The sequence below is a fragment of the Vibrio sp. 10N.222.54.E6 genome, from assembly GCF_041473955.1.
GTDB lineage: Bacteria > Pseudomonadota > Gammaproteobacteria > Enterobacterales > Vibrionaceae > Vibrio > Vibrio tasmaniensis_A.
The window spans coordinates 1-46775 of record NZ_JBFRTD010000002.1 but is presented as its reverse complement, the minus strand read 5'-3'; the positions used below and the strand labels follow the sequence as shown (position 1 = coordinate 46775).

General features: G+C 39.1%; 44 protein-coding genes. 24 read left to right on the top strand and 20 right to left on the bottom strand.

Annotated features, from left to right (window positions below; genetic code table 11):
* Window positions 1-1203, top strand: a 1203-nt coding sequence (locus AB4513_RS00235; RefSeq protein ID WP_372098479.1) for a hypothetical protein, incomplete at its 5' end; no start/stop codon positions are given.
* Window positions 1204-1210: 7 nt separating this feature from the next.
* Entirely contained in the window at window positions 1211-2317 is a 1107-nt protein-coding gene (locus tag AB4513_RS00230; RefSeq protein ID WP_170962713.1) for a toprim domain-containing protein, read from the top strand.
* Window positions 2318-2986: 669 nt separating this feature from the next.
* Here the strand turns inward: AB4513_RS00230 and AB4513_RS00225 are convergent.
* From AB4513_RS00225 to AB4513_RS00215, 3 genes are all read right to left on the bottom strand, one after another.
* Window positions 2987-4066, bottom strand: a complete 1080-nt coding sequence (locus tag AB4513_RS00225; protein WP_102257428.1) for an AAA family ATPase — start codon at window positions 4064-4066, stop codon at window positions 2987-2989.
* Between the two features lie 10 nt (window positions 4067-4076).
* Window positions 4077-5243 carry a hypothetical protein gene (locus tag AB4513_RS00220; RefSeq protein ID WP_102257427.1) on the bottom strand — a complete coding sequence of 389 codons (1167 nt, stop codon included), beginning with the start codon at window positions 5241-5243 and terminating at the stop codon, window positions 4077-4079.
* Between the two features lie 635 nt (window positions 5244-5878).
* On the bottom strand, window positions 5879-9256 hold the full coding sequence (locus AB4513_RS00215) for a hypothetical protein (RefSeq protein WP_102257426.1): 3378 nt from the start codon (window positions 9254-9256) through the stop codon (window positions 5879-5881).
* 238 nt (window positions 9257-9494) lie between these two features.
* On the opposite strand from AB4513_RS00215, the gene AB4513_RS00210 reads away from it, so the two are divergent.
* Genes AB4513_RS00210 through AB4513_RS00200 form a run of 3 tightly spaced genes read left to right on the top strand, consistent with a single transcriptional unit; the run spans window position 9495 to window position 11705 of the window.
* A complete protein-coding gene (locus AB4513_RS00210; protein ID WP_102257425.1) occupies window positions 9495-10697 on the top strand; it encodes a DGQHR domain-containing protein in 1203 nt (400 codons plus the stop codon).
* Window positions 10698-10714: 17 nt separating this feature from the next.
* A complete protein-coding gene (locus AB4513_RS00205; protein WP_102257424.1) occupies window positions 10715-11056 on the top strand; it encodes a hypothetical protein in 342 nt (113 codons plus the stop codon).
* Window position 11057: 1 nt separating this feature from the next.
* On the top strand, window positions 11058-11705 hold the full coding sequence (locus AB4513_RS00200; RefSeq protein WP_102579726.1) for a hypothetical protein: 648 nt from the start codon (window positions 11058-11060) through the stop codon (window positions 11703-11705).
* A gap of 128 nt (window positions 11706-11833) precedes the next feature.
* Here the strand turns inward: AB4513_RS00200 and AB4513_RS00195 are convergent, their stop codons facing one another.
* From AB4513_RS00195 to AB4513_RS00170, 6 genes are all read right to left on the bottom strand, one after another.
* Complete coding sequence (locus tag AB4513_RS00195; protein WP_102257422.1) at window positions 11834-13498, bottom strand: methyl-accepting chemotaxis protein; 1665 nt, start codon at window positions 13496-13498, stop codon at window positions 11834-11836.
* Window positions 13499-13785: 287 nt separating this feature from the next.
* On the bottom strand, window positions 13786-15138 hold the full coding sequence (locus AB4513_RS00190) for a hypothetical protein (RefSeq protein ID WP_102257421.1): 1353 nt from the start codon (window positions 15136-15138) through the stop codon (window positions 13786-13788).
* Between the two features lie 2 nt (window positions 15139-15140).
* Window positions 15141-16355: a ParA family protein gene (locus tag AB4513_RS00185; protein WP_157936391.1), complete on the bottom strand. Its 1215-nt coding sequence runs from the start codon at window positions 16353-16355 to the stop codon at window positions 15141-15143.
* A 202-nt stretch (window positions 16356-16557) separates the two neighbouring features.
* Window positions 16558-18438 (bottom strand): BRCT domain-containing protein, encoded by a 1881-nt coding sequence (locus AB4513_RS00180; protein WP_102257419.1) that lies wholly within the window; start codon window positions 18436-18438, stop codon window positions 16558-16560.
* Window positions 18439-18486: 48 nt separating this feature from the next.
* On the bottom strand, window positions 18487-19158 hold the full coding sequence (locus AB4513_RS00175; RefSeq protein ID WP_102257418.1) for a hypothetical protein: 672 nt from the start codon (window positions 19156-19158) through the stop codon (window positions 18487-18489).
* Between the two features lies 1 nt (window position 19159).
* The gene (locus AB4513_RS00170; protein ID WP_102257417.1) at window positions 19160-19501 is read right to left on the bottom strand and encodes a hypothetical protein; all 342 of its coding nucleotides are present in this window, start codon (window positions 19499-19501) and stop codon (window positions 19160-19162) included.
* A 241-nt stretch (window positions 19502-19742) separates the two neighbouring features.
* On the opposite strand from AB4513_RS00170, the gene AB4513_RS00165 reads away from it, so the two are divergent.
* Together AB4513_RS00165 and AB4513_RS00160 are read left to right on the top strand one after the other, a co-directional pair.
* A complete protein-coding gene (locus AB4513_RS00165) occupies window positions 19743-21803 on the top strand; it encodes a helicase-related protein (RefSeq protein WP_102257416.1) in 2061 nt (686 codons plus the stop codon).
* A 296-nt stretch (window positions 21804-22099) separates the two neighbouring features.
* Window positions 22100-23545, top strand: coding sequence for a hypothetical protein (locus tag AB4513_RS00160; RefSeq protein ID WP_102257415.1), 1446 nt, complete (start codon window positions 22100-22102; stop codon window positions 23543-23545).
* A gap of 237 nt (window positions 23546-23782) precedes the next feature.
* On the opposite strand, the gene AB4513_RS00155 is transcribed toward AB4513_RS00160, so the two are convergent.
* Both AB4513_RS00155 and AB4513_RS00150 read right to left on the bottom strand, forming a co-directional pair.
* Window positions 23783-24094: a hypothetical protein gene (locus AB4513_RS00155; protein ID WP_102257414.1), complete on the bottom strand. Its 312-nt coding sequence runs from the start codon at window positions 24092-24094 to the stop codon at window positions 23783-23785.
* Window positions 24095-24151: 57 nt separating this feature from the next.
* A complete protein-coding gene (locus AB4513_RS00150) occupies window positions 24152-24649 on the bottom strand; it encodes a hypothetical protein (RefSeq protein ID WP_102257413.1) in 498 nt (165 codons plus the stop codon).
* Window positions 24650-24905: 256 nt separating this feature from the next.
* Here AB4513_RS00150 and AB4513_RS00145 point away from each other — a divergent pair, with 256 nt between their 5' ends.
* From AB4513_RS00145 to AB4513_RS00080, 14 genes are all read left to right on the top strand, one after another.
* Window positions 24906-25670: an EAL domain-containing protein gene (locus AB4513_RS00145; protein WP_102257412.1), complete on the top strand. Its 765-nt coding sequence runs from the start codon at window positions 24906-24908 to the stop codon at window positions 25668-25670.
* A 255-nt stretch (window positions 25671-25925) separates the two neighbouring features.
* Entirely contained in the window at window positions 25926-26375 is a 450-nt protein-coding gene (locus AB4513_RS00140; protein ID WP_102257411.1) for a hypothetical protein, read from the top strand.
* 26 nt (window positions 26376-26401) lie between these two features.
* Window positions 26402-27010 (top strand): hypothetical protein, encoded by a 609-nt coding sequence (locus AB4513_RS00135; RefSeq protein WP_102257410.1) that lies wholly within the window; start codon window positions 26402-26404, stop codon window positions 27008-27010.
* A gap of 51 nt (window positions 27011-27061) precedes the next feature.
* Window positions 27062-27364, top strand: coding sequence for a hypothetical protein (locus AB4513_RS00130; protein WP_102257409.1), 303 nt, complete (start codon window positions 27062-27064; stop codon window positions 27362-27364).
* 57 nt (window positions 27365-27421) lie between these two features.
* Window positions 27422-28033: a hypothetical protein gene (locus AB4513_RS00125; protein WP_102257408.1), complete on the top strand. Its 612-nt coding sequence runs from the start codon at window positions 27422-27424 to the stop codon at window positions 28031-28033.
* 56 nt (window positions 28034-28089) lie between these two features.
* Window positions 28090-28362 carry a hypothetical protein gene (locus AB4513_RS00120; RefSeq protein WP_133151955.1) on the top strand — a complete coding sequence of 91 codons (273 nt, stop codon included), beginning with the start codon at window positions 28090-28092 and terminating at the stop codon, window positions 28360-28362.
* 167 nt (window positions 28363-28529) lie between these two features.
* On the top strand, window positions 28530-28997 hold the full coding sequence (locus AB4513_RS00115) for a hypothetical protein (protein ID WP_133151954.1): 468 nt from the start codon (window positions 28530-28532) through the stop codon (window positions 28995-28997).
* A gap of 11 nt (window positions 28998-29008) precedes the next feature.
* Window positions 29009-29521 (top strand): DUF262 domain-containing protein, encoded by a 513-nt coding sequence (locus tag AB4513_RS00110; RefSeq protein WP_240798309.1) that lies wholly within the window; start codon window positions 29009-29011, stop codon window positions 29519-29521.
* Window positions 29522-29553: 32 nt separating this feature from the next.
* Window positions 29554-29721, top strand: coding sequence for a hypothetical protein (locus tag AB4513_RS00105; RefSeq protein WP_157936390.1), 168 nt, complete (start codon window positions 29554-29556; stop codon window positions 29719-29721).
* 10 nt (window positions 29722-29731) lie between these two features.
* On the top strand, window positions 29732-29989 hold the full coding sequence (locus AB4513_RS00100; RefSeq protein WP_102257405.1) for a hypothetical protein: 258 nt from the start codon (window positions 29732-29734) through the stop codon (window positions 29987-29989).
* A 15-nt stretch (window positions 29990-30004) separates the two neighbouring features.
* The gene (locus AB4513_RS00095) at window positions 30005-30214 is read left to right on the top strand and encodes a hypothetical protein (RefSeq protein ID WP_102257404.1); all 210 of its coding nucleotides are present in this window, start codon (window positions 30005-30007) and stop codon (window positions 30212-30214) included.
* Between the two features lie 81 nt (window positions 30215-30295).
* On the top strand, window positions 30296-30610 hold the full coding sequence (locus AB4513_RS00090; protein WP_102257403.1) for a hypothetical protein: 315 nt from the start codon (window positions 30296-30298) through the stop codon (window positions 30608-30610).
* 340 nt (window positions 30611-30950) lie between these two features.
* The gene (locus tag AB4513_RS00085; protein WP_102257402.1) at window positions 30951-31574 is read left to right on the top strand and encodes a hypothetical protein; all 624 of its coding nucleotides are present in this window, start codon (window positions 30951-30953) and stop codon (window positions 31572-31574) included.
* 19 nt (window positions 31575-31593) lie between these two features.
* On the top strand, window positions 31594-33750 hold the full coding sequence (locus AB4513_RS00080; RefSeq protein ID WP_102257401.1) for a hypothetical protein: 2157 nt from the start codon (window positions 31594-31596) through the stop codon (window positions 33748-33750).
* Between the two features lie 117 nt (window positions 33751-33867).
* Here AB4513_RS00080 and AB4513_RS00075 read toward each other — a convergent pair whose 3' ends face one another.
* The 5 genes from AB4513_RS00075 to AB4513_RS00055 all read right to left on the bottom strand — a co-directional run bounded on the left by AB4513_RS00075 (window position 33868) and on the right by AB4513_RS00055 (window position 37228).
* Window positions 33868-34113 carry a hypothetical protein gene (locus tag AB4513_RS00075; RefSeq protein ID WP_102257400.1) on the bottom strand — a complete coding sequence of 82 codons (246 nt, stop codon included), beginning with the start codon at window positions 34111-34113 and terminating at the stop codon, window positions 33868-33870.
* 11 nt (window positions 34114-34124) lie between these two features.
* Complete coding sequence (locus AB4513_RS00070) at window positions 34125-34451, bottom strand: hypothetical protein (RefSeq protein WP_102257399.1); 327 nt, start codon at window positions 34449-34451, stop codon at window positions 34125-34127.
* 105 nt (window positions 34452-34556) lie between these two features.
* Complete coding sequence (locus AB4513_RS00065) at window positions 34557-34850, bottom strand: hypothetical protein (RefSeq protein WP_102257398.1); 294 nt, start codon at window positions 34848-34850, stop codon at window positions 34557-34559.
* Window positions 34851-35035: 185 nt separating this feature from the next.
* Window positions 35036-36442 carry an N-6 DNA methylase gene (locus AB4513_RS00060; protein WP_102257397.1) on the bottom strand — a complete coding sequence of 469 codons (1407 nt, stop codon included), beginning with the start codon at window positions 36440-36442 and terminating at the stop codon, window positions 35036-35038.
* A gap of 54 nt (window positions 36443-36496) precedes the next feature.
* Window positions 36497-37228, bottom strand: coding sequence for an HNH endonuclease family protein (locus AB4513_RS00055; RefSeq protein ID WP_157936389.1), 732 nt, complete (start codon window positions 37226-37228; stop codon window positions 36497-36499).
* Window positions 37229-37670: 442 nt separating this feature from the next.
* On the opposite strand from AB4513_RS00055, the gene tnpA reads away from it, so the two are divergent.
* Genes tnpA through AB4513_RS00040 form a run of 3 tightly spaced genes read left to right on the top strand, consistent with a single transcriptional unit; the run spans window position 37671 to window position 39939 of the window.
* Window positions 37671-37988, top strand: coding sequence for an IS66 family insertion sequence element accessory protein TnpA (gene tnpA / locus AB4513_RS00050; RefSeq protein WP_102257395.1), 318 nt, complete (start codon window positions 37671-37673; stop codon window positions 37986-37988).
* Window positions 37985-38338: an IS66 family insertion sequence element accessory protein TnpB gene (gene tnpB / locus AB4513_RS00045; protein WP_011154649.1), complete on the top strand. Its 354-nt coding sequence runs from the start codon at window positions 37985-37987 to the stop codon at window positions 38336-38338. Before tnpA ends, tnpB begins: the two co-directional genes overlap by 4 nt.
* Before the next feature lie 59 nt (window positions 38339-38397).
* Window positions 38398-39939 carry an IS66-like element ISVa5 family transposase gene (locus tag AB4513_RS00040; RefSeq protein ID WP_136975326.1) on the top strand — a complete coding sequence of 514 codons (1542 nt, stop codon included), beginning with the start codon at window positions 38398-38400 and terminating at the stop codon, window positions 39937-39939.
* Window positions 39940-40102: 163 nt separating this feature from the next.
* On the opposite strand, the gene AB4513_RS00035 is transcribed toward AB4513_RS00040, so the two are convergent.
* The 4 genes from AB4513_RS00035 to AB4513_RS00020 form a co-directional block, all read right to left on the bottom strand.
* Window positions 40103-41212 carry a hypothetical protein gene (locus AB4513_RS00035; protein WP_102258364.1) on the bottom strand — a complete coding sequence of 370 codons (1110 nt, stop codon included), beginning with the start codon at window positions 41210-41212 and terminating at the stop codon, window positions 40103-40105.
* Between the two features lie 1235 nt (window positions 41213-42447).
* Window positions 42448-44145, bottom strand: a complete 1698-nt coding sequence (locus AB4513_RS00030; RefSeq protein ID WP_102258365.1) for a CHC2 zinc finger domain-containing protein — start codon at window positions 44143-44145, stop codon at window positions 42448-42450.
* 11 nt (window positions 44146-44156) lie between these two features.
* Window positions 44157-45326: a hypothetical protein gene (locus AB4513_RS00025; protein WP_102258366.1), complete on the bottom strand. Its 1170-nt coding sequence runs from the start codon at window positions 45324-45326 to the stop codon at window positions 44157-44159.
* Window positions 45327-45365: 39 nt separating this feature from the next.
* On the bottom strand, window positions 45366-46775 hold a 1410-nt coding region (locus AB4513_RS00020; protein WP_372084964.1), incomplete at its 5' end, for an LPD7 domain-containing protein.

The following is a 46775-nucleotide window of genomic DNA, read 5'->3' as shown; positions in this document are numbered from 1 at the left end:
CAGCAAAGCGGTGACCAACAAGGGCAACAGCAAAGCGGTGACCAACAAGGGCAACAGCAAAGCGGTGACCAACAAGGGCAGCAGCAAGGCGATGACCAACAAGCAAAGGAGCATGTAAACAACCCTGAAATGGCAAGAAGCATTGTTGACCAATTGCGTGATGGCTTAGGTGAATCAACTGTTGATGATCATACTATTGATAATAATGATGTTGTTGAAGCAGCTAAAGAAGCTGGATTAAGTGAATCTACAATGGATCGCTTACGCCTCAAAGAAAGAAGTATTGAAGAAATTGAAGCGATTTCAGCTGAAAATGCTTTAAGAGCTCAGCAGGTTGGTCAGGAAATGGATACTATTCATTCTAGACTTGATGAAAATCAGCAAAAAGAAACTACAGCGGGAACGAGAGGCGGCTATTATAAGCAAAAAACTAAACTCGGTGACGAAGGAAAGATTTCTTGGAAGGTAGCGGTTTCTGAGAGTATGGAGCCTGGTAATTCTTGGGATACGCAATACACAGAAGAAGAGTTGATAGATGAGTACTTTTCTATTCCGAGTATGTATAACGGAGTATTTTACCATTCTGAGCAGAAGGATGGTTGTGCAATCTTCCTTATTGATACAAGTGGCTCAATGAATAGGAAGTTTATCGGTGATTTATTTACTGAAGCATTGGCATCGGTAGACCTAAATGACCCTTCCTCTGGATTCTCCGAGATATTACTTTTCCCTGCCGATGTGGATGTTAAAGACGTATATTGGAGTTTAACTCCTGAAAACAAAGCCGAAGTTATCGATGAAGTAATGGACTACGGTGGTGGTGGTACCGATTTTACTAACCCAATTAGGAATTCCCTTCTAAAAGCTGAAGAATTAGAACTTGAAGTACATACCGTTGTTTTCGGAACTGACTTAGGGGCTCCAGCACCTAACTTTGGTTATATTGAAGATCAAATAGAAGCCGATAATTTACCTCCTGTAATTTTTATTACTGATAGAAACGAAGCAGCCGCTAAAGGCTTTGAACTCGAATGTGAAGGTTATGCGACTGTATTTTCATATGCAAATGATTTGGAGATAGTTCTAGCAGATGTTGAAGATGAAATTGAACAAGCTTTAACTGAGTTGAACTCTATGGAGATAATGAGTGAAAGCGATCATGACTTCCAAATAGTTCACCCATTCATCCAAAATGGTATGTAAGGTAAAGATGACTGACTATGTAATTGTTAATAAAAACACTTCTAATGTAGCTTTAAAGTTGCCAATACTGACTGCTTTAAAGCTGACGTCTGAATATTATCAGTATCATTTTAAGAATAGAGCCCCTGATGGTATTAACTACATTAAAAGTAGAGGCTTTAATGAAGAAACCATAGATAAATTCCAATTAGGCTATTCACCATCGAGCTTTACGCAGCTCTTAGCCCAAAGTAAGAACGCTGTTTGGCGAGATAAGGTGAAGAAATCCATTGGTTACTCGCTAAATGATGATGAATTGACAGAAACAATTAAGGTCTTATTAGAACTTGGGGGGGTTGTTAAGAGCAATGAGAAGGGTTCATTTGACCGATTTAAAGGTCGTGTAATTTTCCCAATATTCGATTTAGATAATAACATTGTGAGTTTTGGTGGTCGCAAGATCAATGATGAAGCATATGGCCCTAAGTATCTGAATGGTTCCGACTCTCCAGTATTCCACAAAAATGAAGTAATCTTTGGCGAGCATTTGCTAAATCGTCTACAAAAAGTTGATCGAGTGTTGGTTACTGAAGGTTATATGGATGTGGCGACATTGCATCAATTTAGATATGAAACGGCTGTAGCAACAATGGGAACATCTATAAACGAAAATCAAATTGAACGTTTATTTCAATACACGGATTGTTTGCATTTTTGTTTTGACGGTGATGAGGCTGGCATTAAGGCTTCAAAAAGAGCTGTTAAGCAATCCCGTGCCGCCCTATCCGGCAATCGTAAAATCGTTATTACAATCCTTCCTGATGGAGAGGACCCTGATTCTATATTGAGGTCAGAAGATACAGTTGACGAAGCTAGAGATGCATTTAACATTCATCTAAATAACAGTATTAGCATTGAAAACTACTTGCTAAATTTAACCCTAGATGAATTAAACTTGAAGTGGGGTCAAGACAATCAATATGTGTTTGCTTCACTTTTAAATGATGTTGTAAAAATGCCAACAGATAGCATGATTGCAAATAAAATTAAGCAATTCATTAAAATTGAGTCTCACCGAAGTGCTCAAGAGTTCGAAAACATAAATTCTCTAGAGTTAGTTCAGTCGTTTAGATAGCTAAAGCAATCTTTAAACTGAGCATTTATAATAGCCCTCCCCTCTAAGATAACTTAGTTCATTTCTATGCGAATATTGCAAGGTTTCAGTGGCCGCACTCCTATTTGAGTCCACTGAAATTACGCATTTTGATTTGAATATTCCTCGTCCCTCGCAAACCCCAATCAAAACCGTGCGTTATAAGTATGCTACGGCCTCCTATTACTCAACGTAAGGCCCAATGGGGGTGTTTGAATAGTAGATTCAAGGTTTTGGTAAAGACGCTTTAAAACAGCCTTTAAGAAGCATTTAAAGGGCGATCATCATAAAGATCCAAAAAAGGATCTAAACTGGATCTTAATCATAATCGTAGATCTAAAACTGTAGTTTGCGGCACTGTTGTTTAGCTTGTAGCTAAACAACAGTGACGGAAACTCGCAGTCTACTTGTTGACTGCAGCTCTTGATCTCATGTTGTAATTTTCGAAATTTAGTGTGAGATGATTTTTGTTATATCTCTTTATAGAGATATATAGAGAGGGTGTTTTTTAGTCTAATTTTTTGAAAAATCCAACTAAAACCGACCTTTTATGTTAGACCATATAGAAATTTAGTTGGATTTATTAGAAATTTAGTAAATCTTTCTAGAAAATCCAACTTGGCTTAAGTTGGATTTATTAGAAATAATAATTCATTTCCTTTTGCTTCTGGGTATGAATTCCTCTTCTTTATCTAAACCAAGCATCTTGTCTTGCTTGGCTGCTTGGCTCGTGGTTGGTGTATTTAACAGGCTTTCTTCTGCAACTTGTCGAGCTGCGTCTTTATCGTCTAGTTTCTCTGAAAAAGGAATGCTCTTAGAGATACTTGCTTTGGTCTTAGTTGTACCCTTAACCTTACTTAGCGGATTGTTATCTTCATTTTTTGATGTGCGCTTTGTGGCTTTATTTTCATCAATTAAGAGGTTGCCATTTAAGGTCTGAAGAATGAGGGGGCTTTCTATTGAATATTGATCTTTTGGAGGTAATTTGTTTGCTTTTAAATGGCGAACGAGTATCTGGTCTTTTTTATTTTTTAATGAACTGGACCTCATAGCATGTGAAGAGCTATTTACCTTATATGCAAGAAGTATGAATTTGCTTTTCGACTGTGACGCAGAAAAGCCGCTACCACCACTACTTGTTAGTTCATCGACATTACTTTCTTTAGCTTTAGTGATGTGATGAGTAACTAGTACTGCAATATCAGCTTCTTTGGCCAGAAAATTGGAAGCAATGTTGAATTCTATGTCACCAGTTATGTCATCTTGACCAGAAAGGCAGTTTCTAGCGTTATCAATTACCAATAAGTCGAAATCTTTGGCCGTTTCGATCAATTCGTATAATTCCAGACTGTGCTGATAAACGGCTGTCGTTTTTGGTATTAATGGTATCTCTTCGCTGTAGTGATAAAAATTCTGCTCTAAAAGTTCTATCTCTGATAATGCAAAATTTTCTTGTTTATTTAGAATTCGTTCCTCGATATCTTCGTGGCCATCTTCATAAGCAAGGTATAGGACTTTCAACGGCGGATTTGAACTACAGTTCAAACCAGTAAAATTGGTGCCGAGCGCTACGTCTGTTGCTATCGAAATGGAAAGGTCGGTTTTCCCTACGCCGCCAAGTCCAATAAGATAGCCAACTCTTTTTTTTTGCAATCCATAAAGGACGAAATCGCTAGGTTTTTGTTTATTGATCGAAGCCCTTTTAAGGCTCAGCTGGATCAGTTTGCTCATGTCTTTCTCATTAATTTTTGCTATTAGGTCGAATGATTGCGTTACATGCTAAGCTTTTCGAATCGTACTGGACCTCAAATGTTACATTGAGGATTTTTTCAACGTGATGAATTACGTTTCTATCTGTAAGCGTTCTAAGGGTGCGTAGTACTTTTGTAGTTATGTATGTGCCACCTTTTAAGCTTTTATTGTTGTAGTAATCCATTAACCAAAAATACAAATCATGTTTACATAAATACTGCGTTGTATGTGTCGCTAAGCTCTTAACGAAATCATCTACATTTTGTTTAATGGGGATTTGAGCAAAGTGAGAAAACTTTTCTCTAGTTATTGCGGAGTTCTTAGCGAGAGATTTCACATAAAACCTTGATACCCCAATTATTTGATGAGTAAAGAACTCCGGGGTAATTCTATTTTTATTCTTTATAAACCCAGAATCTTCGGTATTGATAATCGGCAAATAAAGGTGGTCAACGAATTTGAATGTATCTTCATCGATGAAGTGGTTATCACCACCGATAGGTTGATATCTTATCTCTGCTGAACTTAAGTTGTTCAATTGCGCGACTAGACGTTCCCTGGTCTTAGCATTATAAGTCCCCTTCCCCATGAGCTTTGCAACAACCCTCATGTCTACGACGTAGAATTGCCATTCATCAGACGAGAAGATTTTCATGTCTAATCGAGAGCGAACTTTGCGAGGTAAATAGGAAGGGTCGGTATTAAATGGCTCATTGATTTTTTCAGAAGACAGTTTTATGTACTTCAAAAGATCACGCACCGACATGTCAGCGATGAGATATTTAGGTAAGTGTCTCCCGGTCAAAATCATGTATTCGAGGAGTGAGCGGTCTTCAGTAAATAATGATGTCTGATACACATCAACTTTGATGGCCTCAAAATTCACATCTGGACGTTTGAACCAGGGCCTTTCTACAATTCCCCCATACATATGCTTTTTCAAAATGTAAGCTTCAACCCCTTCGGCCCCTTCTTCGTAAATTTTGGACGCTAGAGTTTTAGTTGATTTTGTGTCAAGAAAAATATCGTTGAATATGGTTGTTGCGATTTTTTCGGGTATGTAGTTGTACTTCTTTAAGTGCTCAACCAACTCGCTCTTTTCATCATTGTCAATTAATTCAATTAATACAGTTTTATCGTCTGATCTATTACTCATGAGATAAGTTCCGTTATGGCTAGATTGTATGGAGTTTATCGATCTTGATCAGCAAATGGATCATTTCACTTGATCATAACTAAATATTGGTTTATTGTGATTTCCGGTTTAAATGCTAGTGTTTATTTTGACAGTTGAATCTTGGTTGAGAACTTTTCTAAACCTACCAACTTAACTGGTTAAGCATTTTTATTAAAACCAACATCCTCAAAGATGGATTTCCTCTAATTCCATCTTGATATTACCACATTTTCAATAAATCTAACTTTTTTAAGTTGGATTTTTCAAAAATATAACCATGCTCAACATAATTTCTAAGAAATCCAACTACATTCACCATTACTGACGCTTTGATTCCTTTGAGGTTTGAATTTTCTGTTTATCTATAACGTACATTCAAAGAATCTATGATCATGGAGGAGTTCTTTTGTTGATCTCACTCTACACTTTTAAGTTCTTAGTCAGTGCGTTAATGCCCTAATTTTTAACGAGTTTTTCACATAATAATGTTTGCTCGCAGCTAGTGTCGTCAGGCAAATTTAAAGGTTGAAACTTTTTAAAGAGGGACATTGTTAATACTCTGACTTATCACTCTAAGTTGTTGAAAACCCCCTATATTCACTGTGAAGCTAGGGTTAACTTACAGCCAATAGCTTATCTTCTAAGCTCATACTTTTTACTCCGTATTTACCGCTTTGCTCTAGTAACTTTGACACATTCATCTCGGCCACATTAGCCATTTCAGTGCTTAGTTTTAAATGATCGATAATCGAAATAACACGGTGAGCCAAATTTTGCTTATTTTGGCGATTTTCAGTATTGAAATTAAAATATTTTTCTGGATCGATATGGTACTTAATCATGAGAGCTGAATACTGACTCTTTAAAACTTCCAGGTCAGCTTTAGAGTGCCCGATGGCCGTGAGCTTTTCATTAAATTTAGAAAGGTCCTCAATTGCTGCTTCATAGTGTTTCTTGATTTCCACCGATTCTAATAGTTTTCTAGAAAACTTTAATGACTTAACCACTTTCATTAAGCGTGGGTATTCTTTGCTTTCTTTAATTTCTTTCGCTATTTTTCGACCAATCAAACATTCAATTAAGGTGTCGATATCGACGAACTTATCCTGATACATCAATAACCAGGTGCGATATGTTGACTCTCTCTGACTGAGAGTGGCAGGGTTATCGAAAAACACACAATTTGCTCTTGCGTCAAAGCCACAAAGTATATGCATTCTTGAGTAGTCGAGGTTCATTTCGATAAAATCTTTAACAGCTTGAGCTACAGAGTTGATGCGCCCTACTCCGTCCATCATAGGCTTGTATTTTTTACGCTTTTCATTTCGAATTTTTCTTACATTGATCAAGATTTTGGCTTTGTCATCCCTGTGAGTTTTCATGTCTACAACATCTGGGTGCGAATTTAAGTCAGAGATTTTAGAGTTAGCAAAGTCGTAAGCACCTATCTCATTGAATAGCCACGTTCGTTTAAGGTGCTCTATAAAAACTTTTTTATATGTTGATTTAACCTGCAAACCGCCTTCTCCAAATAAATCAGTAATGACTTGGTAGCCATTGAACTTACGGAACCGGTATGCTGGCGACTCTGATCGAGAATTCATCCAAAACTCAAGGTAGTGATCATGTTGCCTCAACGCTCTTTCCATACCACCGTTCCACTTCCAAAGGCTAAATAATTCATTGTCTACATCGATGTTCAATACGTTGAGAATGTCATCTGTTGTGTTATTGATGGTTGCTTGATAGTTGATCAAGGTTGACTCTAGCGTTGACTCAAAATGAGGTTTAAGAACCTTTATATCAAGAATGCTTCTATCCTTTAGAATAGGTTCTAAGTTTAAAGGATATGAACGCACTCTGGAATTTCCGAATATGATCCCATTTTTCTTTTTCAAGATGACTCTCGGTGATGCTTCCTTTATGCGTGAAACTTTGATTGGTGAGGTTCTTGCTACCTGCCCTACCTTTATTGGTTTTAAGTAAGGAATGCTCACTGAGGCTTTCCCCGCGTTGCTATTTATTGCATGCACCTCTTTGTTCAGTAATTCCATGACTTCAACATCTAACATGTGACGTGTTTTGTCATCAAAGTGCTCGAAGTGATCAATTAGATTTGAGTGAGCAATGTTAATTAACTCTGCCTTGATGTTGTCTTTTAGCTTCATAGATAAGTTAGATTGAGGAGATGTGACGTTTGAGATTTGTATGTTATTCAGGCGTATGTATACGCTTCTTGAATCTAGGCGAATAGACCCTATGATTTCACCCTCCTTTCTATCATCAATAGATAGGTATGCTTGGTAAGAGGCATTTAGATCTATTGATTCCTTAGAGGTCGACTTAATCGAACAATTCATATCTTGCTCAACTAAACCACCTAGGAAATGTTGAGGCAGACTAAAATACTCAATCAGCGGGGTATTCATATTTATGAAGTCCATATTGGTATTCGTATTCTCATGCATTGTTTTTAGAGCTACAGGATTGGGTAGCGTTCTATCCAACTCTATTCTTCCACCAAGGGCTTCAATTTCATTGTGGGTTTTAGGCCATGAAAGTGATTTACCTTGCTCAGTGACCATCTTCCATATTTTCAAGGGTCTGTATGGCAGAGCTGTTATACCGTCAATAGCCCATTTAGCGGATAGTAAGATTGCGTGTCGCTCGCTGAAAACATTGAACTGTGGGATTTGTGCTTCGGATACGTACATGTCCAAAAATTCATTTTTCGTAGCTTGAGCGATATTGGGATCGTTCAGGATGTCTGAATAACCTTCATGTTGTTCTAAAGTGTTATTTTCTACATGTTCAGCGAAGTCTTTTGCAGCTTTGATGGAATCAGCAGTGAGTTGTGATGCGTACCATATAATTTTCTCCAAAAAATGAGATTTTAAGATATTTGGTTGAAGTAATATGCGATTAAGGCCTACTTCGTCATAAGCTTTAGCGTGAAAGGCTCGGTTTTTATTGTTTGTGTTACCAATTCTGAATAGCCAATCTCTTAGGCGAAGTGCTTTTTCGGCACCCAATAAACTATATCTTGGGTATTTTGCTGTTTCGATTCCAGAGTTTTCGTATTTTGACATTGTACATGTGAAGCATCCAAACCTCGCAGTACCACTACAAGAACTGGATTGAGTCTTACCAATTACAAGCTCGCAAACATCATTTGAACCATTGCCATAAAGTTCTAACAAGAGTCCAAAATTGCTCATGTAGCTTTCAATGTTTACGTCTATTGTCCATTTTGATATTGGGTGAGCACCAATCAAAGCAAGTAATTCAAATACATCGTCATTCGTCAGTTCAGCAATAGGTGCCACTTGAAATAGGTTTTTAGCAATACCGGATCGTTCGATTTTCACGATCTTATTACTTAATTGCATTTTATTCATGTTTTCAGATCTTCGAGAGCTCTCCTTATTTCTACTACCCAGAGCTATGTGGACTGATTTGAATTTATTAGGCAGTTTAGATAAGACTTTGGCTAAGTGTTTTTCGGCGGGCCCGACTTTTAGTATCACAGAGCAGTCACCAGCTCTAAGTGGGGATGGGATAAGTTTTGAAGCACTAGCCCAACGGATAAAGAACTCATCACTAAGTTGTGGTGATATTTGTTGGTAGTTCAGGTTGATGCCTGATTCCTTTGCATACATAACAAGTTTTTTTCCTGCAAATGAGCTGAACATATTCATAATGATTGATTCGCTCTTAGTGTTCGTGCAATACGATATGAGTGGTCTATCAGCTTCAATTAACCCTGCCTTTATAGCACGCTTGTATGCTTCTAAAACGATGATTAATGTCAAACTACTATCTTTTCCGTGACTAAGTGGAACGCTATACACAGCGCCGTCAATTAGCGCTTCTATGACAGAGTTAACTGCATCAATGAATAGACCATGCAGAAATATGTGTCGTTCACGTAGCTTGCTGTCAACCACGTTAACTAAATTCAGCTTTCCAGTTCTATCAAATAAATCAATCATAATTCACCGAGAATTCTTATTTCGTCTTCATTAAATATGATCTATCGATCAATAAATTGCAATTAGAAATTAATATATAATAAATTTAAATTGTGAACTATTGGGTCAAAACCCATTATCTTAGGCCTTGATTGCTTTTAAATTTCGAAATTCATTGTGTTTATAATAAAATTACATTTGACGATTATGTTTATTTTGTATATTGTAACTCAAATTATGCATTTTTGGAGTGAGTGCAATGAGCGATTCAGCAATCGACATACCAGTACAAAACCTGGTTTCACCAATAGGCGAAGATTTAGAGCTAATTCTTTTTAAAGCAAAAGAGGGCATTTCAAAAAAATCTGATGTTTATGAAGGAATTATGCTTTATCAAGAGTGGTCTGAGCATTTTGGTGTGGAAGCTAATTCGGATGAATTGGATGAGAAATTTAAATCACAAAGAGATGTGGATTCTAAACGCGTAAAAGGGCTGACGGAATACTTTAATAGTAGGAAAGATACGTCTTTGCCTGGTGTGAATATCTTTATATGTGATTTGGATGTGATAGAGGAATTTTCCGTAGGTAATCGCCAGATGGTAAGAGCTGTAATCCCTGCAGATACCTCTCGTATCGTTTCCGATGGTCAGGGCAGAACAGAGAACAATCGACTCTTAATGCAGAACTCTAAAGCTGAGTTCGGAGATTTTACAATCGGCTTTAAACTGATTGTAACTCACACTAATTCCATTTGGGAATCAAGACAATTTGTGAGGCAGCATTTTTCTGATTTCAATGGTACGAGTTCAAAGCCATCATCTTCCACCTCGCTTCTTTTTGATTTATCAACTCCGCTCGGTCGAATCATGAATGACTTGCTTGAAATTCACATAGAAAAGATGAATTGTGATGTTGCGGATTTAATTTCTTTACACGGAAAAACCAAGAAGCAATCGAAGCTATGGACGTTTGCTCAATTTTACGATTTCATTTTGGCTTTTTTTGGATACAGCAAGAAAGATTTGAATACTTTGCTAGTCTCGAAACCTTCCCTCGAAACGTCATTAACTTCAACGGCACGCGATTTAATTTCTTACCTGTTTAACACACTACCGCTTGAACTTCTCGGCAATGAAGGTTGGAAAGAACGTTCCGATAAGCTTGTGTTCAACAAAGCTATTTTTGCTTATGCAGTGGCAAAGTTAGCCAAGTCAGTCTTTGAAAATCATATTGAAGAAGGGAAGTCCGGCCCAGTAGATTACACCGTCCTAGATAAGTTAAATTCCTTACCTTTAGAAACACTAGACGACAAATTATGGCTAACAAAAGGCATTTCATACGAATCTACTTTGCGTTCAAAGCGTGTTGTTAAAATTAACAAGGATTCAGCCGTAAAAATGAATCTAGGTCGATTACTTTGTTCGAAGTTACGTGTTCCTCAAACCTTAGACCTCGTTTAATAGATAGGGAATTCACCATGGACATACAAGAATTTGATTTAGGGGCGTTACGCTGTCCTGATATGCAAATAAAGCTCAGAACCTTCCTCAAAGCATGGGTTCAAGGCAATCAAATGAAAGGGCAAAAAATAGTAGTACGCTCTATAGACCCTCGATTCTTAGATAATGTACGTTTGTACTTGGTGAATGAACCAGCAATGAAGCATGTGAGACTCATTCAAGATGGCACTCAGCCTTTATCCGAAGGATTGAAGCAAGAGATAATATCTTCACCTGATTCAATTTATGCTTTTTCCTTGGATGATTTCGACGGTTGCAATTTCGCATATGCTGTTTTATTGGAGTTTAGCGGTGAATAATATGAGCAGTATTAATACTTGTCGACGTATTGTTGAATCAATGCGGTACGAAATGGGTGTTGAACCTTTCTTGGTGCAGTTTGTTGATCACTGGGCTTATTTGCACTCGGACTTATATCCTGTACCTCAAGGACTTATCACGGATGAATTTAAGGAAGCTTCAATTATGCTTTCCCACCAGTTAGCTGTATTGATGATTACTGGAGAGGAGCATGATCCATTGGCACTATTGTTTAGTGAGTTCTGTAAAGGAACAAGCAGTCAATATGCTTTTTTTCCGACCACCAGCGATGTTTCTAAGTTGGTTTGCTCGCTGATGATGTCGGATATAAATGTTGATGGTGAAATGGATACTATTTACGAACCTTGTGTTGGTACTGGAGGGTTAACCTTTCAGAAAATTATTGCCGTTACAGAACGAAGATCGCACTGGAAAAACCCACTTGGTAGCTTGAAAGTTATCGTTGAGGATGTTCACCCTACGGCTGTGAAGTCATTTTTCATACAGGTGATATTTTTACTGAAGTTTCTTTCTAATCGATTTTCGAAGAATGTGTACCCAGATTCAATTCGAATAAGTTCAGTTAACGTGTTAACAGGTGAAGCAAAGAAAATTAACTTCCAAATGGACTCGCCGAAATTATCATAACGTAAATTGATGGTGAAATAATTACCGATAATTGATAAAAGGGCTTCTAAATCAGAAGCCGCTACAATTTCTAAGTTATTGATAATCCCCAATATTCACTGTGAAGATAGGGCAGGTACCTTTAGCTGTTAATGTACTTTAAACTTTCCTACCATTTTTTTTAGCATCTTGGCCTCGTTCTCTAACTTATTACTTGAGTCATTGTTTGAATTTGATAAATGAGCCGTTTCTTGTGTTGATTTAGAAATTGCATCGATACGGTCTTTTATTTCCGATAGTACACAAGTTTGCTCCTCGGTTGCTGTTGCAGATACAGTATTTATTGCATTTATTTCCTCAATACTCTGAGAGATTTCTGTAATTGAATTTAGCATGGCATTCGATTTTTCAATGGTCTGAACACCTATAGAAGCACTTATTTTCATAGCATTTACAGCTTGCGAAGATGTTGAGTTTAACTGCTCAATGACATCAGCAATTTCCCTTGTGCTTAATTGTGTTCGACTTGCAAGGTTTCGTACTTCGTCTGCCACAACAGCAAATCCTCGCCCCTGCTCTCCGGCTCTTGCTGCTTCTATGGCAGCGTTTAATGCGAGCAAGTTGGTTTGCTCTGCAATTTCACTAATAACACCAAGGGCGTGTGTTATCGACCCAACATGGTTGTCCATATCTTTAACAACTTTATCTGCTGCTTCAATTTCGGTTACTAAAGATCGAATACTCTGAATGCCACTATCTGCAGTAGCCAGCGTAGTACTTGCATGTTTTAGTGCTTCGTCTGCGTTCTGAGCTGCGGTAGCTGCGTTGTGGCTAATTTCACTTGATGCTGTAGACATTTGTTCCATTGCTGTCGCGAGTTGTGAGATGTCGTCATTAGTGTGGTTAATTAACCCATCAACTTTATTCGTTTTTTGCTGGATTGATTGTGAATGGGAATTTACGGAATTGCTAGAATTGCTCACGGAGCGAATAATGTCGTTTAATTTTTTTATGAACACATTGAAGTTTTTACTGAGAGCGTTGAGTTCTTTCAGTTTCGAAGATTCGACTCGCTGTGTTAAATCGCCTTCACCGTTCGCAAACTCTGCAATTCGTGATGTCAGGTCGGTTAGGGGGTTAAGGATGCTTTTGGATGTATAGACGATGATGAAGGTCAATAGCATTAAGGAAATAATAGTTTCGAGTGTAAGAGTAAAAAATATATCTTTTGCATTTTCAGCTGAGATTTCGCTCAAAACCTGAATGTTTTCTTCAATTACATCGTAGTAAACTCCAGTGCCAATAACGAGGTCTAATTCAGAGATGTAGGTTGAATAGCTTAATTTTGGTAGTGGTATATTTGTCCCAGGCTTCGGGAAGAAATATTCAGTAAACTCTTTACGTTTAGCATTCACTATTAGCTGCTTAATGAATAAGTTACCGTTAGTGTCTTTAGCTGAATTGAAGTTTTCACCAACCCCTTCGTCAGAGGAGCCAGAAAAATTCCTGATCCCTTGGCTAGAGTAACCAAATAGATACCCATTTTGGCCAAACTTCATGTACTTAATTATTTGGATGATTTCTTCCTTTCCCATTTTTCTCGCGAGCATAGCGTATATTGCTGTTTCTGCCTGTTCAACGTAGTTGGCCAGTTCATTGCGCTTAATGTTCATCATTTGAGTTCGTGTTAGATCTTCTTGTATTGCCGTGCTTGTGTCGGTTTTGTACTTAACCATGGCAAGAATAGAAGTAGATAAAATGATGACTGGTAATAGAGCTATTGCGAAAAGTCTCGATTTGATTGATTGGAACATGTTAAATCCTTTGGCGTGTGATAGTTGCTTCTGAGCATTTGTTTAGTCAGCTATATCGTTGCTTAATTCTTGGTTTATACGTAGTAATTTAAACATGAAGTATACCCCATGCTTGTCGGTTATTAGCCAGATGTTTCAATGTAAATGTAGAAATTCTGTTACCAGGTATTTAGGGCAGGGTAGGGGTGTGGCGTGGCGTGGCGTAGAGAGGTAGACGTTTTTTAGGCATAAAAAAGGGCATTTATTAATGCCCTTTGGTTTTTATTAGGCTGTTAGCCATCCGAGTCTCACTGTTTTCTCATGTAATCTTTGACGATTTCTTTTAGCTTATTATCGGTAAGAACGGATGATATCAACATTTCAGCGTCCAGCATTTCATCATTACTATGTTCATTTAGAACAATGGTTAACGATGGCTTGGATCTTGACCCAGAACGAAGAATACTAGCTTCTCGCTTGTCACCATCCAGCTTTAAATTCTGAGCCTTTGGTCTTGATGGAGATTTAACTTTATTAGCTTGTTGGCATTCATCCATCACACTCAACTTTAGAACCTTAGCGATGTTTTTGACGTTGTTAACGGGGCCGCTTGTTGGTGCATTGTTTAAGGCCTCACTAACAGTTGACTTAATGGACTTGCCGATAACCTCCCATTTCTTTATAAAATGGGATTGAATGGTTTTAATTTCGTTTAAACTATCAGTGTGTTCTACTGTTCCTTCTAGCTTCTTGCTTTTGAGCTTTTTATTGAGCGCCATAACATCGTCTAGCTTTTCTATTTCATCTAAGATGGGCTTAAGAGCTGCGATGAGATCGATAAATTCTGAATTGGAGAGGCTGTGGATGTCTTTCCCTAGAAACTCAACCAAAAAAGCGAGTGGTTCTTCTCCCATACAAATATAGCTTCGAGCTTGAACCAGATATCTAGATGAAGAGAATATTTCTTCGACCGTATTGGTTTCATTTAATGATTTGTCTGCATTGTCTACGAAGCGTTGATATAGTGCGTCGGCCTTTTGAATGAAAGATAGGGGTTTGTGCGTGTTTTGCAGTATGTTGCTCAACTTCCTCGCTTCAATGTTCGTCATCGGTGTTGTAGATACAAATGTTTTGTAGGTTAAGTTTTCTAAAATACACACTTCTCGACGGCGTTGAGAGTCAAGAATTTCGAACTTACCGTCTTCGCCTTTCGGTTGGTTAGCAAAGCCTGGTTGAACATTACCGCCAGTTAAGACAACGGCGTTGTAAAGCTTGCCGAGATTGTCTTTGTTTAACTGTCCCTTGCGGTCATTTTCTAAAGCAATTGTAGTATTTGCTAGTATCTGTTCACGACCAACAAACTCTTTGTATTCGCAAACAAACTCTTTTTCATTTAAGTTGAACGTTAATTCAGTACCATCTTTGAGAGATCTGCTGGATAGTTTGGACGTATCCACACCCATTTCACGAAGCAGTTCCAGCAGGTCGAAATCTTGTTGGAACTCCGACAGCACTTTTTTGGCTGCATTTAGTACATTGCAGTTATCATTTTTGAATGAAGCAAGTCTCATGTTTCGCTTCTTTTCAGCTGTGCTTTCGTCAGATTCGTTTTGTGATTGAACTAGAATTGACTTATCTTTCATTTCCTTAAAAATATCCATGATTAATCATCCCATCCTAACCAAAATCGGTATTCTTGATATAGTTCTTTCGTTAACTTTAGAGCGTTACGAACCGCTACGGTGCTCGTATCTAAGCAGTGTAAAGACACACCTAAATCACTTGCTTTTTCATACGCAGTAGAATATTTAATGCGTGTCTTAAAGTGATCAGGCATCGCTTTTAGTACTTTATTGGCGTTTGTTTCTATAGCGGCAGGTTGTTCGCGATGCAAAGTCACTAAAGGTCGCATTTCAAATATGCCGCAATCATCTGGTAGTAATGTGTTGCCTAGCATTTCGAGCACTTTAAAGAAGTCTTTAAATGCTTCGATGTCAGTCGAGCGGCCTGTTACTGGAACAATTACGTGCGTTGCCGCGTACAATTGCATCATTGTCTGGACGTTTGTATCGGGGCTGGTATCAACGATAATTTGGTCGAACGAATCAAGTAATGGCTCAATAATGCAGTCCTTAAAGGTGGTCATTATTAGCTCTTTCGCTTCATTCATGCCGGATGCTTCGGCAAATTCTTTGCTGTAATGCAGTGTGAAGAATTTATCCATTGATGAAGATGGCAAAATCTTAATGGTGTTTAGCTTATGATCGAGCATTAGGGATTCAAGTTTTGCTTTTAATTCAGCTTGCTTTGCGGGCTTTAGGCGTTCCTCGCGACTGAGTTTAAAGTTCTCAGTCATAATATCGGTCATCGTTTTATCTACAGCTTTAAGCTTTTCATTCGATTTTAATGAAAGTGTACCTTGTGTATCACCATCAAGCAGGAGCGTTCGAGGGCGGTTTTTAAAGTCAAAGTGGGCTTCACATGATAGAACGTCGGCTTTAGTTGATTTTCCTACACCGCCTTTTCCTTGGTGAACAACTATAACTCGACTTTTCTTACCGGTTCTCTCTTTGATGGTTTTGATTCCCAATTCATCGGCAATCATACGACACATTTCCACATCAAATTCATAGGGAGAGCGAACCGAATTTGTTTTTCTTGGGATGACAAAGCCTTTTTCTTCCAGAGCTTTGCAGGCACTATCAATGTGTTCGTTTGTTAAGCCAAGGTTTAGGGCTAGTGCTGCCTTATTGAATTTAGGAGTAAAGATATCAATCTCATGCTTTTCAGAAATTTTGGTTTCTTTGGCAAGCTTGATTTCTTGGGATTGCTTTACCCACGTAGCTAATCTGCTATGTAATTTAGAACTATTATCCATTTTTGCCATCCAAGTAGTAAGGTGTACTTAACATATTGAGCTTAGTTTAACGATTCGTAAATGAAATGACAAATCCTCAATTTAAGAATAAAACATTAAATCATCGACGATTCGTGATTTGTGAGCGTCTTCATATCTTCCAAATTAAAAAACCCAAGGCGACATAATCACCTTGGGTTTATCGATGCTTCTACATAGCTACTTAATCAATGAGTGTTAGGAACTCAGCTTCAGTGATAACTTTAACGCCTTTCTTTTCTGCTGCTTCAATTTTCTTTTGGCCAACTTTGTCCCCGCAAATTAGGTAGTCCGTTCCTTTGACGACACTTTTTTGCACTTCACATCCAATTGACTCTGCCATTCGCTTCATTTCAGGCCTTGGTACAGAACATGTGCCAGTGAAAACAACTTTTTTCCCACCTACACTTGTAGCCGCTGAAATAGCTTCTTTTACCTCGATTGCTTCTTTTGTATGAACGATCACGTTAGCGTAAGTATCCAATAAAAAGGGTAGTGCATTGCTTTGAGTTAGAGCTTGAGTAACAGAAACACTTGTTTTATCGCCAAATCCTTCGATACTTTTAAGCTGTGAAACAGTTACGTTGTGAATATCATTGATTGAGTATTCGGTAAACATGCGCTTTCCAGAACGCTCACCAAGTGTACTTATTCCTAATGAAGCGATTAATCGATAATCTGGCATAGGTTCTGATTGAACGCGTTTAAGTTCAGCCATGATGTTATTTGCTTGGCCTTCCCCCAGCCCACATGACATGTAATCAGATATTGTCATCGAATATATTGATTGGATGTTATCAAATCCACCAGCAACCAGTTTCGCCACGGTAGCTCTTCCAAACTGCTGTGCTTGTACGAGTTCGAAATGATACATAATGCTTGAACGAGCCTTACCTACACATTCATTATTTGAACAGTACCAGTTAGCTTCTTTCTTAGTTCCCAGTTTCGTTTTACCATTTTCTTTTGACACAACTCTGATATCACGCTTATCAATCGAAGATCCGCAGTGAGGACAGTGAAGAGGAAGTTTCGCGTCATCTGAACCTACAAGCGTGCTTTGGTGGCTTGGGATAATTTCACCTGCTTTAATTACACTGACCTTTGCACCAATACCGATCTTATTTTCAAGTAATTTCCCAACGTAATGGCCTGTCATCTTGGTAACCATTGAACCGTCAATTTCAATCGGATTTATATGGATAAGTGGTGTTAAGACGCCACTACGACCAATTGGATATGTAATGTCAACAACGGTAGAAATAACACCTTCCCCACGTTGTTTTTTTGCCACTTGCCAGTGATTATGATGGCTGCTTGCTCCAAGGTACTCTTTAATTTCAGGATCTACTACTTCATATACAACCCCGTCGATAGGATATATGCACTCATTACGAATGGTATTTTCTACTTGTTGATGAGTCAGCGAAAATTCATTAAGGGGCAATTCAATGTTTTTCATATCTTTATATAGAACTAGATGAACACCGCCATTCGAAAGAGTTGCCTTAGATTCTGCACTTAGGCTATTAGCATTAACAATCCCAATAACGACACTCAATGGGTGAGACATATGTGAAAGATTTATATCGAAATACGCTTGGGGCATTACTATTTCACCAACGCCGTCTATTGATGAGTCCCCTTTGATAATCAGACCATGATCAAGAAGATGGGTGATTACGTTTCCAACATTTCCATTTCCACGAGTTGCAAGCAGTGGTAGGGTTTTATAGCGACAAGCTACGCCGTTTAGTTTTGCCGTTGCCCTAATTGTTGGCATAGCAATACCAACATCTTTTGCTGCTGATTTGATACGCTTAATCCATTTGCTTATATCTTCATCAAGATAAGCCTTGTCGGTGCTCAACATTGGAGATTCGTGGTGGTACTTTTGACCATGAAGTACTTCAGGCTCTACGGTTAGTAAGTACGGGTGCGTAGGTTCTTCAGCTTTAAGTGATTCAAGTAACAAGTCATATTCGTGATCACTCACTAAAGGATTACCCATTCGATATGCAGCATTTAGATCTTTTAGCCTAGTTACAATAGCGTTAGTTTGCATTTTTTTCTCTTTTCGATAAATTTAAAAATTCGGTAGCACAGTGGCTTGTTATTGAGTTGAAACTGTTGTTTTGTCGATGTGTTTAATGCTTTCAAAAATTGCGTGGTCTATATCATCAGCTTGGTCAATTAGTGATAGTTCAATGTCATATAGTTCCAGAGGTATATCTTTGTGAATGCTGATTAAAAAATCCGCATGTTTCGGGTTACCTAAATCCAGAATCATGTAAATCAAATCTTCAGGTTGATCTGTTGGGCATTTATATGAGCGTTTGTATTCCATCGAGGCAACATCCTCTATTGTGAGGAATTGCGACCAAACGATTTTTAGAGCGTCTTTATTATCTTCTGCAAATGAACGTTGCATAATGAAGTTAACGCGTCCCATGAACTTACTAATAGGTGCTGCTTTTTGAAAACTTACGTAATCAGTCGATTTGTTTAATCGCGTTTTCATAGCCTTAATGTAGGATTTAGCAGTTGAGCGTCGTCCCTTCATCGGCTGAATCCCACCACTTTCCGCAATTTCAGCTAAACGTTCAATTTTAGGAGCAATGGTTTTCTTCAAACCAGACGCAACAATATTCCAAGACCTTGAAAATCTCCCACACTCATCAATTAGGTTGTTACAGCCAGCCAATTGATACACAACGTAAAAGTCTTCACCTAAGTTACTGTTCAGTTTTAGAGATACTTTCCCCACTTCAATTTGATGACTCATGCTATTTCTCCAACTCTTTAATTTGTTTCTCAAGCGATTGAATTACAGTTTCTAATCGAGAGGGTGTGCAGCGTTTGCTTGGTTTACGACCGTAGACTAGGTGAACGTCATTTCGCACCTTTAACTTGCTTCCCTCTGCTGTAGGGTTATGAATACGATGAAGTTCTACATGCTCTTTTTCGATCTCTAGAAGCGTTAGGCAGTCTTTAGCTATATCAAGAGTGATTTTTAGTTTACTTAACTTTTCGTCAGCTGATTCAGAACGGTTTTTATTCAAAAATAGCGGTGTAAAAACGGTTATGAACGCGACAGCTATAGCGGTTAGAGATTGAGAAAGAGTCATGCTTATCCCCTGTGGTTAGTAAGAGATTAAATAATACAACTATAACAAAATCATGTCAATGTGATTTTGTTATAAATAAAAATTAGCATTTCTATTATCATTGTAAATTGAATTGACTAACAAACTTTCAAGTATGAAAAATTACTGCTTTTAGTCTTCACTAGCAGGGGGTTGGGCTTGCATTTGTTCTTTAATTGGTTGATTATTTTAATTCGAGATTATAACGAAAAGGTTTTTGTTAATGCTTAGGGATAAGTTGCGAAACTTGCTAGATAGCAAGTCTACTAACGATGACACATCTGATTATTCAGTTCCCCTATCGCAAGATGATGAATTGAATGAATCACAGGAAGTCTTAGCGGAATTGCTCTTGCAGTCGCCGATTAAAATTCACGATCCATTGCCGCAGATAGTTGAAAGGAGAGATATTTTCTCACACCGTCTTGAAACGCGGGTGTATGTGGAAATGATTGCTGAAAAAAATCATGGTGTAATTATTAGACCAACATCAAATGAAAAGGTATGTTATCTAACAGCCGACTTGTACCTAGCTTACTCTCAGAAAAAAACCAAGCTTGCAGTTGCTACATTTTCAGATCTTAAAAACTTACAAAACTCAATCCTAATGAGCGCCAAGGTCAGAAATGTCATCTCTCTTAACGGCGTTCTAACGCTATATGGCGACGTATATCAGTTAAAAGACGTAAGAATTAACCCCATACCTAAGAATGGCATGTGGCGTGAATACGGAGCATATTCAGGCATTAAATCAACACACATCCCTAAGTTGGTCATTGACGCTATCCAAAATAAAAAAATAGGAAAAGCGGCGGTTAGTAAGCTCTTTGCTCATTTAAGGGTTTCAAACTTAGAAGAATACAAATCTTTAATTCGTAAGTTAAATATTGAACCGAAATACGATAATCCACAGAAGCTTATCATTGATACACATATCGGCCTCGATCACTCATGTGTGCGCGCAAAGCAAGCTTTGGAAGTTCTTGCCACTTCGACTATTGTTCAAAACTATAAAGGCGACGATTCTCAATACGCAATCGAACCGGTTTCAGTGTGTTTGGAACATTTTGCTGATGGCGTAAAAAGCCTTCACTTCCAACCAACTAAAGAGCAAATAAAAATAGCCCTTAATATTTTGGCAAGTTATCAAAGAGATTTGACAACGAAATCGTTAATTTACGGTGATGTAGGATTTGGTAAGACTGCTGTTATTGCGTTAGTTATTTATCACGTAATTACGTCAGGTCGAGATTGTGTTTTATTGTCACCGACAGAACATCTAGCATTCCAAACCCATAAGGTAATGACCTCCTGGTTTAATAACATTCAAGAAAGTTTTCGTTTGGTAACTCATTCGACTGATGTTCGATTGATGGCAAATGCTGAAGACTCAACTATAGGTCGCTGCTATATAGGTACGTCTGCGTTACTGTTTCGTGACGATGTAACATTTAAACCATATCTTATTGCGGTGGATGAAGAGCAAAGAATGGGAATCTCACAACGTGACCACTTCCAAAAGCAGGGCGCACATTACATCGCACTAACGGCTACACCAATCCCCAGGACTGTAGCTCAAACTTTAATGTCTCATTACAAAACGTATAATTTGACCAACTGTTTTGTCGAAAAATCATTTTCGGGTGAACTTGTGATGGAGGAAATGGGCAGGCAGCATACGTTTAAGATGATAAAGCAAGCGATCATAAATAAGACTCAAACTCTCATTGTTTGTCCGTTAACGACTGACTCTGATGCGATGGAGGGTTTTAAAAGTGTCGACAATCTTTATGAATCGTTGTCTGAATATTTCGGAGTCGACAAGCTTCGTTATGTCCACTCTAAACGAACGCCTGAAGAAAATGCTGAAAGTTTAAGGGCTATTGCTAATGGCGAGGCCGACATATTAGTTGCTACAACGGTAATAGAAGTAGGAATCGATTTACCCTTACTGAAGAACTTGATCGTTTGGCATCCAGAAAGGTTTGGTTTGACTCAATTACACCAATTAAGAGGCAGGATTGTAAGGCAGGGTGGTCATGGTCATGTGACGATGTACTCACCTACTCACCTGAACTCTGAGCAGATTCAGCGTCTTAAGTATTTTGCAAAAACCACCGATGGCAGTTTGATTGCTGAATTTGACGCTAAACGTAGAGGTGTGGGTGATATTATCGGTAAAACTAGCGCTCAAAGTGGCCAATCTCTTCCCACATGGATTAGACATCTTACTGTAGATTTTGAAGCCTTAAGTGATTTGAAGAATACATTATCTATCAAATAATCCACCAGCACGCATCACTGCTGGTGGATGCAATAAAAAACCTCCATTTGTTTAAAATTAATTGCGACAATTCCAATTTGGAGGGGTTGAGATAATTTTTCCAAATTAAAAAAAAGTTAAAACCCCGAGAATTTTCTAACAAAATGGTCGATTACTGTGAATATCGACATTAGGTTCCAAATTAAAGCTGAATTATATTAATGAAATCATTTGACGCGTTTTTATTAATGCCCTATATTTAAGTTGTCAGCAGGTAACTGCTACAAACATCTGAATTATTGTAAAAGGGTAAGGTAATGAACGATTTCAAAAATAAGTTTAAAACAGCTACTGCTCAACGAACTTTTACGCCGCGTCTAAATCGCGCTGTTCGTGTCTCTTCTTATGATCTAACGGGGGATAGTTACGAGTCGCACTTTGTGATCGGAAAAGATCTAATCACTAAACAAGAAGTAAAGATTTCCCTCACTCCACAATCTACAGCAACGGCAAGTGGTCACTCACGTTTAGAACTTGCTCAAATTGCCGATCCAACTTCAGGAAAAGTTCATGTTGCTGTGGGTGGGATATTGATTTTTGAAAACTGCCGTATGAAATCAGGAAATCATTACATTTCGGATTGGTCTAACGCTGTTCAGCATCATCCAGAGAAAATCCATGAAACCATTTCAATGGGTTATTCAACGGTAGTGCTACAGCCATCACGATTAGATCCGCGTAATGCAAATAAGCCCATGTACAATACGGCTTTTGTTCGACGAGCTGAAACTAACAAAGCAATGGCATTCTCTTGCAGTTCTACAAAGGAACTTTTCCGATTCATCCAAGAGACACTGACTTTAAATGAAGGAGAGGGTGGAAAACGTCCTGAAGCGATTATTCGATATGTTGATAGAACGGAGGGTGAGGTAGATGTAGGTTCTGTCATTATTACAGCTCCTACAGAAAAAGTTGAACAGGAAAATCAACTAACGGCCAATCGCGTATGTGATGCTGCTAAAACAATGCGATATCTATTTGCCGAACGTAATGATGATACGCACAGTTCTGTGACGGCATTGCAGCTCATCTTCGAACATATGGCTGAAAACCCGACATTACCTATTGAGCAATTTATGGTTGAAGTCATACCGGTTGTTCGTCGTAATTTTGGATCTGAGAAGCGTAAATCATTCTTCGAACTGGTAGATGACGAGCGCTCAGGTGGCACCGTTAAGAGAAATGCACGTTCAGCAAAAGGGAAAACCGTTTTTAGTCGATACCACATCCCAAGGACTAATGGTGAATATGGCTATGATAAAGTTTGGCTTCCTTCGTTTAGTTCTGAACTATGTGCTTTTGACACGGTAATGAATCAAGGAGTTGAATCCCGCCAACCTAAAGATTATCGCTTTATCCGTGATATTTTCACAACTGATGTTTTCCCCAAGGGTTTTGAAACGGACTACCTACCGACCAAAAACTATTCAGATAATTCGTTTATGGTAGAACGTTACAAAGCATCCACTAATGCTGCGCAAGAAAAACCTACTAACAATCAGAGAAATGGGGCGAATCAACACTCTGTTCAACAGCAGCAAGTGGAAACGGTTTCGCAAGCTCCAAATCAACAGCAGACACAATCAACTCACGTATCGCAATATGTAGCTGAACCTGCACTAATAGGCGACACCACCAATGAAGTTTCTGAAGATGAATTATTCGGTGAGTTAACGGAAATGCTTAATCGTGACGCGGCATAAGAAGTAGAGAAGGAGCTAAGAGAGTAGGATCTCTTCGCTCCTTATTTTAATTATTGATGTGAGAATCAAAAATGAATATAGATATTAATACATACTTTGAGGGTTTAAAACACTTGCTCGAAAATTCCCCGAAAAACCAATGGCATAATATTTGTCAACATTTAGGGTTGAGGTTTCATGTGAAGTAAAAAAATAGCCACTCAAGGAGTGGCTATTTTTTATGACGGCATAAACTCTTCAAGAATAGAAGTAGTTGAGAGCTTGCTCTAGGATTTCTCTTTCTTCCTTGTGATTGAGGTCAACCGTATTAATCAGTTTCTTTGATTTATCAGTCGCCGCGTTCATGTAGCGAGTGGTGGAAACAAACTTAAAAGCGGTTACAAAAAAAACGCTGTCAGTGTTGCAGATTAACCCTTGGATCTCTCTTTGTTCATCAAATAATTGAATGCCAGCTTTGATTTCACGGAAGTAACCAACACAATCTGAATTAAAAAAATGAGCAGTTCGAGCAAATTTCAACCCGTTAACAGTAAAGAAACTCTTTCTCATCGTATTTATCCTTTTGATAACCTGGGCCATACAACCCAGGCTTGTTCTAATTAGAAATTACTGTTCGATACCGCAGTGTATTAGGATCTCTTTTAACTTATCAGGAGACTCCATTGTAAATGATCGGTTTATACCACCGCTGCACCTCATATCAATAGTTCCACCAACAACCTTCACTGTCGTAGCAAGGGCTAGGATAAGTTCTAAATTCGACATACTTCTTGGGCTAACATCCAAATCACTAAAGACTTTATCTAGTTTTTTGTCACAGATTTCGGCTTGTCTCAAAGCTCCTTTAATTTTGCTAAATTGATACATTTGGATATTGCTAGAGTTAGATATAGAGAAAGAATGGTATTTAAGTTCGTACTGAATTGAAGCAACCGTTTCACCAAAAGTGGCTTTAATCAGATCTCCAGAATTATTCCAATCAGAGAAGCCCTTTAGCTGGTGTTCAGAGTAGGTTGTTTCTGATTGATGTGGGATACGCTGAAACTTAGTTACTTGTTGAAGAATAACACTGTCATTGTATATGCGGAGAATGAATTGATTCATAGGAGTCTACCTTTAATTAAAATCGTCTTAACTGCTGTTAATATTACATTTATAATGAAATCGTTGCAAACGATTTTATTGAAAGTTCAGTTTACACTGGTGATAGTAAATCAGTAAAATAGAAAATCATTAGTTTAAATAATCATCAGAATGTTGTAAGTTAAGCGGAAGACACATCTATACGATTTTTTGTACGGTTAGCGGCAAGAGCAGTTAGGACATCAAAAAATTTATAGTCTGAAATTAAAGGAACTTCATGACTTTAAGTGCTTCTGCAGTCGCAGCCAATTTCGAAAACTTTCAGCCTTATGTGCAACCCATCATCAATGTTGCTACAGGTGAAATTCAATCATACGAGGTTTTGACTCGATGCGCTGATGTTGTCGATGTTGAAAAGTTTTTCCGTGAACTATCTCCGATGCGCGGAGCAAAGCTTTCTATCTTAATGCTTACTCAAACTATGAGCGCCTTTCAACAGCGACCAATCCCACTTCAGTTCAACTTATCAGCAAGGCAACTCTTACACCCAGACACAATAAAACTAATCCAGACAACACTAGAAGGCAGTTCATATCCGCAGGGGTATCTCACTTGTGAGCTGGTGGAATATGATGGAGAGTCAAACGATAACTTATGCTCTGTTATGAACTCAATGGGTAGCTTAGGGTTAAAGTTCTCATTAGATGACTTTGGGACTGGTATTAATGCCTATGAGAGATTGTTAGAGTTACCAATTTCACAAGTTAAGGTTGGCCGCTTTATAGCTAACAGTATTTGCCACTGCAAAAAGAACCAGCTTATTGCTAAACATCTCGTCGATCTTTCTGTTCTATGCGGCCATTCGGACATTGTATTTGAGGGTGTCGAAACAATTGAGCAAGCCAATATTATCAGGAGGTTGGAATCAACAAATAAACTCTTGTTACAAGGATACGTTTTAAAAAAACCACACCCACTATCCTGTGTCGACCTCAATAATACACAGCAGTTCGCAAGCGAAAAACTATCACTATCAGCATAAACTAAAGCCAACTAGAGCTCCCTTATCACTCTAGTTGGCTTTCCATATATGTTCACCACTACGCCTCAATAATCTCTTTACACCCATACGTTTAAAAATTATTAATCTTTTTGGAATTCTAGGTTTTTACAAAGAAAACGCCTTAATTTATCATTTATTAATAAAATCGTGTTGACGCGATATTATTATAAATGTATATTTTTATTCAACGGAGCACGAAGCGCTCATTTCTGAATGTAACTGGAGGTTATTCTTATGTGCAAAAACAATACACATGCCTTTACTTTGATAAACGAAGCGATTGCAAAGGGTGAATCACCTGTTGATATCGCTCGCAGTCATAACGCTTCAATCCTTGAAGCTATTGGTGCAGATAGTTACTACGAATTACCAGAAAGGGTGCTTCAGAACCGTTTGAAGCGTGGAAAGATGATTATCTCTATCGATGGCATAGAAAAGCAATGTACGAGTTGTTTGGAATACTGGCCACTGACGCGTGAATTCTTTCATGCTAATAACTCTAATACGGATAATTGTCATGGTACTTGTATCTCTTGTGAAATCATTAGATCGACAAAAGAGCGTTACAAAAATCAGGCAAAACTAGGGAAGGCACCGTCGGAAGAAGATCTAAAAAAAGCGAAAGAACGAAAGGCAGTAAGACAAGAAGATATCAGATATGTCACCAATCAAGTCTTTCATTAATCTGAATTAGTGAGTAAGGGGTACTTATGTCAACTGTAACACCTATCGAATCTGCCACATCTAAAGCTTTATCTGTAGAAGTGGGCTCTATCAATAATTCTGATGTTGAACTGAGAAAAACGTTTTCAGATAAACACTTGGGGTTGATTTTAGCGTCACTAACTCAGGGCGATTTAGCAAGTAATCGTAGTAATGATTGGGTTCAATCTCTAAAGGATGACGATTTTTTACTGATGGACGGGATTATCAGGCTTTTTGGTGAAGCTGCTACGAGTGCTGCTATTGTTAATCATTTTGGTACCGTCGAGAAGTGGGTAGTGCGCTTAGCAGTCGCTGGTCATTATTACTGGTGCGATGCAACTGGTATTTATTCCGATGAGTTCAGAGTAACTTCAAATTCCTCTCGACTAAAAGTTTTTGAACTATATGGGGAAGAATCCAAATTAGATGTGGAGTTATCTACCCAGTTTACAGAAGTCACTACTTCTTTTTTAGATGACGTAGAGGGGCTACTTGAGGGTACCTATGCTGATATCGATATGGAAATTGTAATCGATACTAGCGAATATGTTGTCGATCTTATAGCTCATGAGTGGGCGCATTCTCTGACTTCCCAATCGGCTAAAGCCGCTTAATTACCTTGAAATGTCGCGATTTAGCGGCGTCTACTTTTTATAGGCATGTTCATGTTAAAGATTACTTTATCACTTGACGCGAAATTTCATATCGGTCAATTGGTGCAAACTATCGGTTTTTTTGATTGGTTCAGTGAGGAGCGTCATGGTTCCGAGTTAGCTGCTTGTATCCTGAAGCATACCACTGGCGATTATGGAGACTCTTGTAAGTTAGGTGTGCAACTCAACGAAGCTTCAATTTTGGATGGAAGCGATAGCGTCTTGAGCTTTTATGAAATTAGTGGGCAGAGTATTAGAATTCAAACGAATTTACAGCAAGGAGTTACAACTCTATTGCTTGCGGGTGAAGATTAACTATGCAATCGCCACAAGAGCAATATCACTGGTGGCTTACAGATTTATGGTGTGATTATGCAAGATGCTGATCTACGAACAGTAATTATGAATGGCCAATTCACTACACGAATTGGAAGTTTTAAAATTGGCAATATACTTGCTACCAAAAAGTTTAGATCTTGGTATACGGAAGAATGTATTGCAGAGATTGAAGAGTTTTTGGAAATGCATGTAAGAGGTTACTGCGGAGATATATCAGAATTCCCTAATCATTCTGATAGCAGTAATTTCTATAACGCTTTATACAATTCAGGGCTCGTTATCAGCAGCTTTACTGTGGATAATAAAGGGATAGTGATTTGTACGGATCTTGATACATGCCTAACTACCCTGATGCTTTCACAAGAGCCAAGACATTTATTAGGCTACCAACAATCAAAAAAAAGCTATCTTGTTGTTGGTGACCGTTTGTTAGGTTACGTCGACTATGATCTTTTCGATGGAACTCAGGTTTTATATTCTGCGGATTGTAGTTATTGTGACACTGAAAAAAAAACGTCTTTAGTCGAGCCAAAACTCTGTGAGGTATCACGCGATGTGGTTTGGGATAGCAAAGAATTACAGGCTATTGGTTTGAAAGTGAGTAATGTTGGTGAGTTTCACATAGTGAAAAGTACATTTATGTGAGACTAGCATCTTGTGTGCTATATTCTTTCAAAATTCAGGTTAAATTAACGGTAATTATGAACGTAGCTAAAGTCTATCTCGAAATGACGAATGCACAAGGTTTAAGTAAGACGGTTGCCATTACTAAAGTGTGTGATGCTGTAGGTCTGAAATACAATTCCGGCTATGCAACGGCATGGTCTAAAGAGGCTGGTGGACGGCCTATTCCACCAGCGGTCGTCAAGAAAATGCAGGAACTCGTCGCTTTTTATGTAGCTCAAGATTTGGGTTTACTCATCACTGAGGAGCAGGCTTTACTGTTCGCGTCAAAGTTAGCACCAAACACTTAACAAGCAGATCATGTTAATAAATAGCGACCGATGGTCGCTTTTTTTAGTTAGCATAGGCTATCAGATAATTAAAATGCACATGTGCATTATTTTAACTTGAAATAACGCATATACGCGTTACAATAGCTTTGTGAACTTACTATAAATAAAGTTAAGTAGAAGGAATAATGATGCTAGTTGAGATTAAGTGCATTACTAAATGTGGCAGTTATCACGTTTGGGAAACAGAGGTCTTGGGGCGCAAAGTTGAAGTATGGCAAAAGCAAACTAAAAAGCCTCAACTAATGGACTTAGCTCTTAGCTTCGCCTTTGATGATTGCAACTTGAGTGTTGATGAATTTATTAACCCGGTAATAAATGGGGGGGTTGGTGAGCTGATTATCATACCTTCAATTCCTTTATGCATAACAATAAACTTTTGTAAGCGTAAGTTGAGTGCAAGTCTCACTGGTTTAATTGGTTCGGCTCACCGTGATTTACAGGCTTATGCACTTATTGAGAGATATGGAAAACCGCGTATTGAGCGTGTAATTAGAAAATTATCTGAACGCTCTGAACAACGCTCCAAAACGACTCGATTAGAGCGTGATTTAATATCTGTTCTTTGCCATTCACTTGAAGCTGAAGCTTTATAAGGGAGAAATACGTGAATAATCGAATCCCACAACCAATTATCAAGTTTAGTGAATCAGGAGTCATGATTTCTGACTTAGTAGACAAACGCCACGGCTATTCTGAAAAAGATTACCCGTGGGCGCGAAAAATGTTAGGTAAATTTCCCATTCCAGACTGGCAACGGGATTCCGTTTGGACTTTAGCGCAAAAGGTGTCATTCGTAGAATCTTGCTATCTAGGTTATGACATAGGTTCTATTGTTGTGAACGGTTATCTTGATTTGGACAACAACACATTGGCTAAATACTCGGACTGTCTAATTGATGGTCAGCAAAGAGTTGAAGCGCTACTGGATTACACTAACGATAATTTCAAAGTCTTTGGATTTTTTTACAGTGAATTAGATCGAAGAGAACAATCTCGCTTTTTGTATCGAGAATTAGGCAAGCGAACAACAGACTGCTTTGATGAGCGTAAGCTTAAGACTGTTTACAACCACTTAAATTTCGCAGGGACAGATCATTTGGAAAGCGAACGAGCTTAACTAATAACCTAGAAATAAGGAATTTATAAGAAATGAAAATAGTAAAAGTGTCTGACGGCCTGATCTTTATACCCCACTCAGCACCACAAATATTTGCTCTGTGGTTGCTTTCCTTTTTTGCTAAAGGGTATGAAAAAACTTACAACGAAGAGGCTTATCCAGTAGGTCGCCGCTTCAAAGTCGATTTTAGTAATATATAAGGGAAAAATCATGTTTAGACAATTTTTAGCAAACTGGCTACTGACAACAACGGAACAAACCGTGGCGAAGGGTGTTACTGGCGTATTGGAATTGCATCTTAACCAATACAATATTCGCTCAAAAACTCGCGCCAAGGAAATGAAAGTCCCTCAGTTTGTTTATGATGAATACCTTGCTGAATCAAATCGACTAGGTGTGAAGCAAACATGGTCATTTGCAGGTGTGCAGATTGGTGTTTCTGCAAGTGATCGCTTCGAGTTCATCTAAGGGGAAAGGTTGGACATGGAAACCGAAAAATTAAACACGATTAAAGGGTTCGTAGATAACTTAAATATCGTTGTTGATAAACATCCGAATGTCGAAACACAATTTTGGAAAGGAAAGCATGGTGATATTTTAGCGATTGTTGATGTATTTAAAACATCATCGCAGTGTCATATTACAGCGTCTGGTGTGCGTTGCTTGGCTGCCGCTAGTCAGCAATCAGCATAACGGCGCTCACCACGGCTGCGTCAATGATAGAAGACTATGTATCTAGTGGTGTTAATTATGACGACATTGGGTTGACTGATTATGGAAACGACAATAGAGAAACTCAATCAACTACTGCTGCAATCCCATGCCGTGATTGATAAAACAACTGAAGGAGGGATTTCGGTGGGTGTGGTTCAGTATGTTCCTGAGATAAATGCGGCGGTCGGTTACTTGCAGAATAACCGTAACATGAAAATCGTAATTTCAGTTAAACCGCAGAGCCCTACAGTGCATTTAGTGATTGGTCACAAGAGTGGGGAAGAAATTATTGTAGAGAAAGAATACCCTTCGCTCGAAAGCGTAACGGAAACGGTACTCACAGACCTTTGTGCGACTCATCTAATGAACAGCTAGGGGGGGGGGATTAAGAGTAAGTGTGAACTGAAAACAATCAGGCGCTATATTAAAGGCTAGGTGATAACCTAGCCTTTTTGCCATTTTTAATATGTAAACATCTTTCGAACCAGTAGTTAATTCAATGCGGTGTGCTTATGGCCAAATTGGTATATTTCTTCGATTTATAAGCAGATTCCATTTTCCTGTCCACCAATTTCTAACACGGCACTAAGTTACCGTTTATCGGCGAGGTGGTGTTCGTCAGTCGTAATAAACGCAAATAGGCATTAATTTTTGATGTATTATAACGCATATGCGCGTTATAATTATGTTCTATTCATCAGTTAAAGGAAATAAAATGGCTTATTTCAACGAAAATGGTGAAGTGATTTTCGGTCGAGCTCCTAAAAAGGAAGCCACCAGCCGCAAGAAGGCACCTACACGCTCTTGTAGTGTATTTGAAGAGGCAGAGATTAAGAAAGTAAAAGTCGAGCTGGAGGCTTCTGACGGCGTATTTATTTACAATTCTGAGGGTGAGAATTTTGCATCTCGTCGTCATATAGGCGCTGATTTACGAGTTCGCCGCTTAAGAGGTGAGGGTTATCACGTCACACCTATCTTTGGGACTTCTTTAGAACATGACTGTTTTCACCAGGAGTCGTTTGTGGCTCACGTTACGGTTCGTGAACCTACGGAGTTAGAGGATAAAAGTAGTTTGACCCAATCAAAGCTCGATGACATGGACAGAATGTATCAATTTGCGATTAAGGAAATATGTCAGCGAAATAGCATCAAATCGCTTATTGATGAAGAAATGCTTACTGATTTTGGTTACACGTTGGGTGGGGTGTTCTCACATATCATTAAATATCACTCGGAACTTCACAAGAAGAATAAGAATGCTTTACCCGAACTCCTTTGTGGTTTCGTTGGCTTATCTGATCCGAATTTTGCCGAGTACATGATAGAAAACTGCCTTTAATATATATGGAAGCCTAGAAATGAACAGAACGATTAAGCCGACAGTTATCATTGCGTGCTCAGCAGATAAGTTACGTAGCGGAAAACCAATGGAGATGTACAACGGAAGGTTGTTTAAAGACATTCGTTGTCATCTTGGGTCTGCAGATGTAAGTGATCACATTAACTTAATTGTAATGAGCGCCGAACATGGCTTCCTTTCCGCTAACACTTCGGTTTCAAAATACGACACCCAAATGGGAGTGGATGTTACTCCTGCTGAATGGGTTAAAAAACATACTCGTAATTGCGCAATGAGTTTAGGTATTTCAACTATCCATGAAGAGGATAGAGCTGGTGGTTTGTTTGTATTTTTACCAAGTGCATACCAACAAGCGTTTGAAATGATGCTAAAAAAGTCGATATTCAAAGGAGTGGTGAAAGATTTCAAGCAATTTTACATGTGTAAGGATTTTAGGGGGATCGGCGTGATGCGCTCTCGATTAATTAAACTCCTGAAACATAAAGCGAGTCCTGTCGCTGAATTAATGCATTTTCGGTCAGGAATATCAGCTGTCGGGGAGTTTGAAGGGGCTGTTCAGGCAGGTCAATTCAGGGGGATGTCTCTTGCGAACGTTAACTTAAAGTCTGCAGAGGATAAACCTGAGTGCGATTGGCTTATGAATCGAATGAAACTCGACTTATTTGCAGATAAACCTTTCTTTTTTGACAACGGCATCATCAATGCGATTAAAAAAGGCCAAGACATCGATGCTGGTGCAGTACTGAGGGAGGTTGAACAAATTTCCAAGACTTTTGCCCCGGGTTCCGGTCATAACTTCTATTTCGTCTTACCTGATGATCCTTTCAATCAGATCGCTGCCGTTGATGTGTTACGTGAAAACAGAGACATTATTCAAAGGCTCTCGAAATCCGTTTCGCTAATCATGCCTATTCATAAAATCACTACTGGAAATTTACAGCAGCACGCGCTCGACATGTTGGAAGCTATAGATTTTGCACCAGTAATTTTGGGTATACCGACTCGATGTGATGCGAAGCTTCCAAATGGAAAGTCCGTTAACTTAAGAATGGATATTAAGGACATTGAAACGTTGTTTGAGCTAAAAGATACTCAGAATCAACCAGTATTTACTCGCGTCCATTTTTTGGGTATGTCTGAAGCTAGTAAGGGTGGTTTTATACGCACAAACAATGGCTGTTATCAAGAGCGTGTCGCTATTGCCAATTTGCATCAAAAGGAATTTAGTAGCGACGTTTGCGTAATGCAGAGCTTTTTCGGGGCCAATAAATCAGCTCGCGCGGGTAGTGTTCATGTTCGATCTTTAGATGCTGAGCTGAGTAAGTTTGCTATAGAAAATAGCGCACTAATCGACTATTTACGTACTACTGGATCGACAAAGGTGCTTTATTCCATTCTTGACTCTTTAGAATGTACGCTTAACCCTATAATCATAGATAAGCACATAAGCTATTGGAACGAAATCACAGACCCTCGATACCACGTTAAAGGTTCTACTGGATTTACAGTGCCGTATAACGAACTTCTCCAAACCGTGCATAAGCATATTGATATAGATAAGTACCTTGTAGCAGATTACCTAATTCAACTTTATAAGGAAGAACTGGTCACTGTGTATGAGTTACCTAGTTATGATGAACTGAGAGCTTTAGCATTGGTAAAAGTTTTTTCCGATGAATCCAATTATTACACTTCCAATTCGCCCCATCTATTTTCTGAGATTGTAGAGGTGGAGGATTTTAGGGGAATGCAGTGTTCGAAGGTACCTAGAAATCGGAATGCGGTTACCATTTCAACTGAGGAGGAAGTAGTACTTGAAGTTGAGGAGGCCTCTACAATAGATACGCTGGATATTTTGACCTTTTTAAAGTCTGCAATAAATGATCATGTAACTATCCAGCCTGAAGCTATACAAGTGGAATCTTTTGTAGAACCAGAGCTTAAGGTGACTTTTATTGGTGACATTATTTATGAATTGAAAGCTGCAGTTATTGGCGCTGGTATTTTTACGGATACTAATAGTGATACGGCGGTGTTTGGATGTGAACCTGACGAGGGAGCAGGAATAATCGAGCAGCTTCAATCAGCAGTGCTAATTCGGGGTCCTTTGACTGAACTGGTGACGGCGTTCGAGAAGGAAGAGGTCCTTACTTAAAAACGTTAATTGTCGAGGCGTTAACAGCTGCCTGTTCCTGTGTAGGGGGGGGCTTCGCGGCTTTGGTGTTTACGATAAAATTCTAAAACCCTACCTTTCAACTCTCTTCAAGTTAGTCTACTCAGACAATGCATCTCTAGTGTCCCTAATGATCTGTTTCACCCCGTCCTCTGTAAGAGGGTAATTGTCATTAATAATACCCGCAACCAAAATAATGCCATTAAGGTCACTGCCGGCCATTGATAGGTTAGGGCAGCTACACCAGTCGGGATAGTTCTGCAACAAACGCTCCGATGGAATGGAAATAGATATGTCTTGCTTTAAAAGGACAAGAATGGATTTTAGGTCTAAATTATCTAACATGATGTTTACCTTTAAGGCTTGATGGTTTTTAGGGTGTCAATAATGGCAATCCCTTCGTTATTTATGCAGTTTGATTTAACCAGTGTTTCTAGTACTTTTTCAAGCTTATTAATTGTTACTTTAGACTCTTTTAACTTGCGGTCCATATCGTCAGCATTTTTCTTTAAGTCATGAACCCACGAAACTTTGGATAAGGTTATTTCAAACTCTTCATTTGTTGGCTGGTGGTTAAAGGTTCCGCCGCAATAATTCAGTCCAAACTTTGTTAATTCTTCAGCAATTCCACTGAGCTGGATATCAACGTTAAACTCAATGCTGGTTGTCTTAGGATTTGTCATAGTAATTACTCTAATTTTTAGGTTACTTCAACGGAGTTAATGTTAGCGTTATCATTTGCTTATAAATACATCAAGCCAATGGAGGCTATGAGTCGTAAGAACTTTCTAAGCGGCGGTAGAGAATGCCATGTCTAAATAACTCAACATATTGTCCAGTTCGTCTAGTTGAAAAAAAGCATCTTGATAAGTGACGAAGCCAAAGGTTTTTTTATCCGAACAGAAATCTCGGTACATGCTCGCGATGTCTTGGAGCTCACTTGAATCGTTACTCTCGATAGTCCAGGCAACGACTCGTTTTGATGGTGTGTGTACTGCCCCTGCTTGTAATGCGCGAGAAAAACTCTTGTATTGCGAGCTATCAAAGTGAACAAGTTGAACAGTTGCTGAGAAGTGACTCATAATAAAACCTCGTTTACACTATATACTGTAATTTTAGCATGTAGTTCATGAATTAGCCACTTCTCATACTCTAATTTGGAAGTCTTTGCTAATTTGGAAGTCTTTACTATTTGGATTGACGCCTAACACCTAATAATACCTATAAAAAACCACCCGAAAGAGTGGTTAGTTTTATCCTTTGTCAGCTAAATCGAGTTAACACTCATTGCTAAATCAATATTATCTTGGTGAGGGTTTATATTAATTAATTCTGCTGGCTTGCATCGTCCACTTTCAAAAACTGGCACTGAAGCTGTAAGCAATACTGGTTTCGTTGCTTCTAGGTATCGATTATCCAAACCGCTGGTGGTAAGAAGTGTTTCGTCACACAACGTCTTCTGGACGCAGTGAGCGTAGGTTTTTTTTAATTCGCTGAGTAGCTTGTCTATATTCCCCTTTGTAATGTCGTCTTCCCTTAATGCTTTAGTTCTACTATCCCATCCCAAGTCTTCAATTACTGCCATCATGACACTATCAACGGCCACGTTTTTTGAAATGGTCAGTATTGATGTTTTGACGCTTGTTTCTGAGTGTAAAAATGTCGTACTAGGAAGTGACATGTTTGATAGGAGGTTTATAGGTGAATCGTTATGAGCCCCATCGATTAGGCCCTGGCGAAATGCTTTTGATTTGCTATTCGCTAAAATCCCGTCAGGAATAACAAGAGAACAAATACCCAGTGGCTTCAGTAGTCTAATGGACATTTCTGTGATTGCTATATCTAGAGGGACCGTTGAGTTGTATTTTAATTTAGATAGCTTCTTTCCATCGACGTCTTTAAAGGTAGGGCTATCGATCTTAAGGCCGCCGTTAGCGTATAGATACTCTAAAGGTTTATTGTAGAAGCACGGCAGAGTCATTCCTGCAGGGTAATTGTTTGACGATACTTTGTGGAATGGAGGGTTACCGATGACGCAATGAATTTGACCCTCATACATAGGAAGTAACTTTAATGCATCGCCATTGTGAATTGTTAGGTCAGTAAGTGGCACTCCGACTAACTGTTGCAGCATGAAGTTCATGCTAACTGCGTCGGTGCTAGAGCGGTTCAAATCGTTAACTATAAAATCCATTCTAGGCAGTAATTCAGGACATTTATGGTAAGCGGCCTTGATGAATCTCATTAGTATCGCCCCAGTACCACAGCTCGGTTCTAAGATCTTCAATCGCTCATCTTTTTGTAATTTCTTCGATAGGCACATAAGGCTATCAACTGCTACATTGCACATGATATCTGAGTGAAGGGCGGGGGTGAAAAACTCAGACCCATAACTACGACCACGTTTCGAACCTTCTTGGTTGATGTTCGCAAAGTGGTCGTCCCCAATTTTGGTGTTAGATTCAAGTTCCTCCCAGAGAGATCTCCAAATAACAAGATTTTCAGGAAGGGTGAGTTCGTCGCCGTCGTACTTCAAGTATGACATTAAGTTGTCAGTTATGTCCCAAACGCTTTGGTACATTAGACCTTGCTTGCTAAAACCTAGCTTCCTCATAGCATCAGAAGTTGCATTCGAAAATTGTAATGCCGGGTTTCTTTCAATTTGGTAATTCATGGTCTAGTTCCCCACTGAGATATTGTTGATGTATCGACGGCTTTGATATGTTGATTAGCCTTTACACTTAGCTTTCATCTTGTTCATCGTTCTTAGCTGGTGGCTCTTGTATGTGAGCTTGTATTTCTTCATCACTCTGTCAAAGTGATAAATGTAAGCGCACCGATATTTTAAATTTGGTGGAAGCCATTCTGTTGGAGGGGAAGCCGACTTGCTTTGGTTTAAAGAAGACTGAACAGGGAGTAAGTTACTGGCATCATTCGCAAACAATTCCTTTTCCTCTTTTGAGAAGCGCCAAGCTCCAGCGTAATGAGCAAAAGCCAGAGGTACGACATGATCTATTTGTAGGTCGCTACTTTTGTAAAAGGTCTTTCCGCTATATGGGTCATTCCATCTCCCTCTTTGGACGTAATTACCATTAGAACTGTACTTAACAATGCTCAATGACATATCTTCCAATATCTCATGTCGAGTGTTCATGCCATCATGATCAAAATCAGACCAGTGAGCATAATCAGATCTAACGTACTTAGGGATACCATTTACAGAAGTAGGTGATTGATTCGCCTTCTTATTGCCGTTGGATTTGGTAGGTCGACCACCAGCTGCAATACATTTCTCTAAGCTGGAATAAATCGTGAAGCTTTTGGTCTTTTCAAACCAGGCGCTGTTTTCATCATGGCATATGCCTGAGTTTGAAAGCTTGACCACATCTGAAGCGCCGACACAAAGTGACGTGAACAGCAATACGGTTGGTAATGTTAAACCGAAAATAATATTTTTCATAGACTCCCTCAATAAAACTAAATAATACGGTTTTATTATAGCTGTTACTCGGTAATTTTCCAATTTATACATAGTATTATTTTTTAGTTATTATGTCCCCTTCTATTGATATTAACTTCCAAATTGACTATCATTTCTTTTGTAGAGTTATCATCGTTAGCTTTACAAAGTAAACGGAATATTAGAAACGGCGACTTTATCAAAAAAGTCGCCGTTTTTTTTGCTTTAAATTACCATTAATCAACAGCTTACAGGAAAATTCTGCAGACTTTGAGCTAACCCCAAGTCGACGGCAGCCCAATACCTACCTGGCTTCGTTCTTCTATTCCCGGCAACGACACCCCCATAAATGCTTAAAAATCGTAAGCGCGCCATAAACCCCGCATTCTAATCTTTCAGCGCGAAGAATAAGATCAACTCTCCAACCCAAAGGAGAGTTGAAATGGCAAAACGACGCACCAACCTAGAATGGCAATCACTGTTTGAACAATATGAAAGCAGCAGTGTTACCCAACGCGCTTTTTGCGAAGAGCATGGACTGAGTTTATCCACGTTCTTCGCCAAGCGGCGTCAACTCCAAACAGTAAACCAATCGGAATCTGTCGGATTTGTTAAAGCCGAAATCGTCGAAAATACAACCAAGTATCAGGCCCAGATAGCTACGGCTAACATGACACTTCTCATCAATGATGTGGAGCTGAGCATTCCTCAAGGTACGCCAGCGACCTATCTTGCTGAACTCATTGGAGCGTTGTCATGAAAGGTATGCTCAGCGCTCCAGACATTTACCTTTATCGTGAAAGCGTCGATTTTAGAAAGTCCATCAACGGTCTTGCAGCGATTATCGAAAATGATACGGACTTACCTCTTGGCAGCGGTGCGCTGTTCCTGTTTACCAATAAACAGCGCGATAAGATTAAGGTACTGTACTGGGATAAAACAGGCTTCGCCCTCTGGTATAAACGCCTTGAAAAAGCCAAGTATAAGTGGCCTTCAAAAGAGAAAAATCAGGTGTTTACCCTCACTCAATTTGAGCTTGATAGACTGCTTTCTGGCTTCACAATTATCGGCCATGAACCCGTAAAAATAAACGATTTTACAATGAGCTAATCGAGAATAAAGCCTTATATACCAAGCGTTAACGGCACGATTTTAGTATAATCAATGCCATGGAAAAGACGCCAAATATCAACCCAGAAAGCCAAGATATTGCCGAGCTACAAGCGATGGTGAAAGCCCTGATGCTCTCGCAAGAGCAGAAGGAATCGCAATGGCAACAAGAGCGCCAATCGCTGCTTGAACAACTCAAACTCGCCTTCGACCGCCAGTTCGCTAAACGCTCGGAGGCGTTAAAGCCTTACGATGAATCACAAGGTGACCTCTTCAACGAAGCGGAATGTGAAGCCGTTAAGGAAGAAGAAGTTGAGGTGACAACCACGATCATAACGAAAAAGCGTGGTAAACGTAAACCTCTGCCTAAGACCTTACCTCGTGAGGTTATCGAACTCGATTTAGACGACCATGAAAAGCAGTGTTCTTGTTGTAATCATGGCCTGCATAAAATCGGTGAAGACCGCAGCGAGAAGCTAGAGTTCACGCCTGCGGTACTCAAGGTGTTGGAATATGTTCGCCCTAAGTACGCTTGCCGCCAGTGCGAGAAAACAGGCGACAGCAGCCATATCGTTCAGAAGCCATCCCCTCAGAGTCTCATCCCTAAAAGCTTCGCCACAGAAAGCTTGCTGGCCAACATCATTCTTGGCAAATACCAGTATGCGATGCCACTTTATCGCCAAGAATCGCTGTTTACCCAGTCGGGTATCGAGTTATCACGCACCACCATGGCAAGGTGGGTTATCCAAGTCAGCGAGAAGTTCGCCCCGCAGTATGCCGCCTTGAAGAAGTACCTACTTCAGCAAGTGGTGGTTCAGGCGGATGAAACGCCGCTCAATGTGCTCAAGGAAGAGAAGAAGTGTTATATGTGGCTCTACTGCTCGGGCGCTGACTCGCCCGAAGCCGCACTGCCTAATGTGAAAAATATCGCCTTGTACGACTATCAAAACAGTCGCGCGAGGGCGTGCCCTATTGCCTTTTTAGGTGACTACAACGGTTATCTACAAACCGATGGCTACGCTGCTTATGATGGACTTCATCAAGTCACCAATGTGGGGTGCTTAGCGCATGCTCGTCGCAAGTTCATGGACGCGAAGAAGCTTCAAGGGAAAGGTAAGTCGGGCAAGGCCGATAAAGCGCTGGCTAAAATCCAAAAACTCTACGGGATAGAATCGCGCTTAAAAGGTGCGCCTGCCGAAGAGCGAAAAGCAGAGCGTCAAGCACTTGCCAAGCCGATACTGGATGAGCTTTACCAATGGATGACAACCCAGAAGGTGATAGGCTCTAGCCCACTGGGCAAAGCGATAAAATACACGCTCGGGCAGTGGTCAAAGCTCACTCGTTATATCGACGATGGCCACTTATCTATCGATAATAATCGCGCTGAACGCGCAATGAAACCGCTGGTTATTGGCAGGAAGAACTGGCTATTCTCTAACACACCAAACGGTGCTGATGCGAGCGCGATGCTTTACAGCATCATCGAGACCGCGAAAGCCAACGGTCTTATCCTCTATGACTACCTAGTCAAGTGCATGAAAGAGTTGGCGAAAGCAGAGCCTGATATCGACGCACTCCTACCTTGGAACTTCAAACACTGACAAGTCGGCCCGTGGGTTCATGGGGCGGATACTAAAAATCTTTTCCTTTCTTACAAATAAAAAAACAGCCAAATGAGAGGCTGTTTTTATGTTTGCACTATGTATATGCAAAGGTATGAGAATTTAGATGTTTACTCTCTACTTTAAAGGGTACCTAATTTGACTAACAAGGTAGACCTGAAAACAACTCATCATCAAGTAAGTCCAATTTATCACTCTTATCTAGACTATCTGCAGTAAGTGATTCGAACTCTACCTCTGTTGTATAAGAGGGTTGAGAGTGTTCAATAATTTCACCGGATAAGGAGTGAGCTTCAAAGGTAAGGGTATTCTTCAATTCGTCACCCATCATTCGCTCAAGCATATTCATTAAACCTGCTTCTGGGGCTACCTCGGTAAATGTATTTAAAGTCCTTAAAGCATTCGTTATAAGTTCCTCAGATGCAGAGCGTTGTTCATCCGACAGCTTACTTAACCTAGTAGCTCGTAGTTGAGTAACGATGGCTGCTAACTTCTTAGCTTCCGTTGCTCTCTGATTTCTATATTTTTTATCTGACGCAGTATTTCGCTTTACGTTCATGGCATTAAATTCAGATGTCTTATCAAAGTCGGACATAAAGGCTGTTTCGTTTGCATCGGCAGATTGATTACGACGTAATGAGTCGGTTTCCACATATATACGCGTCTGCATCAAGTCGACATGGCTTCGACAAGACCAGTAGTATTCTAAACCCGCATTTTTACAGCTTCTTAGAACTCTCAAAAACTCAACGCTATATTGACCATACTCACTGCGTGAAAGACTCTCTACGGAGCGGTTATCTACTACGCAACGAATCAACTTAAAGGCTGTTGTCTCCAGTAAGTAACTATGGGATATCATTAGATCGCAAAGCTTTTTAACCAGAGCACCTTTCACCAGGGAGCGGCCACTCATGTAATTAAGGTGTTTGTTGTTATTAATCTCTGTAAACGTTAACCACTCCTGAATAGACATCGCCTCTTTATTGGCCTCGTATATATACCGGTATTCGTAATGACTTAAATGACCGCGAACGCTTAGCTTGCTGTTGAGTTCCATTGGATTTATAGAATAAATTGAATGTTCAAAAGTGGAGGTTTCAAGGACCTTCATTTCAGATTCCGTGAATGTGTTGATTTTATTTTCACGTTCCGATTTTGCCACCTCCTCATAAAGCATTTCCTTAGCCATGACAAAAGGCCCTACATATTCATAGCTCTCGTCAGCTAGTTGGTTTCGATAAAAATACATAAACACCCCCTAATTCTAATTTCTCTACGTCATCGTATCATTGTCACCAAAGTAAATACGTCGTTTATACATAACCATTTTGGTGAAAGATGTATTTTTACATGATTACATGATATGTGTTGCTATCTAGTCTTACTCATATCGGCTCAAAATCTATTGCTATTCAACATCTCCTCACCACGTCACCTTTCTATTTTGTCGACATCCATCTTTCGCAAGCTCGATCCATCCAATACAGATCTAGATAGCTATCTATTTGCGATCACTCGTTTCATCAAATCCAATTTGAACCTTGCCGTTCTCTTCATCCCAAACCATGTGTGCCTATGAAAGTTGCATTAACTTGTTGGATCAATAACATTACAGATCTACTTGATTACTCACTTTCTGTTGTCCAAATTACCGGTGAATATCAACCTATATTTATGAAGTTTTTCTCCCCCCCCTTTATTGCTATATGAATGTGGCCACAATTCACAGGTATGGCTGGGTTTGTGATGTATTGCTATCAAACGGTATTTAAAATTATGCGATTCACCTCCAGCGAAAGGTGAAATATTGACAGTTATTTGTTAAATCGAAAGTTTGAGTAATGCATTAATTCGCACGAAATGCCCATAAATGCCCCCAAATGACACAAGGTGGCACTAGGATGCAAGCAGGCCACCAATGCATCATGGCGCCAAGTGACACCAAGTGACACCAAGTGACACCATTTGACACCAGAAGGCGCAGTATGGAGCGCTTGGTCCTATAGTGGCACCTTGTATTGATAAGGGTAATTTGAATCTAAGTCGAAAAAATGACCGGAGCAGAGTTCATATCTAATTATAGTGGCATGCATTGTCTTGATATGACACAAGATGCCAGAGGGTTGATTGCCAAAATTCTGGATACTGGCCTGATATCAATCGATATGCGTCCAAACAAAAGAGCTTGCAAGAATACAGGCAGTATTTACCAAGTATGTAATTATACATCGTAAAATTATATGAAATGTATTTTTACATTCAAATGGTGGGGTTTATGTAAAAGTACATCGTGATAGCTTGGGTGGAATAGTGGTCTGTAACGATAGTAGAAGGCTGTGCGTTTGTTTATTTAAATTAGGCAGATTTAGAGGCACCGTTCTTGTCGGAAGAATAATGATTGATAATGCGGAATTGGGTTAGAAAATCGCAACCCAAGCGATATCCTATGTCACGCTTGGGTTTATGAAGTAGGGAGTGAATGTGTTATTTAGTTGGGTTGTTCTGTAATGCTTCTGGCGATAGGTTTTGTGAATGAGATATGTTTTCTATTGCGTGTACAAACAATAATGACTCTGCAAGTTGTAGTTTTACCGATTTGGTTTCAATTTCATAAAAAGGATCGTTCTCATTTCCTGTTAGAGTGGCTTTAATTTTTGCCATCATCATTTTTATATCTCTATCCATTGAGTCGAAGGTTTTGCCCGTATCAATAATGCTTGGAACTTTGTGAGTACTAACGTCAAAGGTATCTATTTCACTTATGCATTTTTTCATGGTGCTAGATCCAACACCACAAACTAGGCTATATATTTCATGCTTTGGTTTGGCTGTAATGTTTATCAGCTTGTTGATTATATCGATCGCCGTTGCCTGGGTCTTTTCGTTCTCACTGCACAACATCTTTTTAGCGAATAGGGCGCTCGATCGTATCGCAAAGTCATACTGGGTCCCTGTTAGCAAAGAGATAGTAGGTAAAGCCATTTTTACAACATCTCCTACAGGAAGTTTTTTGGAGTTTATAGTGTTGAATGCCGTTTTAGGGTTATTCATTACTAGCGAAGAGAATGCATTGTTATCTTGGTTATCTTTTAGCATAACAATATTAAGTTGTTTGTTGCTTCCTATGGTTTCAGTAAAGATAGCTAGCTTAGAAAGCAATCTTGGGTTGGCTATGAACTTTTGTGTGGTAACCCAAGTTAAGTTCTTAGTAGGTAGATTACTCATTTGGCGCAAATGCTGGTGGTTCAATTCTCCAGCTGCAGGTGCGGTGACATTCGTTACATTGGATGAAACTAACTCAATGTATTGGCTAGAGGATTCTGTAATATAAATTTCATCAACGTTTTCAAACATATCTACTTGAGATGGCGGTGGTATCAGTATGGAGTTATGGCTTTCTACGGCATCATTTGGGTAGGTGTCCATAAGATCAAGGTTTTCATCCAAAACTAAGAAGCCAGAACAGTGGAATTGCTTATCAGAACTGTTTTCAGAAACAATAATTGGTAATGAACTTGAGTTGTCTGGTTTGGAAATGGTCATTACCGGTAAATAGTTTGTGTTTGCATAAAATGTGAGCTTGCCATCTTTTAATGTCTTATTTTCTGTAGCAATTCTTTTTATGGTGCTTGAGTCATTAATGAGGTTTACTAATTCAGTTCCATTTCCCGAATCAGTCAGGTAATTGAGCGAGTTTAGACGAGAGCTCATTTCTACGAATGAGTTTGGTAATGATATTTCACTATGTTCGTTGTTTATACGGAAAGGGTTGTAATTGGTTAGTCTATTAAAAAGTTGGTTGGTAAGAGGCAAGCTGCTTACCTTTATGGCCGTACTCCTAGCCTTATCAATTTGCGCCATGTCCTTCATAAGTGCTTCTAGGTCATATCCAGAATATGAACATAGCTTTTCAATGGCCTTGTAAAAAGGTAATTGAAGGTGCTTTGTAAAGACATCAATTGCATCTCCACTTTCATTGCAACCGAAGCAGTGGAATGTACCACCGTCGTTATTAACAACGAGAGAGGGGGTCTTGTCATCATGGAAAGGGCAGCAGGCCTGATATTTATCGTCGGAATTTATTTTTTTTACTTTAGATAGTCCAATCTCTCTTTCTAAAATGTCGATAATATTAACTTTGCTCTTTATTTCATCAATAATGAATGAGGGTATGAAGGCCATAGTTCTCCTCCCTAAGAAATTAACTTTGGATTGTGAGGTTGTGAGTAATTCAGGCTGTGACTCAGCGGAGTTAGTGGGGTGGGTCTATTCGTTTTGAATAATTTGTTATTAGCTTTTGCTGCAGCCTGTTCATCAGGAGTAATTTTTACCTCTTTGAAGGCCTTTATTGAAGTAATAATGTCCTTTTTGAGTATTGTACAGGGTATCGCTTTCTGTTTCAGATTTTCGGATATGTAAGTAGTGAATGTTTCACTTCCCCATATAAGAACAGGTTCCATACCAGGCTTTTGTTTTGTTATATATTTTAACGAAAATGATTTAGCAAGCTCGATATGTTCATGATTAAATGTAATCTGGCCCGATTGAAATTGATTAATAGTTAGGCCGTTCGAGACTTTATGGATTCTTGTCCCATTATGATCCAAGGTTTGTTTTATGTATGACAGAAAAGGAATACAAGAGCGGAGTCCTTTATGGATCTCTTTCCTCTTAACTTTACTTGGAGAATTTGACAGTCGAATGGTTGCAAGCTGATCAGGACTAAAGCAGAAGCCATTATATTCTGATTGAAAAGTTGGTACGTAACCCCTTTCCTTAGATGGCATTAGCAATGATACCGGATCAACTTTACGGTTGCTAAGGCGCAGCATATCTATTTTATTACTGAGATCATCTACACTCGTTCTTAGAGCAATGTTGCATCTTAATTCGTGATTTAACTTGGACTGCATATAACGCAATTCATTATCATTAACGAGTTTTGACATGATGTTTTTATTACAAGTACTCAGCATTGCTACTTGAGATGAAATCGAGTAGCAACTTTGCTGAATATCTGAGGTCGTATTTATGATAGTAGGCACATTTAAGCTATCAATCGCACCATCAATCTTAGAGAGGTTAATGTCGATTAAATCATGAAGTTCAGTTGGTATGAGGTCCCCAAATGTATCGAGCTCTACTTTTATACTAACTAGCGACTGAATGTATAAAGTGACACTATTTCTGTCTTTCCAGTCAGCACGTAAGAGTATTTTCAAGCGCTGTGATGTAGTTTCAGAGAAAGAGTTGAACTCCCCTTTAATATAGTCGTCAGTGGTTTTGTTTTTACCTAGTTCAGCATTCAGTTTTTTTAGCTTTTTTATGGCTTCGGTAGGCGTGAGCTTTGACCATTGGTTCATTAAATTACCTTAAATCTTTCGTTTTTAATGCGAAGTAAATTACATGCTTATTTGAATGCGGCTGTTATTTCTAGGGGACTGTTCTTCCATTTCAGCTTCTTTATTGATGCCTTGACTAGAAGCTAGTGTGCCACTTAAGCCTTTATCGGTAATCGGTTTTACCACTTTAGGTGGGATATCTTCTTTAAGTGATTTAAGATCACGAGAGGTGACTTTCTCTGTAGGTTTCGTAAATTCTTGCGTATGAATGCGAGTATCTATCTCAATCACCTGAATGCCTTTTTTACTCGCTAACATTGAGACTTTTTCAATGTAATTTGCATTACCACTCACAGCAATGGTGTTCCATCCAAGTTGCTCTGCTAATTTAACCGCGTGCTTAGCGTTTGCTTTGCGGCTTGTGCCTGTAAACTTGAACATATCCCCGTAATCTTTGATGACACCATTGAATCTGAGATTATGTTCTGCGTGATCATCGTTGTACTTTATTCCTCTGTGCATGTCGGACATGAATATACTCTTCTTGATAGCCATAGTTCGCTCAACCCCTTTAAATACACTTTGGGCTATGGATATAGATTTTTTATTATTTCGAGAAAATTCAGGTTGTACCCAAGCAACAGTATCTAACGTATCGCTAGCTGCGTTTGGGTTGATAGGTAGCTCGTCATCAAATTCAATTTCTGAATGCACACTATTGGCGCTGATATCGGACTTTTCTTGTGGGTACTCAATGTTGGAACCAGCAGGTTGGTCATAGTTTTGATTATTGACATCGACAGTTTGGCTGGCAGATGTTTGTTTATTGCGAATTTCCTTAATTGTTTCAATGTTGGCATTGATAGATTTTGATAAATCTTTGATCTGATGGAAAGTTTCATGCTCATCAAGCGAAGCATCTTGGAGTTTCGTCAACGTTTTGGATACAACTGATTGTAGATTGTTTTGGTTCTTTATAAGGTCATCGGCCTTGCTATCTATAGTCTTGTTACGGATCATGGCTTCAAGAGGAGTGTTTAAACGAGACATGTTTTGAATCAGTTTATTTGCGTATGCTAAAGAAGATTCATTTTTTTGTGCTTGTTCTTCACTATCATCGTTAATGCTCGGCGGTTCTATGTTATCTAGATACTCTGATAGTGAGTCTGAAATTGCAGCCCCAATATTTACGAAGTTCAGGTCTTTAATTTTTAATAATCCGACTTTGTGGCTTTCTAGTTCAGATGAGTCTACATGCTCTATTAAGTCTTCAAGTTGAATCAAGGCAGAGTTTATTTTCGTTGAGCAAGCTAAGCTTTTTTCAACTTCCACGTCACTTGAATTAAGGTATATTTCGTTTTCATTCGCAACTTCTAATGTTAACTCGATGGCTGAATGCAATTTATCGCTATTGGAGATTTGATTAGCTTCGATTACTGATTCTTCAAGATCGGCCTCTTGTGATCCTTC

Bases quoted from the DNA above. Each gene is read 5' to 3' on its own strand.
- AB4513_RS00230 (WP_170962713.1), top strand. From the start codon at position 1,211: ATGACTGACTATGTAATTGTTAATAAAAACACTTCTAATGTAGCTTTA.
- AB4513_RS00225 (WP_102257428.1), bottom strand. From the start codon at position 4,066: ATGAGCAAACTGATCCAGCTGAGCCTTAAAAGGGCTTCGATCAATAAA.
- AB4513_RS00220 (WP_102257427.1), bottom strand. From the start codon at position 5,243: ATGAGTAATAGATCAGACGATAAAACTGTATTAATTGAATTAATTGAC.
- AB4513_RS00215 (WP_102257426.1), bottom strand. From the start codon at position 9,256: ATGATTGATTTATTTGATAGAACTGGAAAGCTGAATTTAGTTAACGTG.
- AB4513_RS00210 (WP_102257425.1), top strand. From the start codon at position 9,495: ATGAGCGATTCAGCAATCGACATACCAGTACAAAACCTGGTTTCACCA.
- AB4513_RS00205 (WP_102257424.1), top strand. From the start codon at position 10,715: ATGGACATACAAGAATTTGATTTAGGGGCGTTACGCTGTCCTGATATG.
- AB4513_RS00200 (WP_102579726.1), top strand. From the start codon at position 11,058: ATGAGCAGTATTAATACTTGTCGACGTATTGTTGAATCAATGCGGTAC.
- AB4513_RS00195 (WP_102257422.1), bottom strand. From the start codon at position 13,498: ATGTTCCAATCAATCAAATCGAGACTTTTCGCAATAGCTCTATTACCA.
- AB4513_RS00190 (WP_102257421.1), bottom strand. From the start codon at position 15,138: ATGGATATTTTTAAGGAAATGAAAGATAAGTCAATTCTAGTTCAATCA.
- AB4513_RS00185 (WP_157936391.1), bottom strand. From the start codon at position 16,355: ATGGATAATAGTTCTAAATTACATAGCAGATTAGCTACGTGGGTAAAG.
- AB4513_RS00180 (WP_102257419.1), bottom strand. From the start codon at position 18,438: ATGCAAACTAACGCTATTGTAACTAGGCTAAAAGATCTAAATGCTGCA.
- AB4513_RS00175 (WP_102257418.1), bottom strand. From the start codon at position 19,158: ATGAGTCATCAAATTGAAGTGGGGAAAGTATCTCTAAAACTGAACAGT.
- AB4513_RS00170 (WP_102257417.1), bottom strand. From the start codon at position 19,501: ATGACTCTTTCTCAATCTCTAACCGCTATAGCTGTCGCGTTCATAACC.
- AB4513_RS00165 (WP_102257416.1), top strand. From the start codon at position 19,743: ATGCTTAGGGATAAGTTGCGAAACTTGCTAGATAGCAAGTCTACTAAC.
- AB4513_RS00160 (WP_102257415.1), top strand. From the start codon at position 22,100: ATGAACGATTTCAAAAATAAGTTTAAAACAGCTACTGCTCAACGAACT.
- AB4513_RS00155 (WP_102257414.1), bottom strand. From the start codon at position 24,094: ATGAGAAAGAGTTTCTTTACTGTTAACGGGTTGAAATTTGCTCGAACT.
- AB4513_RS00150 (WP_102257413.1), bottom strand. From the start codon at position 24,649: ATGAATCAATTCATTCTCCGCATATACAATGACAGTGTTATTCTTCAA.
- AB4513_RS00145 (WP_102257412.1), top strand. From the start codon at position 24,906: ATGACTTTAAGTGCTTCTGCAGTCGCAGCCAATTTCGAAAACTTTCAG.
- AB4513_RS00140 (WP_102257411.1), top strand. From the start codon at position 25,926: ATGTGCAAAAACAATACACATGCCTTTACTTTGATAAACGAAGCGATT.
- AB4513_RS00135 (WP_102257410.1), top strand. From the start codon at position 26,402: ATGTCAACTGTAACACCTATCGAATCTGCCACATCTAAAGCTTTATCT.
- AB4513_RS00130 (WP_102257409.1), top strand. From the start codon at position 27,062: ATGTTAAAGATTACTTTATCACTTGACGCGAAATTTCATATCGGTCAA.
- AB4513_RS00125 (WP_102257408.1), top strand. From the start codon at position 27,422: ATGCAAGATGCTGATCTACGAACAGTAATTATGAATGGCCAATTCACT.
- AB4513_RS00120 (WP_133151955.1), top strand. From the start codon at position 28,090: ATGAACGTAGCTAAAGTCTATCTCGAAATGACGAATGCACAAGGTTTA.
- AB4513_RS00115 (WP_133151954.1), top strand. From the start codon at position 28,530: ATGATGCTAGTTGAGATTAAGTGCATTACTAAATGTGGCAGTTATCAC.
- AB4513_RS00105 (WP_157936390.1), top strand. From the start codon at position 29,554: ATGAAAATAGTAAAAGTGTCTGACGGCCTGATCTTTATACCCCACTCA.
- AB4513_RS00100 (WP_102257405.1), top strand. From the start codon at position 29,732: ATGTTTAGACAATTTTTAGCAAACTGGCTACTGACAACAACGGAACAA.
- AB4513_RS00095 (WP_102257404.1), top strand. From the start codon at position 30,005: ATGGAAACCGAAAAATTAAACACGATTAAAGGGTTCGTAGATAACTTA.
- AB4513_RS00090 (WP_102257403.1), top strand. From the start codon at position 30,296: ATGGAAACGACAATAGAGAAACTCAATCAACTACTGCTGCAATCCCAT.
- AB4513_RS00085 (WP_102257402.1), top strand. From the start codon at position 30,951: ATGGCTTATTTCAACGAAAATGGTGAAGTGATTTTCGGTCGAGCTCCT.
- AB4513_RS00080 (WP_102257401.1), top strand. From the start codon at position 31,594: ATGAACAGAACGATTAAGCCGACAGTTATCATTGCGTGCTCAGCAGAT.
- AB4513_RS00075 (WP_102257400.1), bottom strand. From the start codon at position 34,113: ATGTTAGATAATTTAGACCTAAAATCCATTCTTGTCCTTTTAAAGCAA.
- AB4513_RS00070 (WP_102257399.1), bottom strand. From the start codon at position 34,451: ATGACAAATCCTAAGACAACCAGCATTGAGTTTAACGTTGATATCCAG.
- AB4513_RS00065 (WP_102257398.1), bottom strand. From the start codon at position 34,850: ATGAGTCACTTCTCAGCAACTGTTCAACTTGTTCACTTTGATAGCTCG.
- AB4513_RS00060 (WP_102257397.1), bottom strand. From the start codon at position 36,442: ATGAATTACCAAATTGAAAGAAACCCGGCATTACAATTTTCGAATGCA.
- AB4513_RS00055 (WP_157936389.1), bottom strand. From the start codon at position 37,228: ATGAAAAATATTATTTTCGGTTTAACATTACCAACCGTATTGCTGTTC.
- tnpA (WP_102257395.1), top strand. From the start codon at position 37,671: ATGGCAAAACGACGCACCAACCTAGAATGGCAATCACTGTTTGAACAA.
- tnpB (WP_011154649.1), top strand. From the start codon at position 37,985: ATGAAAGGTATGCTCAGCGCTCCAGACATTTACCTTTATCGTGAAAGC.
- AB4513_RS00040 (WP_136975326.1), top strand. From the start codon at position 38,398: ATGGAAAAGACGCCAAATATCAACCCAGAAAGCCAAGATATTGCCGAG.
- AB4513_RS00035 (WP_102258364.1), bottom strand. From the start codon at position 41,212: ATGTATTTTTATCGAAACCAACTAGCTGACGAGAGCTATGAATATGTA.
- AB4513_RS00030 (WP_102258365.1), bottom strand. From the start codon at position 44,145: ATGGCCTTCATACCCTCATTCATTATTGATGAAATAAAGAGCAAAGTT.
- AB4513_RS00025 (WP_102258366.1), bottom strand. From the start codon at position 45,326: ATGAACCAATGGTCAAAGCTCACGCCTACCGAAGCCATAAAAAAGCTA.